The sequence below is a fragment of the Flavobacterium sp. LPB0248 genome (assembly GCF_013388355.1).
In the GTDB taxonomy this organism is placed as follows: domain Bacteria; phylum Bacteroidota; class Bacteroidia; order Flavobacteriales; family Flavobacteriaceae; genus Flavobacterium.
In genome coordinates this window covers 1960629-2018299 of sequence record NZ_CP058246.1, presented here as the reverse complement: position 1 = coordinate 2018299, position 57671 = coordinate 1960629, and the positions used below count along the sequence as shown (strand labels likewise).

Annotated in this window: 42 protein-coding genes (1 of these 42 only partly in view); 20 read left to right on the top strand and 22 right to left on the bottom strand. The window is 34.3% G+C overall.

What is annotated here, in order from left to right:
• Positions 1 to 237 carry the 5' end (the start) of an AsmA-like C-terminal region-containing protein gene (locus LPB248_RS08425; protein WP_177211039.1) on the bottom strand. 2523 nt of this gene lie to the left of the window's left edge, so 237 of the gene's 2760 nt are visible here — the first part of the coding sequence; it begins with the start codon at positions 235 to 237; its stop codon lies off the left edge, out of view.
• Positions 238 to 290: 53 nt separating this feature from the next.
• Positions 291 to 872, bottom strand: coding sequence for a tRNA-(ms[2]io[6]A)-hydroxylase (locus LPB248_RS08420; protein ID WP_111379367.1), 582 nt, complete (start codon positions 870 to 872; stop codon positions 291 to 293).
• Positions 873 to 985: 113 nt separating this feature from the next.
• Between LPB248_RS08420 and LPB248_RS08415 the strand changes: the two genes are divergently transcribed.
• A complete protein-coding gene (locus LPB248_RS08415) occupies positions 986 to 2227 on the top strand; it encodes a glycosyltransferase family 4 protein (protein ID WP_177211038.1) in 1242 nt (413 codons plus the stop codon).
• A 70-nt stretch (positions 2228 to 2297) separates the two neighbouring features.
• Here LPB248_RS08415 and LPB248_RS08410 read toward each other — a convergent pair whose 3' ends face one another.
• From LPB248_RS08410 to porU, 8 genes are all read right to left on the bottom strand, one after another.
• The gene (locus LPB248_RS08410; protein ID WP_177211037.1) at positions 2298 to 3176 is read right to left on the bottom strand and encodes a helix-turn-helix domain-containing protein; all 879 of its coding nucleotides are present in this window, start codon (positions 3174 to 3176) and stop codon (positions 2298 to 2300) included.
• A 99-nt stretch (positions 3177 to 3275) separates the two neighbouring features.
• Positions 3276 to 3806: a carboxymuconolactone decarboxylase family protein gene (locus LPB248_RS08405; protein WP_177211036.1), complete on the bottom strand. Its 531-nt coding sequence runs from the start codon at positions 3804 to 3806 to the stop codon at positions 3276 to 3278.
• 406 nt (positions 3807 to 4212) lie between these two features.
• The gene (locus tag LPB248_RS08400; RefSeq protein WP_177211035.1) at positions 4213 to 6060 is read right to left on the bottom strand and encodes a hydrolase/aminopeptidase; all 1848 of its coding nucleotides are present in this window, start codon (positions 6058 to 6060) and stop codon (positions 4213 to 4215) included.
• A gap of 91 nt (positions 6061 to 6151) precedes the next feature.
• Positions 6152 to 7792, bottom strand: a complete 1641-nt coding sequence (locus LPB248_RS08395; RefSeq protein ID WP_177211034.1) for a pyruvate dehydrogenase complex dihydrolipoamide acetyltransferase — start codon at positions 7790 to 7792, stop codon at positions 6152 to 6154.
• Between the two features lie 4 nt (positions 7793 to 7796).
• Complete coding sequence (pdhA, locus tag LPB248_RS08390; RefSeq protein WP_095928018.1) at positions 7797 to 8795, bottom strand: pyruvate dehydrogenase (acetyl-transferring) E1 component subunit alpha; 999 nt, start codon at positions 8793 to 8795, stop codon at positions 7797 to 7799.
• Positions 8796 to 8954: 159 nt separating this feature from the next.
• Positions 8955 to 9437, bottom strand: coding sequence for a cytidine deaminase (gene cdd, locus LPB248_RS08385; RefSeq protein ID WP_177211033.1), 483 nt, complete (start codon positions 9435 to 9437; stop codon positions 8955 to 8957).
• Between the two features lie 79 nt (positions 9438 to 9516).
• Entirely contained in the window at positions 9517 to 10722 is a 1206-nt protein-coding gene (gene porV / locus LPB248_RS08380) for a type IX secretion system outer membrane channel protein PorV (protein ID WP_177211032.1), read from the bottom strand.
• A gap of 41 nt (positions 10723 to 10763) precedes the next feature.
• A complete protein-coding gene (gene porU / locus LPB248_RS08375) occupies positions 10764 to 14600 on the bottom strand; it encodes a type IX secretion system sortase PorU (protein WP_177211031.1) in 3837 nt (1278 codons plus the stop codon).
• Positions 14601 to 14813: 213 nt separating this feature from the next.
• Here porU and gldJ point away from each other — a divergent pair, with 213 nt between their 5' ends.
• The 3 genes from gldJ (at position 14814) to LPB248_RS08360 (ending at position 18544) form a co-directional block, all read left to right on the top strand.
• Positions 14814 to 16484 carry a gliding motility lipoprotein GldJ gene (gene gldJ / locus LPB248_RS08370; protein WP_177212528.1) on the top strand — a complete coding sequence of 557 codons (1671 nt, stop codon included), beginning with the start codon at positions 14814 to 14816 and terminating at the stop codon, positions 16482 to 16484.
• Between the two features lie 117 nt (positions 16485 to 16601).
• Complete coding sequence (locus LPB248_RS08365) at positions 16602 to 17885, top strand: UDP-N-acetylmuramoyl-tripeptide--D-alanyl-D-alanine ligase (protein WP_177211030.1); 1284 nt, start codon at positions 16602 to 16604, stop codon at positions 17883 to 17885.
• A gap of 383 nt (positions 17886 to 18268) precedes the next feature.
• Positions 18269 to 18544, top strand: coding sequence for a SymE family type I addiction module toxin (locus LPB248_RS08360; RefSeq protein ID WP_177211029.1), 276 nt, complete (start codon positions 18269 to 18271; stop codon positions 18542 to 18544).
• A gap of 40 nt (positions 18545 to 18584) precedes the next feature.
• Here LPB248_RS08360 and LPB248_RS08355 read toward each other — a convergent pair whose 3' ends face one another.
• Positions 18585 to 21464 (bottom strand): triple tyrosine motif-containing protein, encoded by a 2880-nt coding sequence (locus LPB248_RS08355; RefSeq protein WP_177211028.1) that lies wholly within the window; start codon positions 21462 to 21464, stop codon positions 18585 to 18587.
• Positions 21465 to 21809: 345 nt separating this feature from the next.
• Here LPB248_RS08355 and LPB248_RS08350 point away from each other — a divergent pair, with 345 nt between their 5' ends.
• The 14 genes from LPB248_RS08350 (at position 21810) to LPB248_RS08285 (ending at position 46253) form a co-directional block, all read left to right on the top strand.
• A complete protein-coding gene (locus LPB248_RS08350) occupies positions 21810 to 25040 on the top strand; it encodes a SusC/RagA family TonB-linked outer membrane protein (protein ID WP_177211027.1) in 3231 nt (1076 codons plus the stop codon).
• Between the two features lie 17 nt (positions 25041 to 25057).
• On the top strand, positions 25058 to 26767 hold the full coding sequence (locus LPB248_RS08345) for a RagB/SusD family nutrient uptake outer membrane protein (RefSeq protein WP_177211026.1): 1710 nt from the start codon (positions 25058 to 25060) through the stop codon (positions 26765 to 26767).
• A gap of 28 nt (positions 26768 to 26795) precedes the next feature.
• Positions 26796 to 27587: a hypothetical protein gene (locus LPB248_RS08340; RefSeq protein WP_177211025.1), complete on the top strand. Its 792-nt coding sequence runs from the start codon at positions 26796 to 26798 to the stop codon at positions 27585 to 27587.
• Between the two features lie 1005 nt (positions 27588 to 28592).
• Positions 28593 to 31703, top strand: a complete 3111-nt coding sequence (locus tag LPB248_RS08335) for a SusC/RagA family TonB-linked outer membrane protein (protein ID WP_177211024.1) — start codon at positions 28593 to 28595, stop codon at positions 31701 to 31703.
• Between the two features lie 15 nt (positions 31704 to 31718).
• Positions 31719 to 33227, top strand: coding sequence for a RagB/SusD family nutrient uptake outer membrane protein (locus LPB248_RS08330; RefSeq protein ID WP_177211023.1), 1509 nt, complete (start codon positions 31719 to 31721; stop codon positions 33225 to 33227).
• Positions 33228 to 33255: 28 nt separating this feature from the next.
• Complete coding sequence (locus tag LPB248_RS08325; protein ID WP_177211022.1) at positions 33256 to 34131, top strand: hypothetical protein; 876 nt, start codon at positions 33256 to 33258, stop codon at positions 34129 to 34131.
• A 146-nt stretch (positions 34132 to 34277) separates the two neighbouring features.
• Positions 34278 to 35732 (top strand): glycoside hydrolase family 30 protein, encoded by a 1455-nt coding sequence (locus LPB248_RS08320; RefSeq protein WP_177211021.1) that lies wholly within the window; start codon positions 34278 to 34280, stop codon positions 35730 to 35732.
• Positions 35733 to 35892: 160 nt separating this feature from the next.
• Complete coding sequence (locus tag LPB248_RS08315; RefSeq protein ID WP_410504090.1) at positions 35893 to 37275, top strand: glycoside hydrolase family 30 protein; 1383 nt, start codon at positions 35893 to 35895, stop codon at positions 37273 to 37275.
• Between the two features lie 28 nt (positions 37276 to 37303).
• On the top strand, positions 37304 to 38776 hold the full coding sequence (locus LPB248_RS08310; protein ID WP_177211019.1) for a glycoside hydrolase family 30 protein: 1473 nt from the start codon (positions 37304 to 37306) through the stop codon (positions 38774 to 38776).
• Between the two features lie 18 nt (positions 38777 to 38794).
• Positions 38795 to 40537, top strand: a complete 1743-nt coding sequence (locus LPB248_RS08305; RefSeq protein WP_177211018.1) for a cellulase family glycosylhydrolase — start codon at positions 38795 to 38797, stop codon at positions 40535 to 40537.
• Positions 40538 to 40598: 61 nt separating this feature from the next.
• Positions 40599 to 41672: a glycoside hydrolase family 16 protein gene (locus LPB248_RS08300; RefSeq protein ID WP_177211017.1), complete on the top strand. Its 1074-nt coding sequence runs from the start codon at positions 40599 to 40601 to the stop codon at positions 41670 to 41672.
• A gap of 72 nt (positions 41673 to 41744) precedes the next feature.
• Positions 41745 to 42584, top strand: coding sequence for an endonuclease/exonuclease/phosphatase family protein (locus LPB248_RS08295; protein ID WP_177211016.1), 840 nt, complete (start codon positions 41745 to 41747; stop codon positions 42582 to 42584).
• A gap of 2 nt (positions 42585 to 42586) precedes the next feature.
• A complete protein-coding gene (locus LPB248_RS08290; RefSeq protein ID WP_177211015.1) occupies positions 42587 to 44011 on the top strand; it encodes a glycoside hydrolase family 30 protein in 1425 nt (474 codons plus the stop codon).
• A gap of 13 nt (positions 44012 to 44024) precedes the next feature.
• Positions 44025 to 46253, top strand: coding sequence for a glycoside hydrolase family 3 N-terminal domain-containing protein (locus LPB248_RS08285; protein WP_177211014.1), 2229 nt, complete (start codon positions 44025 to 44027; stop codon positions 46251 to 46253).
• A 45-nt stretch (positions 46254 to 46298) separates the two neighbouring features.
• Here the strand turns inward: LPB248_RS08285 and LPB248_RS08280 are convergent, their stop codons facing one another.
• Complete coding sequence (locus tag LPB248_RS08280) at positions 46299 to 48320, bottom strand: hypothetical protein (protein ID WP_177211013.1); 2022 nt, start codon at positions 48318 to 48320, stop codon at positions 46299 to 46301.
• A 148-nt stretch (positions 48321 to 48468) separates the two neighbouring features.
• Positions 48469 to 48726 (bottom strand): hypothetical protein, encoded by a 258-nt coding sequence (locus LPB248_RS08275; protein ID WP_111426170.1) that lies wholly within the window; start codon positions 48724 to 48726, stop codon positions 48469 to 48471.
• A gap of 282 nt (positions 48727 to 49008) precedes the next feature.
• On the opposite strand from LPB248_RS08275, the gene LPB248_RS08270 reads away from it, so the two are divergent.
• Together LPB248_RS08270 and LPB248_RS08265 are read left to right on the top strand one after the other, a co-directional pair.
• The gene (locus tag LPB248_RS08270; protein WP_177211012.1) at positions 49009 to 49764 is read left to right on the top strand and encodes an NUDIX hydrolase; all 756 of its coding nucleotides are present in this window, start codon (positions 49009 to 49011) and stop codon (positions 49762 to 49764) included.
• 26 nt (positions 49765 to 49790) lie between these two features.
• On the top strand, positions 49791 to 50111 hold the full coding sequence (locus LPB248_RS08265) for an MmcQ/YjbR family DNA-binding protein (protein WP_177211011.1): 321 nt from the start codon (positions 49791 to 49793) through the stop codon (positions 50109 to 50111).
• A 5-nt stretch (positions 50112 to 50116) separates the two neighbouring features.
• Here the strand turns inward: LPB248_RS08265 and LPB248_RS08260 are convergent, their stop codons facing one another.
• The 9 genes from LPB248_RS08260 to LPB248_RS08220 all read right to left on the bottom strand — a co-directional run bounded on the left by LPB248_RS08260 (position 50117) and on the right by LPB248_RS08220 (position 57601).
• Positions 50117 to 50725 carry an alpha-ketoglutarate-dependent dioxygenase AlkB family protein gene (locus LPB248_RS08260; protein WP_177211010.1) on the bottom strand — a complete coding sequence of 203 codons (609 nt, stop codon included), beginning with the start codon at positions 50723 to 50725 and terminating at the stop codon, positions 50117 to 50119.
• Complete coding sequence (locus LPB248_RS08255) at positions 50712 to 50957, bottom strand: Ada metal-binding domain-containing protein (protein WP_177211009.1); 246 nt, start codon at positions 50955 to 50957, stop codon at positions 50712 to 50714. The genes LPB248_RS08260 and LPB248_RS08255 overlap by 14 nt, the downstream gene beginning before the upstream one ends.
• Positions 50958 to 51133: 176 nt before the next feature.
• Positions 51134 to 51847, bottom strand: coding sequence for a 2OG-Fe(II) oxygenase (locus LPB248_RS08250; RefSeq protein WP_177211008.1), 714 nt, complete (start codon positions 51845 to 51847; stop codon positions 51134 to 51136).
• A gap of 143 nt (positions 51848 to 51990) precedes the next feature.
• Positions 51991 to 52833, bottom strand: a complete 843-nt coding sequence (locus LPB248_RS08245) for a bifunctional helix-turn-helix domain-containing protein/methylated-DNA--[protein]-cysteine S-methyltransferase (protein WP_177211007.1) — start codon at positions 52831 to 52833, stop codon at positions 51991 to 51993.
• A 135-nt stretch (positions 52834 to 52968) separates the two neighbouring features.
• The gene (locus tag LPB248_RS08240) at positions 52969 to 53430 is read right to left on the bottom strand and encodes a GNAT family N-acetyltransferase (protein WP_177211006.1); all 462 of its coding nucleotides are present in this window, start codon (positions 53428 to 53430) and stop codon (positions 52969 to 52971) included.
• Between the two features lie 22 nt (positions 53431 to 53452).
• Positions 53453 to 54412 carry a Fic family protein gene (locus tag LPB248_RS08235; protein ID WP_177212527.1) on the bottom strand — a complete coding sequence of 320 codons (960 nt, stop codon included), beginning with the start codon at positions 54410 to 54412 and terminating at the stop codon, positions 53453 to 53455.
• A gap of 41 nt (positions 54413 to 54453) precedes the next feature.
• The gene (locus LPB248_RS08230) at positions 54454 to 54786 is read right to left on the bottom strand and encodes a DMT family transporter (protein ID WP_111426179.1); all 333 of its coding nucleotides are present in this window, start codon (positions 54784 to 54786) and stop codon (positions 54454 to 54456) included.
• A gap of 52 nt (positions 54787 to 54838) precedes the next feature.
• A complete protein-coding gene (locus tag LPB248_RS08225) occupies positions 54839 to 55123 on the bottom strand; it encodes a hypothetical protein (RefSeq protein ID WP_177211005.1) in 285 nt (94 codons plus the stop codon).
• Positions 55124 to 55369: 246 nt separating this feature from the next.
• On the bottom strand, positions 55370 to 57601 hold the full coding sequence (locus LPB248_RS08220) for a patatin-like phospholipase family protein (RefSeq protein WP_255463050.1): 2232 nt from the start codon (positions 57599 to 57601) through the stop codon (positions 55370 to 55372).
• Between the last annotated feature and the right edge of the window lie 70 nt (positions 57602 to 57671).

The following is a 57671-nucleotide window of genomic DNA, read 5'->3' as shown; positions in this document are numbered from 1 at the left end:
GCTTAAATTGTCTAAGGTTAAAGTTAGTGAAGGAAAATGGTGAAAAAATGACACCGAAACATCAGAATAATTCAGTTCTGCGCTTAATCTTTCGTTGGCTGTTTTCTTTATTTGTTCTTTAATCTGGTCCTCAAAGACGATAGGCGTTAAAAATAGTAATGCTATAATAACTGCGAAAGTTATTCCAGTATACTTCGCAATTTTAAAAACGATTGATCTCGATTTACTTTTTTGCATAGCGAATTTTGGTTTTTTAAATAAAAAAAATAGAGTTGAAAAAAGAGCGTAATTTATCCGTGAACGGTTTCTTGTTTACCATAATTGGTAATGATGGAACCTTCATATTCAATCCATTCCTTCCAGCGTTTATCAATATCGATGTTGTCTTGATATTTTCTGGCAAATCCTAAAAAAGTAGTATAATGTCCTGCTTCAGAAATCATTAAATCTCTGTAGAATTTAGCTAATTCTTCATCTTTAATATTTTCCGAAAGCACTTTAAAACGTTCGCAACTTCTGGCTTCAATCATTGCAGAGAATAATAATCGGTCGCACAGAGCATCTCTTCGGCTTCCGTCTTTTTTCATGAATTTAAAAAGCTCATTTACATAATGATCTTTTCGTTCACGTCCTAAAGTAAGTCCGCGCTGCTTTATAATGTTGTGAACCATCTGAAAATGTTCCAGTTCTTCTCTGGCAATTTCAAGCATTTCGGTTACCAATTCTTCAATTTCAGAATTGTAAGTAACGATACTAATCGCGTTTGAAGCCGCTTTTTGTTCGCACCAAGCATGATCCGTTAAAATTTCTTCGATATTTGACTCAACGATATTTACCCAGCGAGGGTCTGTAGCTAATTTTAATCCCAACATAATTTCCCAGCATTTAGATTTTGCAAAATTAGTGATTTTTTACGTCCGAATATCTGGAAGTTGGGTGCAAATCCGCGGAAAAAAGCATTATTTTGTAATATGAAACAAAGATTATGAATCAAATCAAAAAACTTTTAATTATTGGGTTTGTTTGGCCCGAGCCAAAGTCTTCTGCAGCAGGCGGAAGAATGATGCAATTGATTTCTATTTTCAAAGAAAATGGATTTGAAATTACATTTGCAAGTGCGGCTCAGGACAGCAATTTTATGGTTGATTTGTCTGAATTTGGAGTAATAAAAAAAAGCATCGAACTTAATTCTTCAAGTTTTGATGGTTTTGTAGCCGAATTAAATCCAGATGTTGTCTTGTTTGATCGTTTTATGGTCGAAGAACAATTTGGATGGAGAGTGATTGAAAAGTGTCCAAATGCAATTAGAATTCTAGATACTGAAGATTTACATTGCTTGAGAACTGCAAGACAAAAAGCCTTTAAAGAAAAACGAAATTTTGAAATTCATGATTTGTTGTCTGAGGAAGTGGCAAAACGTGAAATTGCCAGTATTTTAAGATGTGATTTATCTTTGATTATTTCGGAGTTTGAAATGAATATTCTGAAAGATGTTTTCAGAATCAGTGAAGATCTACTTTTCTATCTTCCTTTTTTGGTTGATGAAATGAGGGAAGAAGATTTGCTAGAATTGCCTTCATTTAAAAACCGAAGTGATTTTGTTTTTATTGGAAATTTTCTTCATGAACCCAATTGGAATACCGTTCAATATTTGAAAGAAGCAATTTGGCCTTCTATAAAAAAAGATTTTCCAGAAGCGGTTTTGAAGGTTTATGGAGCTTATCCTTCGCAGAAAGTATTGCAGTTGCATCAGTCTAAAAACGGTTTTTACATTATGGGAAGGGCAGAAGAAGCCAGCGAAATTGTAAAAAATACAAAAGTGGTTTTAGCACCAATTCGATTTGGGGCAGGATTAAAAGGTAAATTATTAGAAGCTATGCAATGCGGAACGCCAAGTATTACGACTTCAATAGGTTCCGAAGCCATGCATGAAAATTTGCCTTGGAATGGTTTTATTGAAGATAATCCAGCTGAATTTGCTAAAAAAGCGATTGAGCTTTACCAGAATGAAAATCTTTGGAAACAATCACAAAAAAATGGAATCGAAATCATTAATAAATGCTATCAAAAAAAAGATTATTCAGAGAAATTGATTTCATTGGTGAATTCTCTTTTGATTGATTCAAAAAATCATCGTCTTCATAATTTTATGGGCAATTTGCTGCTGCATCATGCTTTTAAAAGCACCATGTACATGTCAAAATGGATTGAAGCAAAGAATAAATAGTCGCAGTTTTCAGTCGCAGTTTTCAAGTCTGTAATTACTGAAAACTGCGACTGAAAACTGCGACTCTAAACTAAGCTTCAATTTTGCCAAAACCTACCGTTTCGCGATAAATTTGTGGAGAAACATCGGCATTTGTTTTAAAAAAACGGCTGAAATAATGTTCGTCATCATAACCCAATTCGTAGGCAATTTCTTTTACGGTTTTGTTAGTCAAGTACAATTCTCTTTTAGCTTCAATAATGATCCTTTCCGAAATTAAATCGGTTAAGGTTTTGTTGAAATAATTCTTAGACAATTTTGCTAATGCTTTTGGAGAAATGTTTAATAACTCAGCATAATTTCCAGCTGAGTGTTTGGTTTTAAAATTCAGTTCAATCGCATCTTTTAAATTTTGAAGAATTATAGGTTCTTTTGAATCTGGAACCGATTTCATTTCTTCTAATTGTTCTGTTTTTAATCTTGAAGCCGTAATTAGAAAAATTTTCAAATAAGAAATAAGTAATTCATATTGTGCCAATTCAGCATTCTGAATTTCGGCTTTCATCTGATCAATAACCATATTAAAAGTTTGCGAAGCTTGTTCTGTAACTTGAACATATGGAGGCTGATAGATATTATTGAACAAAACACCATTGCAAGAAACCTCTTTTTGATGCATATGAATGCAGTAAAAGTCAGGATGAAAATGAATGGCTATTCCTTCAATTGGTTCGTTTACGCAAAGCATGAAAGGCTGATAAGGCGAAAAGGCGAGTAGTGAGTTTTCTTCGAAATGATGTTCTGCAAAATCTGCTTTTACCTTGCCTTTTCCTTTGGTTACCCAAATTAAAGAGTAATAATTATTTCGCTGCAAATGATCAAAATGGCTATTGTCTTCAAAAGGAAGAATCTTAAAAGCCAAATTTCCATTCTGCGGATTGATTAAAGTAAAAACATTTTGAGAACTCATAAATTGTTTTGTTTTTCGAAAGTATAAAGATAGCTATGAAATAAATCCACAGCTATCTTTATAAATTGTTTTTTGTTATAGTGAATATGTAGATTTTGATTAAACTGTAGGAAAGTCAATTTCAGTATTTGCTACATTATTAAAGTAGTTTGTTAAAACGTTTAAGGCTACATGACCAATAGTTTCTGCAATTTCAGCATCAGAAACTCCTGCATTTTTGGCTTTGTTTACATCTTCATCATTTACTAAACCACCTTTGCTGATTAATGTTTTTGCCAATTGTAAAATAGCTTCTGTTTTCGCGTCAGCAGAATTTCCTGATCTTGCTGCTTTTAAAACTTCTAGGTCAGCTTTAATTAGTTTTTCTCCAATAAAAGTATGTGCCGCTAAACAGTAATCACAAGAGTTGCTTTCTGAAACTGCTAAAGCAATTAATTCGCCTGTTTTTGCGCTTAATTTTCCGTGGCTCAAAGCTCCGCTTAAGTTTAAATATCCTTCAAGAACTGCTGGAGAATTTCCCATTGTTCTCATCATGTTTGGTATAACGCCTAATTTTGCCTGAACTGCGTCGAATAAATCTTTAGTTTTTCCTGTTACTTCTTCTGGGTTTAAAGCTGTTAATCGTGTCATTTTATTTAATATTTAATTGTTATTTGTTGTTGTCTTTTGACATTACAAAGTTGCAACGATTGCAGATTTTAAAACATGGAGAATGTACGCTATGTGATGGATAATTTTCCCTGCTGTTTTTTTAGAAGCTATTTCCCGCTATCCGTTCCAATCTTTTGTGCCGAACCCCGGCACAAAAGGATTTCCACTTCTATCGGGGCTAGGGCTCTCGTTTTTATAAGATTGTTTTCGTTTAGTTTGTCATCCTGACGAAGGAAGGATCACACACGAAACTCGACAAAGATTAAGGAATTGCTTTGCGGAATTTCTAGTGCGATTCCTCGTTCCTCGAAATGACAAACAAGGAGAAAAAAAAAGTGTCTGTTCTTTGGGAACAGACACTTTTAAACTTAAATTCTTGAAAAAACTATTTCAAAACACTTGCAGCATCTTGAATAGTCGTTGCGTGATAACCAGATTTAGCTTTGTCAAAAACTTTTTTGGCCCAAACTTTTCCTTCTGGAGTTTTGACCATTTCTTTATAAAGCATCATGATAGAGCCAGTTCTGCTGCTTCCAATTAAAAATTGTTCAATTGCAGGATCAGCAGCTTTATATTGATGACGAATTGCCTGAACAAACCATTGACGTTTAATGATGAAATTGCCGCCCTTAGTAAAGTTGAATTCTTTATCAATCGCTTCCATTTCTTTTACGGTAATATCAGCAGGAAGATGGTCAATAAAATGCTGTTTTTCTGCAGTGGTTGTGATTTTTTTGCTTAAACCTGTAACACCAGTTTCTCTCCAGTTTTTTTGTATTGCGTCAATAGCATCAAATTCTGCCGAGCTAACAGGAACAATGTTTGATGGAATTCCTGGTTTGTAAATCCAGTTGTCTAATTGTATTTTATCTGCTAAAGCTTTATCTCCTTTGATAAGATTTTCGTTTAAATACTTTACAAAATCTTCTGTTGTGATAGATTGGAAAGCATGAGAATCGAAATAATTTTTGATAAATGGATCAAATTTATCGCGACCAACTGCATTTTCAATAACTCTTAAAAAAGAATACCCTTTTACATAAGGAATCATGCTGATTCCGTCGTCAGGATTTCTTCCTGTTAGACTAACTTTTAATCTTGTATCTGGATTTGTATCTCCATATTCAGCAACATTATCAACCAATTCTTTATTGGTGATAACGTTTTGCATGTCAAATTCTTTTTTGCCAAAAATTGCTTCACCAATTCTGTGCTCAACGTATGTCGTAAAACCTTCGTTTAGCCAAATATCATCCCAAGTAGCGTTTGTAACTAAGTTTCCGCTCCAGCTATGGCCTAATTCGTGTGCTAGCAAACTTGTTAGCGAACGATCTCCAGCAATTACTCCAGGAGTTAAGAAAGTCAGGTTTGGATTCTCCATTCCGCCATAAGGGAAACTTGGAGGTAAAACCAAAACATCATAACGTCCCCATCTGTAAGGTCCGTATAGTTTTTCAGCGGCATTTACCATTTTTCCTAATTCAGCAAATTCATAAGCAGCACTTTTTAGAACAGATGGTTCTGCATAAACTCCGGTTCTATTATCGATTGCTTTAAATTCGATATCTCCAACTGCAATTGCCATTAAGTAAGATGGAATCGCTTTGTCTTGTTTGAAAGTATAAATTCCAGTGTCATTTTTCTTCTGTGGATTTACAGCGCTCATAACCGCCAATAAATCTTTAGGAACTGTAACTTTTGCATTGTAAGTAAAACGAATTCCTGGAGAATCTTGACAAGGGATCCAAGTACGAGACCAAACACTTTCGCCTTGAGAGAAAACAAAAGGCTTCTTTTTGTCTGCAGTTTGTTCTGGTTTTAACCATTGCAAAGCTACAGCGTCTTTAGTGGTGTTGTAGTAAATGTTTACTTTGGTCGTATTTGGTTCAATAGTAATATGAAGCGGTTTTCCGTGAAATTCAGTGTCTGCTCCAAGCTCGAATTTGGTTTCTTTTTCTTCGTCGCCTAAAGTTACTTTAGTAATATTTAAAGTGTTTTCGTCGAAAATAATTTCATTTCCTTTACTGATGTTGTCAATGGTCCAAGATGCTTTTCCTGAAATTGTTTGAGTGTCAAAATCAACTTTAATATCAAGATCAAGATGTTTTGCGACAGCGAGTTCTGGTTTAGAGTAACTGTGTTCATCAACAACAGCTGTAGTTTTTTCTGTACTTTCTTTTTTCTGGCAGGCAATTGCTGTCAGAAATAAAGTGGCAAGAATTAGTTTCTTCATTTTGTGAGGTTTTGAATTTGAGGATGAAAATTAAATAAAAAATCCCATTTTGAATAAACAAAACGGGATTTAATTATAAAATTAACAACGATTACGCCAACATTGTAACTGGACTTTCGATGTATTGTTTTAATGTTTGTAAGAACTGAGCTCCAGTTGCACCGTCAATTGTTCTGTGGTCACAAGCTAATGATAACATCATTGTGTTTCCAACTACGATTTGACCGTTTTTAACTACTGGTTTCTCAACAATTGCACCTACAGAAAGGATAGCAGAGTTTGGCTGGTTGATAATTGAATTAAATTCAGTAATACCAAACATTCCAAGATTAGATACTGTAAAAGTACTTCCTTCCATTTCTTGTGGTCCTAATTTTTTGTTTTTAGCTCTTCCCGCAAGATCTCTTACTGAACCGCCAATTTGAGATAAACTCATAGCGTCAGTAAATTTCAATACAGGAACTACTAATCCGTCTTCAACAGCTACAGCAACACCAATGTTTACGTGGTGGTTGATGATGATAGCATCTTCTTTCCACTGAGAGTTGATTTTTGGGTGTTTTTTCAATGCTAAAGCACAAGCTTTAATTACCATATCGTTAAAAGATACTTTTGTATCCGGAACGCTGTTGATAGCAGCTCTAGCTTGCATTGCTTCGTCCATGCTTACTTCGATCACTAAGTTGTAGTGAGGTGCAGTAAATAAAGATTCTGCCAAACGTTTAGCGATGATTTTACGCATTTGAGAGTTTTTGATCTCTTCTGTGTAAACTTCTCCAGCAGGAACAAAAACTTTTGGTGCAGCAGGAGCAGACGCTTCTTGTTTAGCAGCTGGTGCAGAAGCAGCAGTTTGAGCTTGAGCAGATGGAGTGAAGTTCTCGATATCGCTTTTCACGATACGTCCGTTTTCTCCAGATCCTTTAACTTGGCTTAATTGGATTCCTTTGTCAGAAGCGATTTTTTTAGCTAAAGGTGAAGCTAAGATTCTTCCTCCATTTGAAGTTTCAGCAACAGCTTCTGGTGCTTTTTCAGCAGCAGGCACAGCTTTTTCTTCTGCGGCAGGAGCACTTGCAGTTGCAGCGCCTCCAGCAGTAAAGTTATCCGCAACTCCAGAAATATCAGTTCCTGCAGGTCCGATGATAGCTAATAAGCTGTCAACAGGAGCAGTGCTTCCTTCTTGAATTCCGATGTATAATAAAGTTCCAGCATTGAAAGACTCAAACTCCATTGTAGCTTTGTCTGTTTCAATTTCTGCTAAAATATCTCCTTCAGCTACAGTATCGCCAACTTTTTTCAACCAAGTTGCTACAGTACCTTCAGTCATTGTATCACTCAAACGTGGCATAGTTACAACTATAACACCTTTTGGTAATTCAGCTGCAGCTTTTGCAGGAGCAGCAGTTTCAGTTTTTGCTTCAGCAGCAGGAGCGTCCGCTTTTGGAGCTTCAGCAGCAGGAGCATCACCGCCGGCTAAAAGAGCAGAAATGTCTTCTCCTTCTTTACCAATGATTGCTAATAATGAATCAACAGGAGCAGTTTCTCCTTCTTGAATTCCGATATGTAAAAGAGTTCCTTCGTTAAAAGATTCGAACTCCATTGTTGCTTTGTCTGTTTCGATTTCAGCTAAGATATCACCTTCGCTTACTTTGTCGCCTACTTTTTTAAGCCAAGTTGCTACCGTTCCTTCAGTCATAGTATCGCTCAAACGAGGCATTGTTACTTTAATCGCCATGATATTATAATTTATGAGGTGTAAATGGATAGTCTTCTTGTGCGTATACTACATCGTATAATTGTTGTAAGTCTGGGTATGGAGATTCTTCAGCGAATTTCGCACACTCTTCAACTAAGTCTTTAACTCTTTGGTCAATAACTTCAATTTCTTCTTGTGTAGCATATTTTTGATCCAAAATTACATCAAGAACTTGCGTAATTGGGTCGATTTTTTTGTACTCTTCAACTTCTTCTTTAGAACGGTATAATTGTGCATCAGACATAGAGTGTCCTCTGTAACGGTACGTTTTCATTTCAAGGAAAGTTGGTCCATCTCCGCGACGCGCTCTTTCGATAGCTTCGTGCATTGCTTCAGCAACTTTTACAGGGTTCATTCCGTCAACAGGTCCGCAAGGCATTTCGTAACCTAAACCTAATTTCCAGATGTCAGTGTGGTTTGCAGTTCTTTCTACAGAAGTACCCATTGCATAACCATTGTTTTCAACGATAAATACAACTGGAAGTTTCCATAACATAGCCATGTTGAAAGCTTCGTGAAGAGAACCTTGTCTAGCAGCACCATCACCAAAGTAAGTCATAGTAACACCGCCAGTGTTGAAATATTTGTCTGCGAAAGCAATACCAGCTCCTACAGGAATTTGAGCACCTACGATTCCGTGTCCACCGTAAAAACCGTGTTCCTTAGAGAAAATGTGCATAGAACCTCCCATACCTTTAGAAGTTCCTGTTGCTTTTCCTAAAAGTTCTGCCATTACGTTTCTAGGATCTACTCCCATACCAATTGGCTGAACGTGGTTTCTGTAAGCAGTAATCATTTTATCTTTGGTCAAATCCATAGCGTGCAGTGCGCCAGCTAATACAGCTTCTTGACCATTATATAGGTGTAGAAAACCTCTAACTTTTTGTTGAATGTATAATGCTGCAAGTTTGTCTTCAAACTTTCTCCAAAGTAGCATGTCCTCATACCACTTTAAATATACCTCTTTTGTAACTTCTTTCATCTGAATTCTTTCTTTTGCTAAAGTTGTTTGTGTTATCGATTATTGTGCCTGTAACGCAAAATAGTTTCCTCCCACAAATTTGCGCCCGAAAGGTCGGGATGCAAAAATAAGACATTACATTTAAGAACTAAAATTAAAACGATACTTTTTGGCTTTTTTTTACAAGAACTTTTTGTCGAACATCAATGGGAGCAAATTTTTCAGAGATGATGATTTGTAAATTTCACCAATTTCTCCCATAAAATAGATTTCAATAGGGGTGTCTTGTTTTATCTCGTATTCGGCTATTGATTGTCGGCACGATCCACATGGCGGAATAGGGGCAGTAGTCTGATTGGTGTCTGAAGCAGCTGTAATTGCCATTTTTAAGATTTTGGCTTCTGGATATGCACTTCCAGCATAAAAAATCGCAGTTCGTTCAGCACAAAGTCCAGACGGATAAGCGGCATTTTCTTGGTTAGAACCTAAGATAATTTTTCCGTTGTCTAAAAGCAGTGCTGCTCCAACTTTAAACTTTGAATAAGGTGCGTAAGCTTTTTTTCTGATTTCGACAGCTTGATTCATTAAATCCTGAATTTCTGCTGGAAGTTCATTTAAATTATCAAATATTGTAAATGAAGCGGTTATATTGATTTCTTTCATTTGTTTATAAGGGAAAAAAAATCCAAATTCCTAAAATGCCGGAATTTGGATTGAATTATTTTTATTTTAAACGTTCTCTTTAATAAGTTTCGTATTTGTCTCCAAAGTTAAACGTTAAAGAGAAACGAAGCGTGTTTTCTAAAGGATTTTTTATTTTAGAAGCTGAGAATAGGTATGAAACATCAATTTTCATGATGTTGTATTTAAATCCTGCTCCTAAAGAGAAAAATTGTTTAGCGCCTTTTTCTGGACTTTCATGATAATATCCTAAACGGAATGCAAAAGCATCTTGGTACATGTATTCTCCAGCAATGCTATAAGTTACCTCTTTCATTTCTTCTTTAAATCCGCCTGGAGCGTCTCCAAAAGATTTAAAGATTCCCTGAAACCATCCTATATCATTATAGTTTCTGTAACCAATATCGGTTGCTTCTTGTTGTGATATGTCTTCAGGATCATCAAAGTCTCCGTCGCCATTTACGTCTACAGGTGTCCCAATACCAGGAGGAGTTGGAACTAAAAGTTTAGTAAGCTCAGCGCTTAAGGTAAGTTTGTTATAATCGTCAAAAATAAAATCAAATCCTCCACCTAATCTTAAATTGGCAGGTAAGAAGTTTGAGCTTATATCATCGTGGTCATAACTGATTTTTGGCCCCATGTTCTGAAAGTTGATACCTGCTCTCCATCTACCATTGAAATCCTGATAAGCAATTTCTTCTGATTGATAAAAAGCTGCTACATCTACTGCAAAAGATCTTGCAGATGTAGCATCAACTTCTTCTGAAGCTACTTTTAAGTTTGAACTGATAAAACGTCCTGCAACTGCCATCGAGAATTTCTCGCTCAATTTTAATGAGTAAGATCCGTCTAAGGCAAATTCATTCGGATTTACTTCTCGTACAGCTTCGTTAGGATCTCCTGTATATCTTAGTTCAATTCCCCCAAAACCGAAATAACGAAAACTTCCTGCAAAAGCACTTTTTTCGTTGATTTTGTTGTAATACGTAATCTGTCCTAATGAAATATCATTGGCTAGATCTGTTAAATAAGGGGTGTAACTGATGGAAAGACCTTGTGCATCTTCAGAAAATGCATACTTAGCAGGATTCCATTGCTGTGAGAAAACGTCGGCAGAAGTAGCGACACCTTGGTCTGCCAAACCAGCTGCTCTAGCATCAGCAGCGACTAATAAAAAAGGTACTCCGGTAACAATAGGTCTTGATTCCTGAGCCCTAGAATTGTAAATACTAAAAATACAAATTAATAAAAGTGATAGTTTTTTCATTTATGGGACTGGTGTTTTTGGTAGTGCAAATATATATAATATTATAGGATGACAAGCTTTTCGTATTTTTCTGCTTTTTTATTTGTTAAATTAGATTTTACAGTCAGTTTGTAAATGTAAACTCCTTTTCCGATTCTGTCACCAAAATCATCTCTTCCGTCCCATGTTATTTCTCTAGATAAAAAGCCTTCTGTTGTAATGGTTTGGTTTTTTGTCCAGACAACTTTTCCTGTAATAGTCATTACCTGTACTTGTACATCTAGTGGTTCGTATGGTCTGTTGTGTGAAAACCAAAATTGTGTATAAGTCGAAAAAGGATTTGGATAATTAAGAACGTGTGATAGTGTCAAAGAATCGTCTCCTACAACTGTAAACTGAATTTCACTCGTAACAGGATTGTTGTAAACATCCCAAGCGGTAAAACTTATGGTATGCAGTCCAGGAGCTAAATTCCGAAAAGGAAAACGTAGATTTCCGTTGGTGTAATCGTCCAATTTTGTTTGATAATAATCATTCAAAATGTACGGATTGCTTACGTCCCCATCTAAAATAGCGACAATATCGTGTCCGATTCCGCTTGCTGTATTGATTCCATTTTCATCTTCTAAGAAAGCCAAAAGAAATGGCGATTCATTAGTAATTCCTCCCGATACAAAAGTCTCATCGTTCATATATAACTTCACTTTTGGACTAATATTGTCCTGAGGTGCATTTTCGTTAATTCCTCCAATTTTAATGCTGTTATTGTATCCAGTTTGGTTTTCTGCCGCGTCATTTTTTTTCGAATAGAAACTAATTCTGCCGTTGTCAACGGGAATTCGGATGTCTCTAGGGACAACAAAGCTGAATTCAAATTGTCCATTAGTAACCGATGCATTTCCTCTGAAAATAGTTTCTCCTAAGGTTTTAAACTGCATTGGGGGACTGAATCCATCATTATTTAAGGTCGTGTTTGTAATTAATTTGTCGAAAATGGCTGTAGCTAATTCTCCGTTATAATTGCTTAAAAGGATATTATTTTCGTCTGTGATTTCTCCTGAAATTTTAATTTTTGACAAAGATTTTAAATCAGGAATTGCTTGAGAAATCACAATATCATTTACTTTCGTTAAATTAATTCGCGGTTTCGGAATAGCTAGCATTAAAGCAGGATCTCCAATGCAAAAAACAACATTGCTGGAAGAGCTTGGGTTTTCGTTTTTAGATATCCTTAATGATTCTGCAATGCTATTATATTGATTTGAGCCATAAGAAAGAAGATTTTTGCTGATTGTTTTGTTGAACTCTTCGGCATTTGTCTGTCCAATTTCGCGAACTGTTGTCAGCATTGAAATTGCGCCACCTTTAGGATTCCAATACACATATTCTCCTGCTGTAGGTCTTGTTGGATCGTCAAAACGAGAAAATTCACATGTAATGGTAATGAATAATGGATATTTATATTGATTGATAAGATTTTGCCCATCTGATTTCTCCCAAATTCTCTCGCTGGCTAGTCCGTCCTCGCCACCGTGTCCTAAATAATTAAATATCAGAGCGCCTTTTTCAAAAGCATTAAAAAAATCGGCTCTTGCTTTTGGATATCGCGATCCGCCTGCTGAAGCTTCTTGTGTGTAAGCATCTAGAAAAATTTTGTCAATATTAAAAAAAGGTTTTTCGGTTGCAATAAGATCTGCAAGCGCATTTTGATTTGCTTGTAAGGTCTGGTCGCCAGCTTTGTCAGAATCATCACTAAGTAAAACAACATTGTTTCTCCAGTTTCCGTACGATTTTGTGTCATAGTATTCAAAAACTTTATTGACCATTTCCTGTGCTTGAGAATTGTCTGAAACCAACATTCTTCCAACTGCAATATCAATTCCAGCAAGTGATGGAATAATAACGCCTTCGTTGGCATCCATAAGTCCGTAAAAATCGTCTGAAGCAAATGAAGCTTCGCCAACAGTATTGCTTATTAGAGATTGATATATAGGTACAATATTAGTGTTGTTTGAAATTCGATCTTTATAGTCAAAAGAAGCATCTCCAAATAAGTTTAAGTAACGCACTCTTTTTTCTGATGATGATGCGTTGTCATAAATATATTTAACGCAATTTCTAATAGCGGCAATATCTTGTTTGCCGGAAGAAAATTCTTGATAGATATTCTCTAATGCAATAACTTTTACATTTAAATTGGAATTTGTTCGATGAAAACTCGCAAGTCTTTCGGCTTGAGAGACTAGCGATTTTGGAGTTACAATAACATAATCGATGTCCTGAAAAGCATTTTGACTATTTCTGAAAAGTGTTCCTTTTAAGTTCTGATTGGCAACTTTTGATTGATTCTCTTTTAATGGAACATAGTAATCGGATGGGTCAAGGGTAATGTATTTTCTAACTTCGCCTAAATTTGCTTTAAAGCTAAAAGCATTCTGATTAGCATTCTCTATTTTAGATATATTATATAGGTCTGTAATATCCCAAATTTGAGTTATTGCCGATGCGTTTCCGATATTATAATTGACAATCCCAACTGTTGAACCAGCGGCATTGTATTGAAACTGAAATTGTTTACCTGTTCCCAAAAGTTTTCGTTTTGCAGTTAGATTGATATAATCTAAGTAGCCTTTTGAACCAGGAACACCATTATTATTATAGGTAAGTTTTATTTTGATATTGTCTGCTCCAGTAAATTGAGTATTTGCAGGTATTTTTCCTACCGTGTATTTTGTGTCAGAGTTTGCAATAAGAGACGGAAAGTTTATAGTTCCTGCATTTTGGCCGTTTGCGGTTATTGCAAATGAAGTAGTGGTGAACGATGCAGATGCTGCGCTTACTTCTATTTTTACAGGAACAGAAGTGTCTAGGTTTGGAAAGTTAAAGGAGAACTCTTGCTCTTGATTGATGTCAAATGATTCTCCGAGCCATTGACGACCTAGATGAACTATGTTGGTTTGGTCGATTTCGTGGTATTGATAGTCATCAAACGTGTTCAGCTCTAAAGTGCTGTTTCCTGTTGGTTGATTTAAGTTTTGAATCCTCTTTCCGTCGCCTCCAGATGTTGTAATGTAATAATAGGACTTGGTGTCGTATAAATTTAAATTGGTTTGGCTTTCTGAATTCCAATTATCGGTGCCTTCAGCATAAAAAAGAATGTAATCTTCGTTATTGAAAACGCCATCATTTTCGCCATTTATCTGTATTGCGTTTTCGGTTAAATCATCAGGATAATAAGTGTTATTGGCGAGAGGAAGCATTCTTCCGCCATTTCCGTATATTTTTATTCTTCTAGGATCAACTTTAGAAGCATCAAAACCTAAATTTTGTAAAAAAGATTTGTCTATTTTGTAAACGCCTGATTTCTGAATGTAAAATCGATACCAGTCTCCAGAAGCTAAAACAGAATTTACAATTGTTGCCGATTTTTGAAATGAAGAAGTAGATGTAGTTCGAGCTGTGGTATTGCTGATAAAGTAAGAAAAAGATTTTATGCGTTTGTAACTATTTCCTTCCTTAATTATAGGAGATATAGAAAGAAAAGAATATCTTAAGTCTCGCGCATTGGTCGTTATTACCGTTTCATTTGGTTTTTCGGGGATGTTTTCGGGTGTCAAATCTCCTAAATCAGCTCGAGAAATCGACTCGTAAGAGATATTACTTATTTGTACAGAACTGCCGTTTGAGACGTTAGGTTGGTTTAAATTTTGGAGTAATGTTATAGTTTTTTTTGTAGTGTCGAAGCGAAAACTGCTTCCTGTAAAGTATGGAATTGTAATTTTATTTTCGCCATAATTTATCTCTTTTTTGTTCTGCCAATCTATCGTAATTGCCCCATTTATCTGGGAAAATGAAAGAATTGGAATTATAAAAAGAGAGATAAGAATTGCCTGTTTCATGCGTTTTAAAAGCGAAATTTAATTAAAAAATAATTAGTAAGTAAAAATATAGTATTTCATGATACAGAGAATAATAAAAAGTATATTTTTGCGTTCGTAACTAAAGGTTATTTTCTGGGAAAAAACAGCTAAATAAAATTATGAGAACAGATGTTGCCAATTAAATGTTAATTATTATATTGCAGCACCTAAATTTATCACCTAAGAATGAGTATGAAAGTAAACAAAATTGTAGTCTTGCAGTTAATGATGTCAATGGTATTGATGTTGGGCACGGCTAGTTGTAGCAAAAAATCGAGTTCCACTCACGCTTCTAGAGCTACTGGCTGGGATGTAGATAGTCAGAATGGAACTGCTGCCAGAAATGCAGGGAAAAAACAACAGGCTGGTCCTGGTTTAGTTTTTGTTGAAGGAGGTACGTTTACTATGGGTAAAGTACAGGATGATGTTATGCACGATTGGAATAACACACCAACTCAACAACACGTTCAATCATTCTATATGGATGAAACTGAAGTTACGAACGGTATGTACTTAGAATACCTAGAGTGGTTAAAGAAAGTTTTCCCACCAACAGAAGAAAATTACAAAAATATTTACGAAGGAGCATCTCCTGATACATTAGTTTGGAGAAATCGTTTAGGATACAACGAAACGATGACTAACAACTATTTAAGACACCCTTCTTATGCTAACTATCCTGTAGTTGGTGTTAACTGGATTCAAGCAGTTGAATTTAGTAAATGGAGAACTGACCGTGTAAACGAAGCAGTTTTAGAGAAAAACGGATATCTTAAAAAAGGAGCTAAAACAAACGATGTTAATGCTGAAAATGCATTTAACACTGAAGGTTATTTAATGTCTCCTAGTACATCACGTGGTGCAAGCGATGAGATTGTATTAAAGAAAAACCCTAGCGGAAAAAGAACAAAAGCAGGAGAAGAAGAGAAAAACGTATACGCACAACGTTCTTCTGGAATTATCTTGCCAGAATATAGACTTCCTACTGAAGCAGAATGGGAATACGCTGCTGCTGCTGATGTTGGACAAAGAGAATACAATATCTACAAAGGACAAAAGAAATATCCTTGGTCTGGAGATTACACACGTTCTAATAAACGTAAAAACAGAGGTGATCAATTGGCTAACTTTAAACAAGGAAACGGTGATTACGGTGGAATTGCAGGTTGGTCAGATGACGGAGCAGATATTACAAATGCTGTGAAAAGTTATGCACCAAACGATTTTGGTCTTTATGATATGGCAGGAAACGTTGCAGAATGGGTTGCCGATGTTTACAGACCTATTATCGATAACGAAGCGAATGATTTCAACTACTACAGAGGAAACCAATATGCTAAGAACAAAATTGGTAAAGATGGTAAAGTTGAAATCGTTACAACTGCTACTATTAAGTATGATACTTTAAGTAACGGTAAAGTAATTGCAAGAAACCTTCCTGGAGAAATTGCTCAAGTGCCAGTTGATGAACAAGAAACTTATTTGAGACAAAACTTCAGCACAAGTGACAATATCAACTACAGAGATGGTGATAAACAATCTTCAAGATATTTTGATTTTGGTGATTCAGAGTCTGGATCTAAAGCAGATCAGGCAATGTACAACTCTCCTAAACACAATGTTACAACTGACAGTTTAGGAAAAATGATCAGAAAGTATGATAACTCTAGTAAACGTACTACTTTAATTGATGATAAAGTAAGAGTTTACAAAGGAGGTTCTTGGAGAGACAGAGCTTACTGGTTAGACCCAGCTCAAAGAAGATATTTCCCTCAAGATATGGCAACTGATTACATTGGTTTCAGATGTGCAATGTCTAGAGTAGGATCAAAATCTGAAAAAAGAAAATCTCCTAGAAACTAAGATTTAGGAATTCAAATAATAAAAATTCCAAATTCCAAAAGCTGAATATTCAGTCTGGAATTTGGAATTTTTTTATTGTTTTTTTTCTACTTTTATGACTTATTAAAAAATATATAAATGAATATTAAAGACATTCATAACTTGTTTTTACAGTGTAGTTCTCTATCTATTGATACCAGAAAAATTGAAAAGAATTCGATGTTTTTTGCCATTAAAGGAGAGAATTTTGACGCTAATACATTTGCCAAAGAAGCCTTAGATTTAGGAGCTTTATTCGTTGTTATAGACAATGAATCTTTTTTTATTGATGATAGAACTATCTTGGTAGAAAACAGCTTGCAAACGCTTCAGGAATTGGCAAAATTTCATAGAAGTTATTTAGGACTTCCAATTGTTGCTTTGACAGGCAGTAATGGAAAAACGACGACAAAAGAATTAATCAATGTTGTTTTATCAAAAAAATTCAAAACAAAAGCGACTATTGGTAATTTAAATAATCATATTGGTGTGCCGTTGACTTTGCTTTCTTTTACAAAAGAAACAGAAATCGGAATTGTTGAAATGGGAGCAAATCATCAAAAAGAAATTGAATTTTTATGTCAGATCGCACAGCCTGATTTTGGATATATAACCAATTTCGGAAAAGCCCATCTAGAAGGTTTTGGTGGAGTTGAAGGTGTTATTGCTGGTAAAAGTGAAATGTACCAGTATCTTTCTGCCCATCAGAAAACAGTTTTTGTAAATCTAGAAGATCCTATTCAAATAGAAAAATCAAAAGGAATTAAGGCATTTACTTTTGGAGTTAAAAAAGAAAATGCAGATTTAAATATTCAAAATATTACAGCAAATCCATTTGTTGCTATTGAATATAATGATTTTGCAATAGAATCTCATTTAATCGGACTTTACAACGCCAACAATATAAATGCAGCTGTAGCCATTGGAAAATATTTTGATGTAAAAGAAAGCGATATAAAAGACGCTATTGAAAACTATATTCCGGCAAACAATAGATCTCAAATGATGCAAAAAGGTTCAAATGAGATTATTCTAGATGCTTACAATGCCAATCCTAGCAGTATGGCAGTAGCGATTGCTAATTTTCTTCAATTAGATAAGAAAAATAAAATCATGATTTTGGGAGATATGTTCGAACTTGGAGATGAAAGTCTTTACGAGCATAAGGTTATTATTGACTCTTTAGCTGATCAGAAACAGGCCCAATGTTTCTTATTAGGAAAATCTTTTTACGCTAATAAGATTTCGAATGAAAATATTCAATTTTTTGAAACATTCGATGCTTTTGCTGAATTTCTAAAAACATTTACATTTGATTCTAATTCAATATTAATAAAAGGTTCACGAGGCATGGCGTTAGAACGAACATTAGAGTATATTTAGGAAGAAAGTTATTCAAAATATAGATTGCCTACAAAAGTTTAGACAAATTTATAGTTAAGTTTTATATTAATGAGTTCGATATTTGTCGGGCTCATTTTGTTTAAATTTGAAAATTACTAGTTTATTGCCTGCGTAGCTTGAAAGTTTTTTAACTTTTTTCCTACAAAATAAAATGATTTTTCGCTACATTTGCGGTGAACTTCATTTTTGAGAGGCGAGTTTGCTCGTCAATTTCGTTACGGGCATTTTTTATGTTCGTGAGTATAGATACGCGGTTTTGGTACCTCCGTGTGGTGCGTTAATGCGCCCACTGCCTCTCAAGGGTGAAGTTCAACGGGAAAGGCTAAAACCGTATTTTTTTGGCCTACTTAATTTTTCTTCAAATGAACTTCAAAGAAAAAACAAGCAGTAAAGAGGTAAAGATTACAGGCTCTACAATCAAAAAAACTTCAAAAGTATTATCAATTCGGAGAATGAAAGCTTATGCGTTTTATAGGCTTTCGCGCTCTATTGGCATGTATAAAACACAGCCAGTGATTGTACCACAAATACGATTATGCGGTAATTGGCTCAAAGAGGCTGGATTTTTAATCGATGAACCTGTTGCCGTAACGGTAATGAAAGGAAAGCTTATTATACAGCCTGCACAAAAAGGATAATTTAAAAAGAAAGCCATTCAATTGAATGGCTTTCTTTTTATTAAATACTCATTAGAAACCCGATTAGGTTTTCTTTCTTATTTAGTCCTAATTTCTTTCTTAGACGATAACGTGCCAACTCAACTCCGCCTGTCGAAATGTTCATAATTTCGGCTATTTCTTTCGTTGACATATTCATTAACAAATAAGTTGACAAGTCTAATTCTCTAGGAGAAATGGTAGGATATTGCCCTTTTAATCGCTTTAAAAATTCGAAATGGACATTTTTAATGTGTTTTTCTAAGTCTTTCCAGCTTTTATCTGTATTTACTTCTTTTACAATGCTTTTATGCAGTTTGCTAAATTCTGCTTTAGTGGTGTCGTCTAATATGGCGGTATCTATATCTTTCAGTTTGTGAATAATTCCATTTAAGACTTTATTCTTTTTTACTACTTGTAAAGAATTGTTTACTAGTTCTTTATCTTTTGCTAAGATTTTAATTTGGAGCTTATCATTTTTCAGCTTTTCAATTTCTTTTTCCAAATCATGCTGTTCATGTCTAATTTTGGATTCTTTTTCAAGATACAATCTTCTTTGTTCGATAGTTTCATAATACCTGTTTTTTCTAATCTTAAGTTTGATTCTAACAGAGATTAGATACGCGCCGAGCAAAATGAGTATCAGGTAAAATAAATAAGCCAAAAAGTGTCTGTACCAAGGTGGAGATACTGTAAATTCAACTTCAGTAATGTTTGATTCTATGCCATAACTATTTCTGGCTTTTAATTTCATTACATAGTTGCCCTCTCTTAAATTGGTGTATTCTTTTATCGCAGTTGATGACCAGCCGCGCCAATTCTCTTCAAAAGGTTCTAATTTATAGGAATACATTACGTTTTCTTGATTTTCATACGTTGGTGATGCAAAAGTAAATTTGACACGATTGTATTTATAAGGTATGCTGTATGATTCTAGCTTACTCGTCAGATTTCCAGTTAAAATGGTATCTCCAGGATTTGTAAAACTTTCAATAAAAGCTTTCGGTTTTGTCATAAACGTGTTCGGAATGGTCGAGTTGTAATGCGCCAAACGATCTGTTAATCCGATAAAAATATTTTGAGGATCTATCGCGTTTACCGAAATATAATTGTTTACCAAATTCCCGGTTAAATTGGAAAATATGGCTTGTTTCTTAGTGAAAGTTCCGTTTTTATTTTTAACTAATACACCAAGCGACTCGTTGAATGCGTACCATAAGTTTCCTGTAGAATCTTCAATTAAGGTATTGATAGTTGGGATTCCGTTGAATAAATTTGTGATTTTTTTATCCTCAAAAAATGTTTCTTGCTCTACAGAATATCTGTAAAAATGATTTTTTACTTGAAAATAGACTTTGTTATTTATATTTTGAAGGCTATTTATTCCTTTGAATTTATCTGATATGTTTACGTGCTTTTTAATGAAGTCAAATCTTTGTAAATCTTCCGATAACTTTACTTGATATAAGAAAGGATTTTTCTTTAGCCATAAGTAATTTGCATCTATTTCTATAGAAAAATTATTGGTGGTTTCATCAAATCCTTTTACTTGATGCAGATAATCATATCCACTGGCAGATCGCTTAAAAACAGAGAATCCGTTGTAGCTTTCACCTATTATATAGTTTTCATGGTCAGGTATTTTTTTGAATCCAAAATACCCTTTGTTGTCTAGGATTTTTGAGACTCTATTGTTTTCAATAATCAATGCGCCGCTGTTACTGGCACATATTAGTACGTTATTTATAACTTGAATATTCCAAACTTGCGAAATTGTCCCTTCGACTCTTGTAAACGGACTGTCTTTAAAGGAACTTCCCCACGGATGATAAAATAATCCCTGATTTGTAGCTACATAAAGATTTCCATTATGAGTTGTCGAAGCATAGACCGTTCCTATATTATAGCTGTAGTCAAAATAAGAAAAAGGCGAATTTTCATTAATAAATGTGATACCGTTATCCAGTCCAAGCCAGATATTGTTTTTTTTGTCAACAAATGAAGCTAAGATTGTATTGTTCTGAATCCCTTTTTGTCGGTTCAGATGTTGGATTATTTTTCCATTTAAATCACAGATAATTGCTCCATCTAATACAGAATTAAGTATTATAAACTTGTTTTTGATGATTGACCCACCAAGAGATGTATTTTTCTTGATAAATTCGTTGGCTTCTGTTGCCCATGGTTTGATAATGTCATTTTCAGAGACAAAAAGACCCTTTTCTAAAGTGGCATACAATAATCTGTTGTTAGATAATGGAAAAAGAGACCAGATTTCCTTGTCATTAAAGACAGTAGTACCTTTTATTGCTGTAAGTTTTCTGTTTTTGTATTCAAGAAGACCAAGAGTTTTGTCCTGAAAATACAAGCGATTATTTACCAAAAATGAAAACTGAAATTTATGAGGAGCGGTAAGAGTCGTAACTTTTTCATTTTTTAGAAAAAATACCTTGCTGAAAGATTGAAATATAACCTCTCCTTTAAAAATATGGATTCTCCAAATAAGATTGATGTTTTCTTTATCTATTGGGCTTAATAGATTGTAGAGAGAATGATATTTTAAAATTCCCTTTTCATCATTTTTGAAATACCCAAATTCGTTATTTCCGCCTACAAATATTCTTCCTAAAGCATCAATTTTTAAGCTTCTAATCTCAGATTTGTTTGGTAATGAATATTTATGCCAGTTTGAACCGTCAAATTGAATTAAACCACTATTGTTTGCAAAATAAATGTTTCCATTTTTATCTTGATCAATACTCCAGTTTTGAGTTCCACCTTTATATTCTGATCTTTTATAATTTTTTATATCTGGAATTCCAATATTTTTTACCTGCGAAAAACTTTTAAATTGTAAGAAAAATAATAAAATTAGTACAAAAGGTCTAACTATGGATTTCATAAAATTTTAAATATATTTTTAATATAAATGGGTTATTTTGATTTTCTATTGTTGATTTATCAATCAGGATAAATCCAGTTTTTTAAATTATTTCTAATTTATTACGCAATAGTTGCTGTTAAACTAATGTAATATACGTTTTTTTTAATTAACATTTTTGTAACATTTTTTTTTCAAAACTAAATCGCTGAAAATTAATTAATTGTAAAATAAATGTTATGTTTTTGTAGTGTGTTAATATTTAGTTTGAGGTGTTTTTGTAAAGAAATTTAATATAATACTTATTAAAATTTAACATTATAATTGCATCAAATTACTAATTAATTAACCAAAATTTTTAGAAAAATGAAATTAACAAAATTATTTATTTTTTGTGTTTCGTCTTTACTGTTTTCTGTAGTCGCATTTGCTCAGGATGTGACCATAAATGGAATCATTAATGACGAAAGTGGATTACCCGTCCCAGGTGCGACGGTTTTAGTAAAGGGAACGAATAAGGCAACTGCATCTGACTTTGATGGGAAATTTCAGATCAGTGCTCCCTCTAACGGAACTTTGATAATCAGTTTCGTTGGTTTTGAAACTGTAAATGAGGTAATTGGTGGCAAAACTAAGCTCACGATTGTACTTAAGGCAGTATCTCAAAGTTTAAATGAAGTTGTGGTAATCGGGTACGGTACACAAAAGAAAGCTTTGATTACCGGTGCTTCTACAAACTTAAAAGGAGAAACGTTACAAGAATTGAACACCGGATCTGCGATGGAAGCACTTCAAGGTATTGCGCCAGGTATTAGTATCACAAGAAATAGTGGTTCGCCAGGAGCTGGTACTAAAGTTGTCATCCGTGGTATCGGAACAATCGGAAATTCTAATCCATTGTATATTGTAGATGGAGTTGCTGTAGGAGATATAGATTACTTGAGCCCTTCAGATATTGAGTCTATTGACGTCCTTAAAGATGCGGCTTCTGCAGCAATATATGGTTCTAGAGCAGCCAATGGAGTTGTTTTGGTAACTACAGTGAAAGGACGTAAAGGAAAACCAGCTAGAATTTCGTATGATTCTTATTTCGGAATTCAAAACATCTACAAAAATCTGGATCCTTTAAACGCACAAGAATATATGTATATCCAAGACGAAGGAAGGGTTAACGACGGACTTGCGCCAAATGACTGGAAAGCAATGTTGACTAGTAACGATTGGCTAGAGCGAAATTATCCTGGAGCAGGAACTCAACTTGGAAACGAGATATGGGATAAATTACAAAAAGGATGGACCGGTACTAATTGGATCAATGAAATGTCTAAAAAAGATGCTCCTGTTGTAAATCATTCTATTAATATTACAGGAGGAAGTGAAGATATTACCTATTCATTGGGGGTTTCGTACTTTGATCAAGATGGTATATTGGGAGGTAATATTGTAGACGCAGGATTTAAAAGATTAACTACAAGGTTGAATACGCAAATGGTTTTGAAAAAGAATGAAAGCCACAATATTATTACTGTTGGAGAAAATGTAACGTATACCAATATTCAAAAGAGAGACGTTTCTAATGGTAATATTTATGGCAACGATTTGCATAATGCTTTGACACAAAATCCATTACAGCCTGCATATTGGCAGACGGCAATTGATAGAAATATAAATGAATACGGATTTACACCTACATTAGACGGTTTAAATACAAATCAAACCAATCCTTTAGCGGTAATGTATTACAGAAGTAATTACAATTACCCAAAAGATCATAAAATTATCGGGAACGTATTTCTGGAGATTGAGCCAATTTCGAATCTAAGATTTAAAACGGTATACGGAATTGATTCATGGTTTGGATATAACAGAACAATGAATCCAACATACCATTTAGGGGTGCTTTACGATGATGCAGTTGATGGAGCGACACAATCTCAATATTTTGGTGCAAACTCAACTTGGACAAATACTCTTGCATATCAAAAGCAAATTGGGAATCATAATATTAATGCTGTAATTGGTACAGAGCTATGGAAAAGAATTGTTGAAAATAATATTTACGGTTCAAGAAATGGTTTGTCGTTTCCTAATGATCCAAAATATGCTTATTTAGACAATACGAAAAGTCCAAGTTCAATAGCGGATATTAATACCACAGGTTTTGATAAAGCTGCTGGTGGAGGGGCAATTATGTCCTATTTTGCACGTGCACAGTACGATTATAAAGAAAAGTATCTTCTTTCTGCCGTTATACGTCGTGACGGATCTTCTAATTTTGCAAAAGGCTATCAGTATGGTAACTTCCCATCAGTGGCTGCTGGATGGGTTTTAACTAAGGAAGATTTCATGGCAGGTACTTCAAAATACCTTGATTTCTTGAAGTTGAGAGCAAGCTGGGGACAAAATGGTAACCAATATACAGATTATGCTTTCTATTATACATCTAGTATTAAATATGCTTTTCCGGGTTACTTCTTTGGAGATACCAAACCGGTTTCTGGCCAGACTGCATATCCTGCCTCAGTACCTAATCCAACAGTTAGCTGGGAAACATCTGAACAGTTAGATTTAGGATTAGATGCAAGTTTTTTCAGATCAAGATTAGGGGTAACATTTGATTGGTATAAGAAAACAACTAGAGATTGGCTGGTTAAAGCACAGTTGCCTGGAACTGCTGGTGCCGATGATCCTTACAAAAACGGAGGGGATATTGAAAACAAAGGTTATGAACTTTCTTTATCTTGGAAAGATAAAGTAGGAGATTTTAAATATGGTATAACGGTAAGCGGTGCTTTTAACAAAAATGAAGTTACAAGAATTGACAATGGAAACGGTATAATTAATGGTTTGGCTCACGTTTTATCACAAGGGACATCAGAAATTTCTAGAGCTCAAGTAGGCTATCCAATAGGGTCTTTCTACGGTTTTAAAACAGCTGGAATTTTACAGAACCAAAAAGAAGTAGATGCTTATGTAGGACCTACAGGCCAGCCGTATTTTAGTGACCAACGTCCTGGAGATGTTCGTTTTGTTGATCAGAATAATGATGGTGTTATTGATGAAAAAGATAAAGTAATTCTTGGAGATCCAAATGCAAATTTCCAATTAGGAATCCAATTAAACTTTGAGTATAAAAATATTTATCTGAACACTACAATGGCTGGGAAATATGGTATGCAAGTGATGCAATCGTATAGATCATTTGCTGATAGTCCAAAACAAAATTATACTTCAGATGTATTTGATCGTTGGCACGGAGAGGGAACTTCAAACAAAATGCCTCGTTTAAGTTCTGTGTCAAATAGAAATACAAATTACATTTCAGATATCTACATGCATAATGCTGATTATTTAAGAATTAACAATTTAACAGTGGGTTATAATTTTAATGAATTATTGAAAGACATTAAATTTATTTCAAATCTTAAATTCTACGTTGCTGTAAATAACTTATACACATTTACAAAGTATGATGGTATGGATCCAGAAGTGCGTTGGGGAGGAGATAATACAAACTATTCATGGGCTTCAGGAGTAGATTTAGGTTTATACCCACAATCTCGAACAGTAATGTTTGGATTAAGTGCAGATTTCTAATAATTAAAACATTGAAAATGAAAAAACTAAGATATATAGTAGCAATTTCAGCAATTTTTGCAGTGTATGGCTGTAATGATGAACTGGATACGGAGAACCTTTCAGAAAAGAGTTTAACTAGTTTTTATAAATCTCCTACTGATATAGACGAAGCAATGGCAGGTATTTACAATGCTATCTATACAGCAAATGTTCACAGTGAAGAACAAGTAGCTGCAAACTTGATGGATAATATGATGTTTGGCGGTGGAGGTCCTGATGATAAATCGGCAAAATGGGTAGATAATTTTGAAGATCCTGCTGAAGATACCTATCGCGATATGTGGAGACAATCATATAACGGAATTTCGAGAGCAAATGCCATTATTGAAAAAGTTCCAGATGCAGATTTTTCTAAGTATTTTGATACACCGCAACTAGCAGAGGAATTTAAAAAGCAAGCTCTTGGAGAAGCTTTGTTTATGCGAGCATTCTTTTATTTCAGATTAGCAAAATTCTTTGGAGGAGTGCCATTGGTTATAAAATATGATGGAGATAGATTAGTTGCTAGATCGACTTATACTGAGACATTCGCACAAATTGCGTCTGATTTAAAACTAGCTATTGAAACCATGCCTTCTACACCGTTTCCAAGCATTCCGACTGCAAGATATGGTCATGCTAATAAATGGGTTGCAGAAGCATATATGGGACGTGTGTTTTTATTTTATACTGGTTATATGAGTAATATCGAAAAGCAAGCAACGGCAGATTTGCCTCTTGTTGAAGGTGGTGCTTTAACAGCAACACAAGTTGCAGCTTATTTAGATGATTGTATCAATAATAGTGGTTACAAACTAGCGTCTGATTTTAGAAATCTTTGGCCATATTCTTATGTAAATAAAAGTGCAAAAAATGACAATGTACTGCCTTGGGCTGCAGCAGAGGGTTTGTCATGGGTAGGTCAAGATGGTGCTACACCAACATTTGGAACAGGAAACTTTGAAACGATGTTTATGCAAAGATATTCTTTTGGTAACTGGGATTGGACAAATGGTCAGAGTTATACCAATAGACTTGCTCTGTTTAATTCATTGCGTGGCAATTCATTAGTGCCTTTTGGAGAAGGTTGGGGATGGTGTACTGTAAATCCAAAATTATTTGCAGGATGGGATGATGCCGATCCAAGAAAAAGAGGATCTATACTTGAAGTGGGTAAAGCAGAACAAGGAACAGGTAATTATGCAGCAGATAAAGGAGATCATGAAACAGGTTATTTTAATAAAAAATATGTTTCATTACAGCACGATAATGGTAAAGGATCAAATGTTGGAATGTTTGTTCAAATGTATGATTGGAAAATTACAGATATGCAGTTAATGCATGCTCAAGACTTTATTTTTATGCGTTTTGCTGATGTATTATTAATGCATTCTGAAATTACTAAAACGCCAGAGGGTATGAATAAAGTAAGACTTAGAGCAAATCTAGGGCCAGTTGGATATTCTCTTGATAATATCAAAGCAGAGCGTTTGCACGAATTGGCTTTCGAAGGATTGCATTGGTTTGATTTAGTTCGTTGGGGAGATGTAGACACAGCATTTAATGATGTGATTCAAGTTAGAAACTCTGGAGTTACAGCTAATTATAGTGTGAAATACAGATCTGAAACCAAAGGGTTAGTTCCGATTCCTGAAACTGAAATAAGACTATTAAATGGAGTTTATAATCAAAATCCGGGTTGGTAATATTTAATAACTATTAATACTTAGAAAGATGAAAATTCATAATATAAAATATTTACTAATTGCTGCCTTTACGCTGGTCTTTTCGGCGTGCGACCCAATTGTAGATGAACAGCATTTACAGAATTCGACAGACGTTGCTGGAGTTGAATTAACTTCTTCGCAAAATTCTGTAAAAGGTAATACAATTACCTTAAGTATGAATACACCTGGTGTTACGGGGTACTGGGATTATAATTTAGGAAAAGCTCTTACAAATGAAACAACTATTGTTTATCCGATTCCTGGTAAATCAACTTTTACATTCGTAGGAACTTTAGGAGGCGAATTTTTTACAAAAACGATAGATGTGCAAGTTGATAAACTTGATACTCCATTAGATCAAGATTGGTATGACTTAGTTAGTAATAACACTGTTGCTGGAAAAACATGGGTCTTTGATGGTGTTGCAGGTACAGGCGATCAGTATTGGTTTATGTCTCCTCCAGATAATCCAGATTCAGCTATGAGCGCGTGGTGGAATGCGGGCGACTGCTGTCCTCCATTGGATGTAAGTGGTAAAATGCACTTCGACTTAGATGGTGCAGCAAACTATAATCACTATGAAACGGCTTCTACAACAGCTGAAAAGGGAAGTTTCGTTATGGATATTTCTAATAAAAAGTTATTCATTAATAATTCGAAAATTCTAGGATACGAAGCTGGAAATGCCGCTAATGAGTATACTATTATTACACTTACAGAAGACAAATTAATATTGTATGTGCCAAGAAGTTTAAAAGACAAAACAACAGGTTGGACTTTTGTTTATAAACCTGAATAATATATTTTGTGTTAGTTATTTCGAAAAAGGAAGACTAAAAGATTCCTTTTTCGAATTTCAAACCTCCTATGCTTCGTTATAAATAAACGCAAGCGTATTTTAAGATTTAAACTATGGTTAGTTTAAGTTAAGTTTATTGCCTGGGTAGCCCATAATTTCGATTATGGGCTATTTTTTTTGCTATTACAGAGCAGTTCATTTCCTATAACTAATTATGTTATTAAATAGGCTTAAAAAACATTAAGAAGCTCGATGTTGGTTAATTTTTCAGCTAGTTTTCTGTAAATTCTTTTTTAGTTTCAATTATAGCGTTTTTTAGGAGTTTTAAAACGTGAAATTAAACTCTTTGGCTGGTTTTAAGATTCTCTTTGATTCTGTCTTAATAATCCTTTTGTTAATAGTAGAAGTACTTCCTGTGATAAAACCACGTTTCAAGTTTTAAATGTTTCACTCTAAAATGGGTTAAGTTGCCAATTTTCATAAAAAGACGCCTTTTTTTCAATTTTATAAGGTGAAATGTAGGCTTTAATATGTTTAATAACATATGTTTTTATAAGTTATTTCTTGTAACAATGTAAAAAATAAGATTTTTCTTCTGTTAAAAATTATTGCTAATAATGTAAAAAAAGTAGGGTAAAAATATCATATTCTCTATTTTCCAGATTTTGTATTAAAAGGAGTTTTTTAGCTTGTAATTATTTGTAAAATAGCTGTTTATATGATGTTTGTTGCTACTACCACGTTGTAGTTTTAATAATTTTTGATAAGATATGGAGGCAAAACAATAGTGTAGTGTTATTTTTTAATATTAACTTTTCTTTAGTACTATTTTTTATTTTTTTAAAGTGTTGATATTTAGTTTTTTATATAATTTTTGATGTGTTTTTATAATATTAATTTTTTCTTTTTGATGTGTTTTTGTAATGATTTTTAGATATGAAAAGTAAAAATTTAGTTTTAGTATTGCATCAAATTACTAATTAATTAACCAAAATTTTTAGAAAAATGAAATTAACAAAATTACTTGTTTTTTGTATTTCATCTTTATTATTCTCGGTTATAGCTGTGGCTCAGGATGTCACAGTAAATGGAATAATCAATGATGAAAATGGTTTGCCTGTTCCAGGTGCAACAGTTTTATTAAAAGGTACTACTAAATCTACTGCGTCAGACTTTGACGGAAAATTCCAGATTCAGGCACCTTCAAACGGATCATTAACAATTACTTTTATTGGTTACTCTACAGTAACAGAAGCAGTAAACGGAAGAACAAAAATTACAATTCAATTAAAACCAGAATCACAATCTTTAAATGAGGTTGTAGTTGTTGGATATGGAACTCAAAAGAAATCTGTTGTAACAGGTGCAATCTCAAGTGTAAAATCAGCTGATCTTGAAAAAGTACCAAACGGAAGAGTTGAGCAAGCTTTACAGGGTAGAGTAGCAGGGGTTTCTGTTGCTGCAACTTCTGGAAGTCCTGGTGCGGCGTCTAAAGTTCGTATTAGAGGTATAACTACTTTTAGAGAAGGAGGAAATGATCCTTTATGGGTAGTTGATGGAATTGCTGTAGATGCTGGTGCAGTTGGTTTTATTAATCAATCTGACATTGAGTCTATTGAGGTGCTTAAAGATGCTGCTTCTGCGGCAATCTATGGTACTCGTGCTGCTACTGGAGTTATTTTAGTAACTACTAAAAAAGGAAAATCAGGAAAAATTTCTGTAAACTATAATGGTTTTGCTGGTATTTCTGCTCCGGCTAAAAAATTAGATATGTTGAATGCGACTCAGTATGCAACTCTTATGAATGAAAAATCTTTGAATGATGGTGGTGCTATTAAATATCCAAATCCAGCTGCTTTCGGTAAAGGAACAGATTGGCAAGATGCGATTTTTAACGATTCTGCATTCAGATACACTCATGAATTAAGCATTAGCGGTGGTGGCGAAAAATCTACTTTCTATGCTTCTTTTGGAATTCAAGATCAGCAAGGTATTGTTGTGACAGATATTTCTAACTATACAAAGAAGAATTTCCGATTAAACTCAACACACAAAATTTCTGATTACTTTACTTTCGGACAGACTTTTGGATATACACACCAAAAAACAAAAGGAATTGGTAACGTAAATAATGAGTTTGGTGGACCTTTAAGCTCTGCAATTAACTTAGATCCGCTTACTCCACTTGTAGTTACTGATCCTGCTGTAGCAAACTCAGGTTATTACACAAACCCAAATGTTGTTAGAGATGCAAATGGAAATCCTTACGGAATCTCTTCTCTAGTACAACAAGAGATGACAAATCCACTAGCTTATACTCAAACTAGATTAGGAGGATTTGACTGGTCAGACGATTTTGTTGGTAATGCTTATTTAGAGGCTAACATCACTAGTCATTTAAAATTTAGAACAACACTTGGTGGTAAGTTAGCTTACTGGGGGAATGAAATGTTTACTCCGGTTAACTTCTTAAATCCAAACATGAAAGCTGACAGAAATAACTACAACCAAAATAATGAAAAAGCACTTTCTTGGACTTTGGAAAATACGTTGTCTTATGCTAACAAATTTGGAGATCATAATGTAAGTGTTTTAGCTGGACAAGGTGCTTATGTAGAAAATATTGGTAGTACTATCGGAACAACAATGTTTGGTCTTCCAATTACAAGCTACAAAGATGCGTCTTGGAATTTTGATATTCCTCAAACTGATAGAACAACAAGAACTAGTGATAAAGTAGAGCACAAATTAGCTTCATTGTTCTTACGTGCTAACTACGATTACATGGAGAAATATCTTTTTACTGGTATCGTTCGTCGTGATGGATCAACTCGTTTTGGTGAAAACAATAAATTTGGAGTTTTCCCTTCATTCTCTTTAGGATGGGTAGTTTCTAAAGAAGGTTTCTGGAAAGAAAACAATGTGGTAAACACTTTGAAATTCCGTGGAGGTTACGGAGTGGTAGGTAATGATAACATTGAAGAATTTAAATATAGAGCTACGGTTGTAGGAGGTTACAATTACACTATTGGAAATTCAGGAAGTATTACAACTGGATACGGAAACTCTACTTTGCCAAATGCAAACTTAGGATGGGAAGAAACATCTCAAACTACTGTAGGTCTTGACGCAAAATTATTCAATGATTTTTCTCTTACACTTGATTATTACAAAAAATCAACAAAAGGAATCTTAAGAAACGTTGTAATTCCTGGATATGTTGGAGCAACTGATGCACCTTCTGCTAACATTGCAGATATGGACAATAGCGGTTTGGAGGTTGAATTAGGGTACAAGAAAAGACTTGGAGACTTTAATTTAGGAGTTAATGCAAACTTTGCTTACTTGAAAAACGAAATTACTTACGTAGGATCATCTACTAATTTCATTGTTGGAGATGCTTCATTTCAATCTATGGGACCTGTAACAAGAACACAAGTTGGACATTCATTTAACGAATTCTACGGATTTAAAACAGCTGGAATTTTCCAAAATGAAGCTGAAGTTGCAGCATATAAAAATGCAAGCGGAGGATTAATTCAGCCAAATGCTAGACCTGGAGATTTCCGTTGGGTAGATTCTAATGGGGATGGAACTATTACTGAAGATGATAAACAATTCTTAGGAACAAATATTCCTAAATATACTTTTGGTTTCACAGTAAATTTAGACTACAAAAACTTCGATTTTATGGCATTTACTCAAGGAGCTGCGGGAAGCAAAATTTTCCAAGGTTTAAGAAGATTAGATGTACTTAATGCAAACTACCAAACTAAAGCTTTAGAGCGTTGGGTTGGAGAAGGAACTTCTAACGATTACCCAAGATTGACAAACAATGACCCAAATAAAAACTACACAAACATGTCTGATTTTTACTTGGAAAATGGAAACTACTTACGTTTAAAAGTGGTAACTCTTGGATACACAATGCCAGTTAGTTTATCATCTAAAATTGGAGCAGATAAATTACGTTTTTACCTAACAGGAGAGAACTTAATCACTTTTACAAAATATACTGGATTTGATCCAGAAATTGGAGGCCAAGTTTTTGGTATAGATAAAGGAGTTTATCCGCAAGCAAGATCTATTCTGTTTGGAGCTAACGTTCAATTTTAAAAAAATTAAAGAATCATGAAAACGATAAAATTTAAATATATTTATATAGCTGTGGCACTGGCAGTTCTAGGATCTTGTTCTGAAGATTTTGTGACCACTAATCCTGAAGGAAAATTTGATACAAGTACTTATTTTTCTAACGAGCAGCAATGTTATGCTGCTTTAGTGGGAGTTTACGATCCATTGAGAAAAAATACAGGTGGTTTCGAAAACTTAGTAGCAATGCTAAATGCTGGTTCTGATGATTTTTATGCTGGTGGAGGTAGTTCTACAGATGGAACTGGGATTCAAAATTTCTCTACACACTCACTTTCTTCAATTACTATTCCATCAAGTTACTGGAACGATCATTACCAAGGTATTTCTAGAGCAAATCTTTTGTTATTTAAATTGCCAGCAGCTAATATGAATGATGGAGTTAGAAAGAGATTTACTGCAGAAGCTAAAACATTACGTGCGTTTTACTATTTTAATTTAGTACGAATGTTCAAAAACCTTGCTTTAGTTTTAGAGCCGTTAACTACAGAAACGATCTATACTCCAGAGCAAGTTGCACCAGAAGTAATTTATGCTCAAATCGAAAAAGATTTAACAGAAGCTATTGCAGATTTACCAAATACTGTGGTGGCAGATACTGAAGCAGGAAGATTTAACAAAGGAGCAGCTCAGGCGCTTTTAGGAAAAGTGCTTTTGTTTGAAGGTAAAAAACCTCAAGCAGCTGCTGTTTTAGCAGAAGTAAATGGTACTCCAGGAGGAACAAACCAATATGGTAATAAATTACTAGATAAGTTTAGCGATCTATGGGTAACATCAAATAAATTTAATGCTGAGTCATTAATTGAAGTATCTCACAGTAGTGCAGGAAATTCTGATTGGACTTTCTGGGGACAAGGTAAAGACGAAGGTAACTCTTTAAACATCATGGTTGGACCTAGAGGATATTCTAGACCAAAAGGTTCAGATGCACCAGATCTTCCTGCAGGATGGGCTTTTAACGTTGCAACTCAAAAATTATTTGATGCAATGCAAGGCGATCCACGTAAGGATGCTACAATTCTTGACTTAAAAGCATTAAAAGCAGCAGGAAAAGCAGATTATATTCCAGCTTATCAAGACACAGGATATTTCTTGAACAAATACCTTCCAAGACAATCAGATGTTAGTACAGGTGGTGGTAACTCAGAGTTGAACTACAAACAAAACTCTTATGTAATCAGACTTGCAGATACTTATTTGATGGAAGCAGAAGCTTTAGGATCAGGTCCAAGAGCTCAAGCGTTACTTGATGCAGTTAGAGAAAGAGTTGGATTACCTTCAGTTCCTGTAACATTAGCTGCTATCAAGCATGAAAGAAGAATGGAATTAGCAGGTGAAGGACACAGATTCTTTGATTTAGTAAGATGGGGAGATGCAGCGGCTGCATTATCTGATAGAGGTTTTGATGCTGGAACAGATGAGATTTTCCCAATTCCGTACACAGAACTTAATGGTACTAAATTGAAACAAAATCCTAACTATCAATAGTCTTACTAATTAACCAAAACAAAGAGAAATGAACCTAAATATATATTTAAGAAAAAGTGTATACCTAATGCTAGTTTTAGCATTAGGAACACTAAACAGCTGTAGCGAAGAAGTTAATGAAAACCCTCTTGTAGCTACAAATCTAGATCCTTCGTTTACAATTACACCAGTTGCAGGTGCTATGAATACTTACCTTCTTACAGCACAGCCTAAAGGAGTAATTCTTTCGCAATGGGACCTAGGCGATGGTGCGAGTAATGGAAAAATGAATCAAGTGATTTCTTTGCCTGATGCAGGAACATATACTATTACACATACAGCTGTGGGAGCTGGGGCAGCAATGGCGTCTTCTTCTCAACAGATTGTTGTTGCACAAACAGATCCTGCAAAAGGGAACTTAGTGCAAGGTGGAAATTTTGCAACAGCTGCTGATGTAGCTAAATGGACTAGTGCGCAGTTAAGTCCATCAGGTACTGCATTTTGGTCTTATGGCGCTAATGGTGCTACTATTCATTTACCAGGCGGAGGAGCTCAAGAAGGTATTTATCAAGCAATCGAAGTTGTAAAAGACAGAGAGTATACTATCGATATGACAATTTCTTGCCCTAGCGGTTTAGACGAGACTTGGTTTGAGGTATATGCTGGTACATCAGCACCAAAACCAGGTGTTGAGTATAATGATAACGTAGTGATGGGAATAAGCACTTGGGATGGCTGTGGGACATCTAAATTTGCGGGAAGATTGTCTGCAATCGGCTGTAAGAAAAATAAAGTAACAGGAACAGTTACCAATGTTGTTAAATTCTCTGAAAGCGGAACAATATATCTTTTAATCAGATCAGGAAGTAATAAAAGCACTAATGAGCCAATTACAATCAAAAAAGTTGAGTTCAGAGGAAAATAAAAAGTTAAGTTAAGTTTAAGTTTAAGTTTGGTTGTAAATAGCCCATAATCATTATGAGTATGGGCTATTTTTTAAATCCTTCATAGGTAGAACTCGATTTTGATTTCTTCTAAACTTCAATTTAAAAACATAATAATTGGAAGCGAATGAAAAAAAATAGTTTAAAAATTTTATGCCTTTTGTTTTCAGCTGCTGCTTTTGCACAACAGCCAAAAACAAAAAAAGAGTTTACAACCAACGGCAAGAAAATAACCGTTTACACTACAGCAGAAAACTCTAAATTGCGATTAACCACCACCGATAATTTGACTTTTTCTGCCGCAAAACAGCCTTTAGAAACAGAAACTTCTGTTTTTGTACAGCCAGCTAAAAAATTTCAGACTTTTATGGGAATCGGTGGAGCCATTACAGATGCGAGTGCCGAAATATTTGCAAAACTTTCAAAAGAAAAACAAGCAGAATTCTTAGATGCTTACTACGATCAGCAAAAAGGAATTGGCTATTCTTTGCTAAGAACAACAATTCAAAGTTCTGATTTTAGCAGTGGAAGCTATTCTTATATCGAAGAAGGAGATAAAGAGCTGAAGACTTTTTCTATTGATCATGACAAGCAATATAGAATTCCTTTAATAAAGCAAGCGATACAGAAAGCTGGAGGGAAATTGACAACATACGTTGCTCCTTGGTCTCCAAATGCTTTTATGAAAAGCAATAAAAATGTATTGAAAGGTGGTACGCTGCTTCCAGAATACTATCAGACTTGGGCTAATTTTTATGTAAAGTTTATTAAAGCTTATGAAAAAGAAGGTATTCCAATCTGGGGAACTTCTACGCAAAATGAGCCAATGGCAGTACAGACTTGGGAATCTTGTATTTACACAGCTGAAGCTGAAAGAGATTTTATCAAAAATTATCTTGGACCAACTTTGAAAAAAGAAAACCTTGGTAATAAAAAAATTATTGTTTGGGATCACAACCGTGATTTGATGAATTATCGTGCCAACGTAATTTATTCTGATCCTGAAGCAGCAAAATATGTGTGGGGAATGGGATTTCATTGGTACGAAACTTGGTCAGGCGGAGCGCCAATGTTTGATAATGTTGGAAAAGTAAATGAAGCTTATCCAGATAAAAAATTGATGTTTACTGAAGGCTGCATCGAAAAATTTGACGCATCAAAATATCAATTTTGGGGTAACGCAGAACGTTACGGAATTAACATGATTCATGATTTTAATAACGGAACAGTTGCTTGGACAGACTGGAATATTCTTTTAGATCAGTTCGGAGGACCTAATCATGTTGGAAATTTCTGTTTTGCACCAATTCATGCAGATACGACGACAGGAGAATTAATCTACACACCATCTTATTATTACATCGGACACTTTTCAAAGTTTATCCGTTTAGATGCTGTGCGAGTAAGTACTGCAGTAAGCAAAAGCGCTTTATTGAGCACCTCTTTTTTAAATGCTGACGGAACCATGGCAACTATTGTCATGAACCAATCAGCAAACGATCTTACTTATAATTTGATTATTGGAGATCAAAAGGCTGAAGTAAAAATTCCGGCACACGCTATACAAACACTTGTTTATTAATATTTTGTAGTAAAGTAATGAAGAGGACTAATTTGAATCATCCATCTTAGTCTTCTCTTGCTTTTAATTTTAAAACGATTATTTAAGCAACATGAAAGTTACCTCTCAAATATTTTTATCAGCCTTTATCTTAATGCAATTAAGCTGTTTTACCTCAAAAATGACAGCTCAAAAAAATAATAAAATAAAGGTTTATACTACTGCCGAAAACACCAATTTGAAATTGTCTTTATCAAATGATCTAATTTCAAAAAACAACACTACACAACAAAAAACATCGACAGTATCTATTTTAGTAAATACTGAAAAAACAGACCAAACTTTCCTCGGAATCGGAGGCGCAATTACAGACGCAAGCGCAGAAGTTTTTGCAAAATTATCGCCTAAAAAACAGCAGGAATTCTTAACTGCTTATTACGATAAAAATAAAGGTATTGGTTATACTTTGGCAAGAACAAACATTCACAGCTGTGATTTCAGCAGTGACAGCTATACTTATGTTTCTGAAGGAGACAAAGACCTAAAGACTTTCAATATTGACCACGATCGCAAATATAGAATTCCATTAATAAAAAAAGCAATTAAAACAGCCGGCGGGAAACTAACCTTATTTGTCAGCCCTTGGAGTCCCCCAGCTTTCATGAAAGACAATAACGATATTTTGCACGGCGGCGTTTTGTTGCCTGAATTTGCTCCTGCTTGGGCATTGTATTATACCAAATTCATAAAAGAATACGAAAAAGAAGGAATTCCAATCTGGGGATTAACGGTTCAGAACGAACCAATGGCAAAACAAAGATGGGAATCTTGTATTTATACTCCAGAAGCAGAAAGAGATTTTCTTAAAAATCATCTTGGACCAACTTTAGAAAAAGAAGGACTGGGTTCTAAAAATGTTATTATTTGGGATCATAACAGAGGGGACATGCTAACTAAAAGAGCCAATCTCGTTTTCTCAGATCCAGAAGTTTCTAAGTACGCATGGGGAATCGGATTTCACTGGTATGAAACTTGGAATGGAGGTCCCCCTCAATTCGAGTCTGTGGCAAAAGTTCACGAAGCATTTCCAAATAAAAATTTACTTTTTACAGAAGGCTGCATCGAGAAATTTGATGCTTCAAAATATCAGTTTTGGGGAAATGCAGAACGTTACGGAATCAACATGATTCATGATTTTAATAACGGAACAGTTGGTTGGACAGACTGGAATATTCTTTTAGACCAAAACGGAGGTCCTAATCATGTGGGTAATTTCTGTTTTGCGCCAATCCATGCTGATACCACAAAAGATGAATTAATTTATACGCCAATGTATTATTATATTGGGCATTTCTCAAAATTCATTAGACCAAATGCAAAAAGAGTACTTGAAACCGTAAACGACAAATCGTTGTTAAGCACTTCTTTTAAAAATTCTGACGGACAATTGATTACAATCGTAATGAATCAATCTGAAAAAGAGATTGTTTATTCTTTAGAAAATCAAAAAGAACAAACAACAATTACAATTCCGGCACATGCTATACAGACAATTGTATATTAATTGTCAGCTAACTAAATAACCACGAAATATGAAATTTAATCTAAAGAACACCATAAAAGCGTTTTTCTTTATGGCAGCAGTAATGGCTCAAGTAAAATGCTCTTCTTCAAGCGATCCGGTAGAAAATCCGCCGGTAGACCCGCCAGTAGTAAACCCTCCAGTAGTAGTAACAAACGATGTTGATTTTTGGCTTACAAAAGGCAATCAAAGCGCTTTATTGGCAAAACAATCCGGAACATTAGGATTTGGTACAATAGCAAATGGTTATGCTAATATTGAAGTAAATGCTAATCAAAAATACCAAACTATTGATGGTTTCGGATATACCTTAACAGGAGGAAGTGTAGATGTTATAAACCAATTAAACGCAGCAAAAAGAACAGCTCTTTTGCAAGAATTATTCGGGAATGGCGAAAACTCAATTGGAGTGAGTTATATCAGAATCAGTATCGGAGCTTCAGATTTAAATGCAGCACCGTTTACTTACAACGATCTTGCAGCAGGAGAAACAGATTTAAATCTAGAGAAATTTAGTTTAGAAAAAGACAAAAATCTAATTGCCATGCTGAAAGAAATTGTGGCAATTAATCCTAAAATATTAATCTTAGCAACACCTTGGTCTGCGCCTATTTGGATGAAAGATGTAGCAAGTTTTAAAGGCGGAAAACTGAAAACAGAATATTATGATGTTTACGCTAAATATTTTGTAAAATACATTCAACAAATGAAAGCAGAAGGAATTACAATCGATGCTGTAACTCCTCAAAACGAGCCTTTGCATGACGGGAATAACCCAAGTATGTATATGTCTGCTACTGATCAGGGGAGTTTTATTAAAAAGAGTTTAGGGCCTGCATTTAAAGCCGCAAATCTAAACGTAAAAATTATTGCCTACGATCATAATTGTGATAATCCAAATTATCCAAAAGCAATCTTGGCAGATACAGATGCTTTTCCTTTTGTAGACGGATCGGCTTTCCATTTATATGCTGGAGATATTAGTGCGCTAACCAACGTTTTCAATTCTTATCCAACTAAAAACGTATATTTTACAGAGCAATGGACTTCTTCTGATGGGAAATTTGAAGGCGATCTAAAATGGCATCTTCGAAATGTAATTATCGGATCGATGAGAAACTACAGCAAAAATGCCTTAGAATGGAATGTCGCAAACAATGCAAATTTTGGACCTCACACAGATGGAGGCTGTAACATGTGTAAAGGTGCTATAACTATAACTTCAGGCGATAGTTTTGAGCGCAATGTAGCATATTATATTATTGCACATGCTTCAAAATTTGTTCCGATGGGATCTATAAGAATTGAAAGCAATTCTGGTGGTAGTTTGCAAAACGTGGCGTTTATTACACCTTCAGGTTCTAAAGTATTGATTGTTGAAAATGATGGTTCTGCAACAGAAACTTTCAATATTAAATTTAACGGGAAATGGGTAACAACTTCGCTAGAAGCGGGATCAGTTGGAACTTATACTTGGAAATAAATTTAGAGACAATTCGATATGAAAAAAATAATTTTAACACTACAGCTTCTAGCTTCGATAGCTTCTTTTGGACAAGGTTTTTTACATAGAGACGGACAAAAAATTGTTGATGGTAATGGCAAAAATGTTCTTTTAAGAGGTTTAGGCCTTGGCGGATGGATGGTGCAGGAAGGTTATATGCTAAAGACGCAGCCATTTGCAAGTCCGCAATATCAAATTAAACAGAAAATTCAAGATGTCATTGGCGAAGAAGGAACAAAAGAATTCTATGCTGCCTATAAAGCAAACGGAATTACAAAACGAGATATAGATTCTCTGGCAAAATGGGGTTTCAATTCTATTCGCCTTCCAATGCATTACAATCTTTATACACCACCTATTGAGCAAGAAAAAAATGATGAAATCACTTGGATAGAAGAAGGTTTTACCATGACCGATAATCTACTGAAATGGTGTGCAGAAAATAAAATATATCTGATTTTAGATTTGCACGCAGCGCCTGGCGGACAAGGAAATGATGCTGCAATTTCGGACTTTGATACAACAAAACCTGCACTTTGGCAGAGCGAAGCCAACCAGAAAAAAATGATTGCGCTTTGGAAAAAATTGGCTTCTCGTTACCGTGATAATCCTTGGATTGGAGCGTATGATATTATCAACGAACCTAACTGGAATTTTACAGGATCAAATAAAAATGGTTGCGATGAAAACTCAAACGGACCTTTAAGAGATTTAATGGTTGCTGTTACAAAAGCCATTCGTGAAGTTGATACCAATCATTTAATTTTTATTGAAGGAAACTGCTGGGGAAATAACTACAATGGAATTTTTCCTTTATGGGATGATAATCTGGCTTTAAGTTTTCATAAATATTGGAATTATAATGACAAAGCTTCTATCGAAAAGATGCTAGAGTACAGAGAAAAATACAATGTGCCAATCTGGATGGGAGAAAGTGGAGAGAATTCTAATGTCTGGTTTAAGGATGTTTTAACCTTGGTTGAAAGCCATAATATTGGTTGGGCATTTTGGCCAATGAAAAAAATAGACAATATCGCAGGAGTAGCTTCTGTTACCAAAATTCCTGAATATGATGTTCTGTTGAAATATTGGAAAGATGGCGGACAGAAACCATCACCAGAATTTGCAAAAAAGACCTTGATGAAAATGGCAGACAATTACAAAATGGAAAACGTAACCGTTAAACCAGATGTGGTAGACGCCATGTTCAGACAAGTACAGACTGATGATACAAAACCATACAAGAAGAATGCAGTTCCTGGTAAAATTGCTGCAACGCATTACGATTTAGGAACCAACGGAAAAGCTTATTCAGACACTGATTTTGTAAACTATAGATCGGTAACTGGAAAAGATGATCAATGGAATCGTGGCAACAGCATGAGAAATGATGGAGTTGATATTTTGCCATGTAAAGACAAAGATTCAAATGGTTATCAAGTTTCATTTATCGAAGACGGAGAATGGATTCAATATACCGTTGATGCAAAAGAAGGAACTTATAATGTTGCGATTCGTTATTCTAGTGAAAAAGCGGAAGGGAAATTACACTTAGAAATAGATGGAGTAAAATCAAAAGAAATTACTCTTTCTGCTACGGGAGGAAATGATAAGTGGAAAACAGTTGTTTTATCGAATGTTGCATTGAAATCAGGTTCAAATAAAGTGAAAGCTGTATTTGAAAAAGGAGGTTTTAATTTGAACTATTTTGACTTTGTTTTGAACAAAACAAAAAAATAGCAGAAAATAATATTTATCTTGATATTCAATTTATTAACTAAACCATTTAAATAATAAAAAGATGAAAATAATCAATCTCGCAAATAGAGCAGGAGTATTTACTTTATTACTATTATTTGTATTTCAGTCTTGCAGTAGTAATAATGATACAAAAGAAACTCCTGTAGAGGTAACTCCCGATAAAATTTCATTACAAGTTGACGTAGTTGGAAAAACTGCTGAAATGCCAAATGGAGATGGAAGCGGAAAAATTAATTTAAAGATCGACGCTCTTAATGCAAAGTCATATAAAGTTGTGGTAAACAATGAAACAAAAGAGTTTGCAACTAGTAATTTTTCATATGAGTTTACTCAGCCAGGAACGAAAAGCTATACGATTGATGTTACGGTATTTAATGGAATAAAATATACTAATACTTCTACAACAGTAAATATTTTCGTAGCCAGAAAATTAATCTGGTCTGATGAATTTAATACAGATGGAGCACCAGACTCTTCAAAATGGGGTTACGATTTAGGAAATGGAAACGGTTTTGGGAATAACGAATTACAATATTACACAAACCGCTCTGAAAATGTAAAAATCGAAGGAGGTCTTCTGAAAATCACAGCAATCAAAGAAGCTTACCAAGGAAATCAATATACTTCTACAAGAATGCTGACAAAAGGCAAATTTTCTTTTAAGTACGGAAGAGCCGAGGTTCGTGCAAAACTGCCGGTTGGCGGTGGGACATGGCCAGCTTTTTGGTTATTGGGAGATAATATAGAAACAGCAGGATGGCCTTTGTGTGGAGAAATTGATATTTTAGAATCAGTTGGAAACAATCCAAATGTTATTCACTCGTCACTGCATTCTCCGGGACGTTCAGGTAATACGCCAGACACCAAAACAACAACAGCTCCAAACTCAACAACCGAGTTTCATATTTATGCTGCCGAATGGGATGCCGAAAGCATCAAATTTTTTGTAGACGATAATTTATTTTACACTTATAAAAACTCAAGTACAACTCCATTTAATGCTAAATTCTTTGTGATTCTAAATTTAGCAATGGGAGGAAATTTTGGAGGAACAGTAGATCCAAATTTCAAAAATGCAACCTATGAAATTGATTATGTAAGAGTATATAATTAACATAACTTTTTAATAGATTTTTTTCTTTAAAGTCACGTAAACACTAGCTTTACAAGATTAAAATTTTTTAACATGAAAAAGATAAACAAACTTGTTTTTGCAGTAATGCTGCTTTTAACCGTGAACTCATTTTTTGGTCAGAATTTAAAAATTATGACTTACAATATCCGTTTGGATGTTGCTTCAGACGGAGAAAATGCGTGGCCAAAACGAAAGGATTATTTCACATCTCAAATTGGGTTTTATAGTCCAGAAATTTTCGGAGTTCAGGAAGCAACGCCAAATCAAGTTTTAGATATTGCATCGGCTCTGCCAAATTATAACAGATTTGGAGTTGGGAGAGAAGAAGGCGGATTGGGAGAAGCCTGCACGATTTACTATAAAAAAGATCGTTTTAAAGTTGAACAATCGAACACTTTCTGGTTGTCTGAAACTCCAAATGTGGTTTCGAGAGGTTGGGATGCTGCCTGCAATAGAGTTTGTACTTATGGACTTTTTAAAGATTTAAAAACTAAAAAGTCATTTTGGGTTTTCAATCTGCATTTGGATCATATGGGAGAAGAAGCAAGGGTAAAAGGCGTACAGCTTGTTCTTTCTAAAATGAAGGAACTTAACACTAAAAATTATCCAGCTTTTTTAATGGGTGATTTCAACTCAGAACCAGATACAAAACAGATTAAAGAAATCAAAAATGTGATGAATGACACGAGAGATGTTTCAAAAGAAAAACCTTTTGGGCCTTCAGGAACTTTCAACGATTTCAAACATAACGAACCCGTAACATTATTATTAGACTACATTTTTATCTCAAAAAATAGTGGTTTAACTGTTCAGAAACACGCAGTGTTAAGTGATTCTAAAGATTTAAAATATCCGTCGGATCATTTGCCTGTCTTAATAGAAATAGATTAAAAATGAAAAACATCAACAAAAAACTTCAAATCCTGGTTTTACTGCCGTTAATTGCGATGCAGTTCAATTGCGGATCTTCAAAAAGTGTTACTGCCAATTCTGGAAAAGTAGAATCTTGGATTACTACTACAGATGAAACTTCAAAACTTAAAAAACAAACTGATTTGGTTTTTAGTTCAGAAACAAATTCAAATCAGACAATCGAGATTAATCCAGCTGAAAAATTTCAAACCATCGAAGGTTTCGGATTTTCATTAACAGGAGGAAGTGCTCAAGCTATCAAAAAATTAGATAAAGCAAAAAGAGAGGCTTTGCTTCAGGAATTATTTTCTAGAAAAAATGACGCGATTGGTTTAAGTTATTTAAGAATCAGTATTGGAGCATCAGATTTGAATGAAAAAGTTTTTTCGTATGATGATATGCCAGAAGGACAAACAGATATGAATTTGGAACACTTTAATCTTGGTCCAGATTTAGACGATGTAATTCCGGTTTTAAAAGAGATTTTAGCCATAAATCCTAAAATTAAAATAATGGGTTCTCCATGGTCGCCTCCAGTTTGGATGAAAGATAACGGAAGCTCAAAAGGCGGAAGCTTACAGCCAAAATACTATGGAGTTTACGCTCAGTATTTTGTAAAATACATTCAAGCAATGAAATCTCATGGAATTGCTATTGATGCCATTACGCCTCAAAACGAACCATTGCACCCTGGAAACAATCCAAGTTTGTTAATGTTGGCAGAACAGCAGGCAGATTTTATCGGGAATCATTTAGGTCCCGCTTTCGCGAAAGCAGGAATCAAAACCAAAATTATTGTTTACGATCACAATTGCAACAAACCAGAATATCCTTTGACGATTTTAAGAGATCCAAAAGCAAATCCGTTTGTGACAGGATCAGCTTTTCACTTATACGAAGGAGATATTAGCGCTTTGACTACTGTTCATAACGAATTTCCAAATAAAGATTTGTATTTTACAGAACAATATACAGGATCGGGAACCAATTTTGAAACAGACTTAAAATGGAGTGTGAAAAATGTAGTAATTGGTTCTATGAGAAACTGGAGTAAAAATGCACTTTCGTGGGGATTGGCAAATGATGAATTCTATAAGCCTTTTACGCCAGGAGGATGTTCAACTTGCAAAGGAGCTTTGATGATTGATCAGAACCAAAATATTAAAAGAGAAGTTGGATATTATATTATCGGACATGCTTCTAAATTTGTTCCAGAAGGTTCGGTAAGAATTGGAAGTAATATTGCGGGAGATTTATACAACGTAGCTTTTAAAACGCCATCTGGACAGACCGTTTTAATTGTAGAAAATGACGGAGCTTCAGCTGCAACATTTAATATTAAATACAACCAAAAACAAACCACAACCACTTTAAACGCGGGTGCAGTAGCAACTTACGTTTGGTAAACAACTTAAACACATGAGAAAAACAACAACAATTATGCTGTTTATGCTTTCGCTTTTAGCGTCGGCACAACAGCAGACAATAGATCAGAAAGTCAATGATCTATTGAAGAAAATGACAATCGAAGAAAAAATTGGTCAGTTAAATCAATATACTGGCGATAATCAGGCAACGGGTCCAATTACAATAAACCCAAACAAACAAGCTGAAATAAAAGCAGGTTTAATCGGTTCGATGCTAAACGTAATCGGAACAAAATATACCAGAGGATATCAGGAATTGGCGATGCAGTCAAGACTTAAAATTCCGTTGTTATTTGGTCAGGATGTTATTCATGGTTACAAAACTACTTTTCCGCTTCCGTTAGCCGAAGCAGCAAGTTGGGATTTGCAAGCAATTGAGTTAGCGGCAAGAGTTGCAGCAACAGAAGCTGCAGCAAGCGGAATTCACTGGACATTTGCGCCAATGGTAGATATTAGCCGCGATCCTCGTTGGGGACGTGTAATGGAAGGAGCAGGAGAAGATACTTATCTAGGTTCTAAAATTGCTTATGCAAGAGTAAAAGGTTTTCAAGGAAATAAACTAGGAGATTTAAACTCAGTTATGGCCTGCGTTAAACACTTTGCAGCTTATGGAGCTGGAGTTGGAGGAAGAGATTATAACTCTGTAGATATGAGCGAAAGAATGTTATGGGAAACCTATTTGCCACCATTTAAAGCGGCTTTAGATGCTGGTGCAGCAACATTTATGAATTCATTTAATGATATTAACGGAATTCCAGCAACTGGAAATGTGCATTTGCAGAGAGATATCTTAAAAGGGAAATGGAACTTTCAAGGTTTCGTAGTTTCAGACTGGGGATCAATTGGAGAAATGGTGGCTCATGGTTATTCTAAAGACCTTAAAGAAGCTGCTTATTCAGCTATTACTGCAGGAAGCGATATGGATATGGAAAGTAATGCATACCGTAAGAATTTAGCAGAGTTAGTAAAAGAAGGCAGGGTTTCTATAGATTTGGTTGATGATGCGGTAAGACGTATTCTTCGCAAGAAATTCGAATTAGGATTATTTGATGATCCTTATAGATATTCTGATGAAAAACGTGCCGAAAAAGCATTAAACAATCCGGAACACAGAAAAGCAGCTCGTGAAGTTGCGGAGAAAAGTATTGTTTTATTAAAGAATGAAAATCAGACTTTGCCAATTTCTAAAAATGTAAAAACAATTGCATTTATTGGACCAATGGTTAAAGAATACAAAGAGAATATGGGCTTTTGGTCTGTAGAACTTCCAGAAGTTGATTACAATAAATGGATCGTTTCGCAATGGGATGGATTGCAAAACAAAGTTGGTAAAAACACTAAATTATTGTACGCAAAAGGTTGTGATATCGAAGGAACAAACAAAGATGGTTTTGCAGAAGCTGTTGCAACAGCGAAACAAGCAGATGTTGTAATCTTGAGTATTGGAGAAAGACGCGACATGAGCGGTGAAGCCAAAAGTAGAAGTGACTTGCATTTGCCAGGAGTTCAAGAAGATTTAGTAAAAGCAGTTATGGCAACAGGAAAACCAGTTGTAGTTTTAATAAACGCTGGAAGACCTTTAGTTTTTAACTGGACAGCAGACAACGTTCCTGCAATTGTTTACACTTGGTGGTTAGGAACTGAAGCTGGAAATGCAATTGCAAATGTTTTATTTGGAGATTATAATCCGTCAGGAAAACTACCAATGACTTTCCCGAGAGAAGTAGGGCAGGTGCCAATTTATTACAATCACTTTAGTACAGGAAGACCAGCTAAAGATGAAAACTCAACAAACTATGTTTCAGCTTACATCGATTTGAAAAATTCTCCAAAATATCCTTTTGGATATGGTTTAAGCTATACAACGTTTGATTATTCTGGTTTGAAATTATCTTCGACTAAAATAAAAAGCAATGAAACAATTAAAGTTTCTTTCCAATTGAAAAACAGTGGAAAAGTTGCTGGAGAAGAAGTAGTGCAATTGTATTTGAAAGATAAATTTGGTTCTGTAGTAAGACCAGTTTTAGAATTGAAAGATTTTCAAAAAGTGAAATTAAATGCAGGAGAATCTAAAACAATCGAATTCACAATCGATAAGGAGAAGCTTTCTTTCTATAATGATAAAGTAGAATGGGTTGCTGAACCAGGAGATTTTGAAGTTATGATTGGAGCTTCATCAGCAGATATTAAATTAAAATCAGATTTTGAATTAGTAAATTAAATTAAAAACGGGGCTTCTTTTTGAGCCCCGTTTTTTTTATCAAAATTATTTTAGTCGTTTCTTGAAACTGTATTTAAGCATATTCATTAAGCCTTGTTCGATAATATCGATTCCAATTCCATAATTGCTGTCTGCGATTTCATGATGTGCATTTCTAAAATCTTCAAAATCTTCACTTGGAATTTCTAAATTGATCAATGGTTTAAAATCGACATAAATAGAAGCACCATTTTTAGTTACTTTTTTGCGACTTGTATAATCAAAATATGGATTTGTAATAGTGCTTTCTTGAATAGTATATTTTTCTTGAGTATCTATTTTCTGATCTGTCGATAAGTTGATTTCGTATTTTTCGTTGTCAAAATTATGCCAGAACGAAACATCGCTGTGTATAAAATCGCGTGCCGAGTTTTTAACCACATTTCGATCAAAATACATTAAGAAACGATTCTTTTCGGCATCTGTAAAATACGGATTTTCGACAGAAGTGTTATACTGAATCGTAAACTCATTCAGCTTTTTATCATCGCTCACAATTTCAATTGAAGCATCTTTAAAAATAGTTCTGATATCCGTTCCGTTTCTGTCGTTAGAATAATTTAAGGCATAGAATAAGAAATTATTCCAGCTGTCAATTATTTCTCTTTTATTCGTGTTTTTAAAATATTTACGCATATAATTGGCACGATTTCCTTTGTAAGTCGAAACCAATTTTAACTGGCCTATATTACTTTGAGCACTGAAATCTGCTTTTTCAGTTATACCATAATATGGAAATTTATACGGTTCTTTAATCGCTAATTCCTGATTTGGTTTTACCTCCAAATAATGCTTAAAGTAGATAAAACCACGGTTTTCAAGCAATCCAAATTCATCTCTTGAGGTGGCATCAACAAAATACGTTTCTCTTTTGTGTTTAATTTTTACAATAACATGATTAAAAGTCAGCAGAGAAGGAAGATAATATTTAATATAATGGTCCGAATTAAAGTTTACCAATACTACAGAAGAATCAACATCGATATAATCCAGAACCACTTTCAATAAAACCGATTTTGCCTTACAATCGCCTTGTTTATTTTCATAAGTTACAGATGGCTCTTGCGGTTTGTGGCCGTTCATTTCGTCAGCATTAAAAACATAATACACATGATTCTGTACATAATCAATCGCAAATTGCAGCTTCTCGTCTTGATCTGCAATGGCATCGAGCTTTTCAACAAGATTTGGAGCAAATTCTTTTAGAGAAGCTTTATTGTATATTTCTTCATAAAGCGGAGAAATGTAATTAGATAAATCAATCCAATTACGATCTGTAGCAAAATCAATAAAAGGAGCAATTTCTCTATTAACGTCAAAAGAGTTAATGTAATTTTCTTTGTCAATAACAAAACGCTCTCCTTTTTTCAGGTGATTGATTTCGGGTGCTATAACATTTCCCTCTTCATCTCTATAGAATGTCTGTTTGTAAGCGATTGTTTCTTTTCTATCATTGATAAAAGAAAACTTATACTTTCCGTAAGCCCAATAAGAACTTGGCGTTACATACACATATTTAAGAAACTCCTTTCTCATAAAATCGCGATCTGTAAAAACCTTTGTGCGAGAATCTTCGGTAATTAAAACATCATAAAGGCGTAAATCTTTAATCGTAATATTTACTTTTTTATTACTGCTCAAAATACCGCCTTCACTCTGATTTTCGCTATCCAAAACTTTAATTTTGGTATCTGGAATTTTATCAATCAAAACACCATCTCTTAAAACACTAATTCTATGTATAACATAAGTTTCATTTTCTTCGACAACAACATCTCTTACCGAAGCACTTTCTAGGTTTGAAGGTTCGTTAAGCGTATAAGCAACGCAAGCATATTCGCTGTTTTCGGTATCGCTTGTATAATAAATTTTATCTAAGAAGTAGCAGAAATCACGTCCTTCGTCAACTTGTTTATTCGAGAAATCGGATTCTTTTATATATTCAATAAGCTGATGATCATCAATTGAAGGAGCCCAATTTTCTGGTTTTTGAATTTTATAACTTTCTGATTCAATGATATTTTCCATGATTCTTTTTACAGGTGTATATTCTTACTTTAAAAACAGCTAAAGTAACTAATAAAAGTTCATTTTTTTCTATAATCGTGTGAAATTTGTAATAAAAAAAGCCTCACTAAAAGTGAGGCCGGATTATAAATTATAAACAGGGACAAGGTTATTTTATAACAGTATTTACAAAATCCATGGCGCCAATTCCTTTATAAGAAGCATACAAAGCTTTGTCAAACGCTTCTTGTTTTGCTTTTTTGTTTTTTGCATCAGTTTCAACAATCATCTCGTTGAAAATTCTTTCTTGTTCTTCACTATATTTCAAGGAAGCTTCTAAGAGATAGGTTTTAGAAACAAACCCAAAAGAATTTAGAATCTTACTTCTAATCTTTTGATTAAAATTTTTTAAAGTATTGGTATTCATGATGTTCTACATTTAATTTCTACACTCACTTTGAAGATAAATGGTAGCTTTGTATTATTTTTCTTTGTCTTTTGATTTCAATTATAACAATTAAAATCTTTAATGTGTTATTATGACGCAATGTACTTATTTTTTTTAAATTTGATTTTAAATTTTCGTTAAAATTGTGGTTTAAACACTTCTGTTTTAATTGAAAATCATCTCTTTATAAAAACACTTGAGTTTTATAAAAATGGAGTAAATTGCAACGTTATTAAAAGAAAGAATTTATAAAGATTTTTGATGTTAAAAGACATTATAGATAATAACGAAAATTACCAGCCTGGACTTTCCATAGATTGCGTCATTTTTGGTTTTCATGATAATCAATTAAAAGTTTTATTGATTAAAGTAGAGCGAGCCAATAAATGGTCTTTACCTGGCGGATTTATCCCAGTTGATCAGGATATAGATGCGGCTGCGATCACAGTATTGAATAGCAGAACCGGTGTTGACGGTGTTTTTTTAAGACAATTTGCAACCTTTGGGAAGGTAGATCGTAACAAACAGCATTTTGATAAAAAAACGCTGGAATACCTTAAAATTGAGGAAGCAAAAGGAAAATGGCTTATGCGCCGTTTTGTTACGATTGGCTATTATGCTTTGGTCGATTTTTCGAAAATCCTTCCAAATCCAGCAAACCGACATGAAATAGTAGAATGGATTGACCACAAAGAAGTTCCTGAACTTATTTTAGACCATCGCGAAATTCTGGATAAAGCACTAGATACTCTAAGAATCGAATTGAATTTAATGCCAATAGGTTACAATTTATTGCCAGAGAAATTTACAATTCCAGAATTGCAGAAATTATACGAAACGATTTTGGATAAAAAATTGGATCGTCGAAATTTTTTAAGAAAAATAACCAATATCGGAATCCTTACCAAACTTGATGAAAAGAAAAGCAACGTAGCGCATAAAGCTCCAAATCTTTATTCTTTTGATAAAGAAAAATACGATGAGGTTCTTAAAAACGGACTGAATCAAGGCTGGTAAGAAATAATAATTTAAAATGCACGGTTATGATTTCAATTGAAACCTTTAGAAAATTAGCGTTATCATTTCCAAATGCAACAGAGGAACCTCATTTTGAGAAAACTTCTTTTCGAATCAAAAAGAAGATTTTTGCCACTTTTGACGAAAAAAATAATCATGCCGTTTTAAAATTAAATGAAATTGATCAGTCGGTTTTTTGTGCGTCAAGCGAAAAGATTTTCTATGAAGTTCCAAACAAATGGGGAAAACAAGGCTGGACAATTGTTGAACTTTCAAGAGTGAGACCCGAAATGTTTGAAGATGCCTTGATACGATCTTACGAAACTGTGGCTTCACAAAAGAAATGAAATTGCTATCTCACAATTGTTCTAAAAGTCAAATTAACCCTCGCTTTTTGTGTAGTTTTTGTTGGAGGAAGTCTGTGAAGCCAATACGTTTGCGTTTCATCTTTCATAACCAATAAACTTCCATGTTCCAAAATTATAGACACTGTTTCTTTTGATTCTTTATGTTTGAAAGCAAATTTACGTTCGGCACCAAAACTCACAGAGCCAATTGCGCCATTTTTCTTTAAATCTTTTTCGGCATCGCTGTGCCAAGCCATTCCTTCTTCTCCAGTATGATATAAATTTAGTAGACAGGAATTGAAAGTTTCACCGGTTTTTTCTTCAATGATTTTTTTTAGTTTCAAAAGTTCAGGCGTCCAAGGCAAAGCTTTTTTTGTTGTATTCGAATAAGTATATTCAAATTCCTGATCGCCGTACCATGCAACTTTTCTTTTCGTAAGGATTAGTTTTCCAAAGATTATCGCTTCATCATTCTTCCATTCGATTGTATTTAGTAAAACATCACGGTAAAAGTCGGCTTCTGTTCTCGAAAATAATTTTCCATAATAATTCACCGTTCCATCTTTTGGAAGCAGATTAGTTGTTTCGTCTGTTTGAGGATTAAATAAGTCCATTTTTCCATTTTTGATATTCTGATTTCATGCAGTGACCGCAAGGTCTGAAACCATTTTGAGAGGCATCTACTTCAGAAGAAAAGAAGACACGATTTTCTCGTTTCATTCTTTTTCCCGAAGAACATTTAAGTGTTCCATAGATTTTTAATTTCTGGTTGCCACCGAAACAAATTTCGCCTTTTTTAATTTTATTTCGAAGATCTGAATCGGTTATTTTGCTATGTTGAAGCATTTGTTTTGTGTTTTGTTTTGTGTTTTTTCGCCACGAATTCATGAATTTTCTTTTTAAAATCTTTGCGATTATTTATTCGAATTAATTCTAATAATATCAGATAAAGTATGTAAAAGAATAATTCGTGAATTACTTCGTCCGTTCGCTATCACTCGGGTCGTGGCGGAAAAAAATATTCACGAAAGGGCATCATGAAAAATAATTCCCAACGTATACCTTTCACCCGAATGCACTTCGCTTACACCATGTTTCATATTTACACGATAATAGCCTTTTGTACCTTTTACAGGTCTGAAATTGGTTGTAAAAACTAGAATATCTCCTTTTTTAGGTTTTAAGACAATCGCTTTAGATTGTGCTCTTGGAGTTTGCTGCGTTAGAACAAATTCACCGCCAGTAAAGTCTTCATCAGGTTCGTTTAAAAAAAGTACAATCTGAATAGGAAAATAAACATCTCCATATAAATCCTGATGCAAAGTATTAAAGCCACTTTTGCCATATTTTAGAATTAAAACGGTAGCCTTCAGCTGATTATTGTCATGACATTGTTTTAGTAAATCTTCATGTTTGATTGGAAAAACAGTATCAATATTTAAAGCTCTCATCCAAGCATTTGCAATTGGAGCTAATTTAGGATAAATCGAAGAACGTATATTTTGAATTAAATCTGGAAGCGGATAATTGAAATATTTGTATTCGCCCAAACCAAATCGGTAGCGTTCCATTACAACTGTTTTTCGGTATATGGATGGATTGTCATAATCGAATTTTAAGTCTTCGCATTGCTCGTTATTTAGCACTTTTGGAATAATTGCAAATCCATTTTCGTGCATAGATTCAGTGATGCTTTCCCAGTCTTGAGAAGCAATTTTGGATTGTATATTTTGCATAGTAATTTAGATAGAGATTTTTTTTCTGCCACGAATTCACGAATTTTCTTTTAAAATCTTTGCGATTATTTATTCGAATTAATTCGAATAATATTAGATAAAATATTTAAAAAAGAAAATTCGTGAATTCGTGGCAGAAAAACTTATAGATTTATTTGCGCACCTTCCCAGCCAATAATGGCTGTTTTTCGCGTATTCCCCCACATATAGCCACCAAATGTTCCCGAAGATTGAATCACACGGTGACAAGGAATTAAAAATGCAACAGGATTGCTTCCAATTGCAGTTCCAACTGCTCTTGATGCATTTGGTTTCTGAATTTGTTGTGCAATAGAACCGTAAGTTGAGAGGTGTCCCATTGGGATTTTCAGTAAAGTTTCCCAAACTTTCAGCTGAAAATCGGTTCCTTTTAAATGAAGTTTGATTTCTGATAATTTGCTCCAATCATTCTGAAAAATAAATAGCGCATTTTGCTGTGCTAAGTCTAGTTTTTGAGTAAAAGAAGCATTTGGAAATTTATCTTTTAAGGCAGCAAGTCCAGTGATTTCATCTTCGGCGAAAGCCATAAAACAAACGCCTTTTGAGGTCGATGCAACAATGATATTTCCAAACGGACTTTCGGCAAAACTGTAGTTAATAGCCAGATTTTTTCCGCCATTTTTATATTCTGCAGGCGTCATTCCTTCAATATTAACAAATAAATCATGCAGTCGGCTAGTGCCAGAGAGTCCAGTTTCGTAAGCCGTTTCAGAAATCGTTGCCTGATTTTCTTTGAGTAATTTTTTGGCGTGTTCGATACTTGTAAATTGCAAAAATTTCTTCGGACTCGTTCCTGCCCATTCACTAAAAAGTCTCTGAAAGTGAAACGGACTTAAATGTACTTTTTCTGCAACCTCATCAAGATTGGGCTGATCTTTAAAATTTGCTTTGATATAATCGATTGCTTCTGCAATGCGGTTATAATTAATGGTTTCTTGTGTGTTCATTTTTCTTCCATTTTATAAGGCAAAGATCGATTGGTTTTGGCAGGTATAAAATCCGAAACTTGCTTTGTTTTTTTGTTTCGGGTTTCCAGTTTCAGGTTTCAACTTAACTTGAAACCTGAAACTGGAAACAAAATTTTACAATTCTTTTTCCATCTTAAAGTTAATTAGTTCAACGTCCAAGCGAATATTTTTCTGTTCGGCTTTTACAACAAATCCTTTCTTTTCAAAAAATGGTTTTGCTGTTATGCTGATATCTGAAGTTATTATTTTTGAATGATGTTTTTTAGCTTCAATTTCTAATTCGTTTAACATTTTGTCTGCAATTCCTTGTCGCTGAAAATCTTTATGAATATAGAAGAAATCAATGTAGTTTCCGTCTTTTAAGGTTCCAAAACCCGCAATTTTATTTTTAATCATAGCTAATAAAACAAATTGTGTTTCTATAACAGCAGTCCAGCGTTCTGTATTTTTTACACCAGAAATCCAGGCTTCTATTTGAGCTGTATTATAATCGTTTTTGCAGACAGATTGTATGGTTTCGATATACAATTGCTGCATTTCGGTAAGATCTGAGATTGTAGCTTTTCGAATGTCCATGTTTTATATTTTTTAAAATAGGCTAAGGGTTAATTAAGGTGTACTTGGCAGTACTCTGATTTCCGGTAATATCAAAAAGTTTTAATGATAATCCTTTTTTTAAATCTCGGCTTGCGGTAGCTGCAGAAATATCCTTAAAAACATGCATATAATCTTTCCTGGTAAATTCCTTAATTCCTAGAGAATAAAAATACTCTAATCGGTCAATGTCTTTTATTGTTCTGTTATCGTAATTAAGTAGGTTTTCCAATGATTTATTTATTACATCTAACATATACTCGATAAAATAAGTTGATTTACCACTGCTATCACTCATTGCGAGAGATTTGTAATAACGGTCTTGCGTTTTGCTTATCAATGTCTCAAAAGGTAAAAATTCGAAAACAGGGTATTCTTCCATTAGAATAATTGTCTGCCATAATCTTCCCATCCTGCCGTTTCCGTCTAAAAAAGGATGAATAAATTCCATTTCATAATGGAAGACACAACTTTTTATTAAAGTTAATTCATCTTTATTTTTTAAATAGTCAAATAAATCATTCATTAAAAAAGGAACATTCTCGTAAGGAGGAGCTATATGTGCAACTTTTGTCCCTTTTACAATTCCAACTCCTTGTTTTCGATACTTTCCTGCATCAAGAACGAGGTCTTTCATTAATAGCTGATGAGCACTTAAAAAGCTTTTTGAAGAAGTTGATTTATATTCTCCTAATTTATCATAAACTTTGATTGCATTTAAAACTTCTAAGACATCTTTTTGTGGGCCAATTACTCTCTTGTTTTCAATTAATGCAGTAATTTGTTCTTCTGTTAAAGTGTTTCCTTCAATTTGTAATGAAGAATGTATTGTTTTAATTCTATTCTGCTTTCTAAGTTTTGGAGATTGCTTGTCAAGGTATAAGATGTTCAACGCTCCAATCTTTTCAGATATAGAACTTATTAATTTTAATATGATGGGAGTAATGTCATAAGGTGGTTTCATGATAGTATCATTTGATACTATCAAAAATAATATTTTTTGATTTAATGCGCCGTAGTTTTAGAAAAAACATTGATTACAATCACACCAATTATAATTAAACTCAATCCAATTATAGCGGGTAAATCTGGGATTTCTTTGAAGAAAATGGCGCCAATTGCTGTAATTAGAACAATTCCGACTCCAGACCAGATGGCATAAGCGAATCCGACGGGAATGGTTCTGATAGCAAAACTCAAACAATAAAAAGCGCCACAATAGCCAATAATGGTAATAATACTCGGAATAAGTTTGGTAAATTCTTCAGACTTTTTTAATGCCGATGTTGCAATAATTTCAAAAACTATAGCGATAAATAAAAATAAAAAATTCTTCATGATTGTCGTTTTTTACAAAGTTAAGCTTTGTTTGAAACGGACAGGAATTTATTTATCGAATATGAATTTCTGTTTCATTATTTTTTACTTCATCAAAACAATCAATGCATAGCATTTTAAAATCTGCCCTGGCTTGAAAAACTTCTGTCCATTCTTCGCCATTATCAAGAAGCCATTGTTCGCATTCTCCGCACCAAGCAATTTGAGGAAGATCTTCCTCGGCTTCTGAATAGTAGAAACCAATTTTTTCTTTAGAGTCTGTTGCCATTGCAATATGAATGCAGCCAAAAGTCATTTCTTTTGTGCCATGTATTTCGCATAAAACTTTTTCGATCATAATTTTTTTTCGCTTTTTTATGAGTTCTTGAGTTTCAAATTTAAACTTAAAATTTCAAGAGCTATAAATAATAACGATCTATTTATAGCTTCTGTTTTGCCTTTGCGTGAGGGATAGGAGCTGGCTACCAAAGTAGCGCGGATAGCCCGACATAATTTAAGAAAAGGCCCAATGCACGCAAAGTAGATTGGGCCTTTTTTAAAATTATGGCACGCCCTGATTAATTTTAGATTTTAAATATCTCTTTTAAGGATTGAATGATAATCCTACGCTGAAAAACAATCTTACTTTGTCGATATTGTTTATCCATGAAGTATCAAAATGAATCGGGCCTAAAATGGATTGATAGGAAATCGCTGCACCTCCTGATATTACTAAGCTGGTATCGATGTTGTTATCCCAATTTCCTTTTGGATTAAAAGCATGCTTTATATAATCGTTGAAGGTGTCAAAACCAACAGAAGCGATATTGAAGTGAGGAGTAAGGTAAATTTTTCCAATTAAGTTTATTTGAGCCCCAAGTTTGAGACCCATATATTGTGTAACATTAAGTTCGTCTTCATGAAGTCCTGCAAACGAGAAGCGATTGCTTCCAGAGCTTGGAATAATACCGCCTATGAAATATTTTGCCGCATAACCAAATCCTGAAAACGGAATATCATCATGTTTAAGTTTATCCTGAAAAATAAAATAAGAGTCAAACCCTATTATTCCTGTAATTTTCTTTTTAATAGCTAATCTCTTCTCGTAAGTTAAACCAAATTTGGTGTAGCCATTTGTTGAGCCAGAAACTCGTGTTTGGTCTGGATCAGAAAAAGCAGCGTCGATATCAGTAAGAAATGATCGTGCTACATTTGATTTTATAATTGTCCCTTCTGTGGCAAAGAAAACTCGATCCATGTCATTGTAAGAATAATGCAAGTTGAACTCGATGTTGTTAAAGCTATAGTTGTTTATGCTCACAGAATTAGGGTTGTATTCTCGGTCATATTTTGGTTTTAGATTGGTGTAGCTATAGTTTAAGCCAAAACCCAAATAACTTTTTAAAGAATTTATATTTCTATTTACCTCATTGTTAATTTCAACAGTGTTGTAAAGTATATTATCGGATGCTTTGCCATTGATATAAATTTCTTGGCGAAGTAAAGCCCCATAAGCTTCAGAGATCCACCACCATTCTCTATGCTGTCCAAAATTTTTCTGATAATTGATTCTTGCTTTTGGCTGTTCGGCAATATCTACCGTTAACAGAAGACGTGAGGCATCGGCAAGAACATTTCTTCCTGTGTAGTTAAAAATTATTCCGACACCTCTGTAAGTGTCATAATGGACTGATGTGTTTAGCTGGTTTTTGGCACGTTCAAATCCGAACAATGTAATGCCTAGTTTATCTTCGTCTTTAATGAAATAACTATACGTAATCTCGTCAAAAAGATTAGTTCCCATTGCTCTATTAATGCCCGCTATTAAATCTTTGGTAGTGTATTTTACATGAGTTTTTAGATTTGCCCTTCCGACAACCAACGGCATATTTTCGGGACTTATTTTTTGATAAACGATTGTATCCAATACAAACTCATTTGGCATATCGGGCAATTTATGAGTTCGTTGCTGAAATCCTTTTAACTTTTCTGAAAGCGCAATTAAAGCTGGAAGATTTTGATTTGTGGCAATTTTACCGTCTTTGTAGATTTCGTTGCTATCGGCAAAATCGGCTGTTGAGAAACGGAGATTGGGTAGGTGATCAACCAATATGTTACATAAATCGCGGTTTGCAGGATTCTTGATGTTGCTCGGAAACATGCTGGTCTGCATTAATATGGTCATAAGATTGTTTAACTTATCTACAGGTTCCATTCCGCCTCCCACATCACTTCCAATAATAATATCGGCACCCATTTGTTTGGCAACATCAGTCGGGAAATTATTTAATACTCCACCGTCTACCAAAACTGTTTTTCCGTAAGGCATTGGCTTGAAGATAGCAGGCAGCGACATACTGGCGCGCATGGCGTAAGATAAACTTCCTTTACTTAAAATAACTTCTTTTCCTTCGACCAAGTCTGTGGCCATAGCTCTGAAAGGAATCGGGAGACTGTCAAAATCTTTGACATTGTATACAGGGAAAGTTAATTCAGAAAGGTATTCTCTTAGATTTTGATCATTTAGCAGAGAACCAATGCTGTTAAGTTTTCCGTCTTTAACACCTATTCCGACTAAATATCGTTGAAATTCTCTTTTTTCTTCGGCACTTACAGCTCGTAATGACTGACCTCCGCCTAAGAGTTTATCCCAATAAATATCTTTGGTAATTTTTTCTATGCTATCACCCGAATATCCCATTGCATATAAACCACCAATAATACTTCCCATACTGTTTCCAACAATAAGATCTGGAACGATGTGAAGTGAATCTAATTTTTGCAAAAGAGGAATATGTGCAATTCCTTTTGCGCCGCCACCGCTTAGTACTAACACAACTTTAGGCTTTTTTTCCTGAGAAAAAATAATTTGTGGGAGAATTAGTAAAAATAAGAAGACGAGTAAA

Bases quoted from the DNA above. Each gene is read 5' to 3' on its own strand.
- LPB248_RS08260 (WP_177211010.1), bottom strand. From the start codon at position 50,725: ATGGACTTATTTAATCCTCAAACAGACGAAACAACTAATCTGCTTCCA.
- LPB248_RS08235 (WP_177212527.1), bottom strand. From the start codon at position 54,412: ATGAAACCACCTTATGACATTACTCCCATCATATTAAAATTAATAAGT.
- LPB248_RS08225 (WP_177211005.1), bottom strand. From the start codon at position 55,123: ATGATCGAAAAAGTTTTATGCGAAATACATGGCACAAAAGAAATGACT.
- LPB248_RS08285 (WP_177211014.1), top strand. From the start codon at position 44,025: ATGAGAAAAACAACAACAATTATGCTGTTTATGCTTTCGCTTTTAGCG.
- LPB248_RS08275 (WP_111426170.1), bottom strand. From the start codon at position 48,726: ATGAATACCAATACTTTAAAAAATTTTAATCAAAAGATTAGAAGTAAG.
- LPB248_RS08290 (WP_177211015.1), top strand. From the start codon at position 42,587: ATGAAAAACATCAACAAAAAACTTCAAATCCTGGTTTTACTGCCGTTA.
- LPB248_RS08355 (WP_177211028.1), bottom strand. From the start codon at position 21,464: ATGAAATCCATAGTTAGACCTTTTGTACTAATTTTATTATTTTTCTTA.
- porU (WP_177211031.1), bottom strand. From the start codon at position 14,600: ATGAAACAGGCAATTCTTATCTCTCTTTTTATAATTCCAATTCTTTCA.
- LPB248_RS08415 (WP_177211038.1), top strand. From the start codon at position 986: ATGAATCAAATCAAAAAACTTTTAATTATTGGGTTTGTTTGGCCCGAG.
- LPB248_RS08395 (WP_177211034.1), bottom strand. From the start codon at position 7,792: ATGGCGATTAAAGTAACAATGCCTCGTTTGAGCGATACTATGACTGAA.
- LPB248_RS08280 (WP_177211013.1), bottom strand. From the start codon at position 48,320: ATGGAAAATATCATTGAATCAGAAAGTTATAAAATTCAAAAACCAGAA.
- porV (WP_177211032.1), bottom strand. From the start codon at position 10,722: ATGAAAAAACTATCACTTTTATTAATTTGTATTTTTAGTATTTACAAT.
- LPB248_RS08320 (WP_177211021.1), top strand. From the start codon at position 34,278: ATGAAAAAAAATAGTTTAAAAATTTTATGCCTTTTGTTTTCAGCTGCT.
- LPB248_RS08340 (WP_177211025.1), top strand. From the start codon at position 26,796: ATGAAAATTCATAATATAAAATATTTACTAATTGCTGCCTTTACGCTG.
- LPB248_RS08335 (WP_177211024.1), top strand. From the start codon at position 28,593: ATGAAATTAACAAAATTACTTGTTTTTTGTATTTCATCTTTATTATTC.
- LPB248_RS08305 (WP_177211018.1), top strand. From the start codon at position 38,795: ATGAAAAAAATAATTTTAACACTACAGCTTCTAGCTTCGATAGCTTCT.
- LPB248_RS08270 (WP_177211012.1), top strand. From the start codon at position 49,009: ATGTTAAAAGACATTATAGATAATAACGAAAATTACCAGCCTGGACTT.
- LPB248_RS08405 (WP_177211036.1), bottom strand. From the start codon at position 3,806: ATGACACGATTAACAGCTTTAAACCCAGAAGAAGTAACAGGAAAAACT.
- LPB248_RS08315 (WP_410504090.1), top strand. From the start codon at position 35,893: ATGACAGCTCAAAAAAATAATAAAATAAAGGTTTATACTACTGCCGAA.
- LPB248_RS08410 (WP_177211037.1), bottom strand. From the start codon at position 3,176: ATGAGTTCTCAAAATGTTTTTACTTTAATCAATCCGCAGAATGGAAAT.
- pdhA (WP_095928018.1), bottom strand. From the start codon at position 8,795: ATGAAAGAAGTTACAAAAGAGGTATATTTAAAGTGGTATGAGGACATG.
- LPB248_RS08310 (WP_177211019.1), top strand. From the start codon at position 37,304: ATGAAATTTAATCTAAAGAACACCATAAAAGCGTTTTTCTTTATGGCA.
- LPB248_RS08245 (WP_177211007.1), bottom strand. From the start codon at position 52,833: ATGAACACACAAGAAACCATTAATTATAACCGCATTGCAGAAGCAATC.
- gldJ (WP_177212528.1), top strand. From the start codon at position 14,814: ATGAAAGTAAACAAAATTGTAGTCTTGCAGTTAATGATGTCAATGGTA.
- cdd (WP_177211033.1), bottom strand. From the start codon at position 9,437: ATGAAAGAAATCAATATAACCGCTTCATTTACAATATTTGATAATTTA.
- LPB248_RS08350 (WP_177211027.1), top strand. From the start codon at position 21,810: ATGAAATTAACAAAATTATTTATTTTTTGTGTTTCGTCTTTACTGTTT.
- LPB248_RS08345 (WP_177211026.1), top strand. From the start codon at position 25,058: ATGAAAAAACTAAGATATATAGTAGCAATTTCAGCAATTTTTGCAGTG.
- LPB248_RS08255 (WP_177211009.1), bottom strand. From the start codon at position 50,957: ATGCTTCAACATAGCAAAATAACCGATTCAGATCTTCGAAATAAAATT.
- LPB248_RS08265 (WP_177211011.1), top strand. From the start codon at position 49,791: ATGATTTCAATTGAAACCTTTAGAAAATTAGCGTTATCATTTCCAAAT.
- LPB248_RS08420 (WP_111379367.1), bottom strand. From the start codon at position 872: ATGTTGGGATTAAAATTAGCTACAGACCCTCGCTGGGTAAATATCGTT.
- LPB248_RS08400 (WP_177211035.1), bottom strand. From the start codon at position 6,060: ATGAAGAAACTAATTCTTGCCACTTTATTTCTGACAGCAATTGCCTGC.
- LPB248_RS08295 (WP_177211016.1), top strand. From the start codon at position 41,745: ATGAAAAAGATAAACAAACTTGTTTTTGCAGTAATGCTGCTTTTAACC.
- LPB248_RS08230 (WP_111426179.1), bottom strand. From the start codon at position 54,786: ATGAAGAATTTTTTATTTTTATTTATCGCTATAGTTTTTGAAATTATT.
- LPB248_RS08240 (WP_177211006.1), bottom strand. From the start codon at position 53,430: ATGGACATTCGAAAAGCTACAATCTCAGATCTTACCGAAATGCAGCAA.
- LPB248_RS08325 (WP_177211022.1), top strand. From the start codon at position 33,256: ATGAACCTAAATATATATTTAAGAAAAAGTGTATACCTAATGCTAGTT.
- LPB248_RS08300 (WP_177211017.1), top strand. From the start codon at position 40,599: ATGAAAATAATCAATCTCGCAAATAGAGCAGGAGTATTTACTTTATTA.
- LPB248_RS08330 (WP_177211023.1), top strand. From the start codon at position 31,719: ATGAAAACGATAAAATTTAAATATATTTATATAGCTGTGGCACTGGCA.
- LPB248_RS08360 (WP_177211029.1), top strand. From the start codon at position 18,269: ATGAACTTCAAAGAAAAAACAAGCAGTAAAGAGGTAAAGATTACAGGC.
- LPB248_RS08365 (WP_177211030.1), top strand. From the start codon at position 16,602: ATGAATATTAAAGACATTCATAACTTGTTTTTACAGTGTAGTTCTCTA.
- LPB248_RS08250 (WP_177211008.1), bottom strand. From the start codon at position 51,847: ATGCAAAATATACAATCCAAAATTGCTTCTCAAGACTGGGAAAGCATC.